A 57,671-nucleotide genomic window follows, 5' to 3' on the forward strand; every position below is an offset into this window, starting at 1 on the left:
GGGCGAGACCGGGTTGCAGATGCGCTTCGCGGCGAGCACGACGTCCTCGGCCGTGATGGCGCGCGCGCCGCTCGGGGCGTCGAACTCCACGCCCTCCTGCAGCTCGATCGTGTAGACCGTGCCGTCCTCGGAGATGCCGCCGTTCTCGCGCGTCGGGATCTCTGTCGCCAGGTCGGCGACGATCTCCGTCGCGTCGGTGTCGCCCTCGCCCGGCACCTGGGCGAACAGCGTGCGGGTCAGCGCGCGGTGGATCTGGTAGTCGGGAGCCGAGTAGGCCGCCGCGGGGTCGAGGTACAGGACGTCGGAGTTGCCGGCGAGCTTCAGCGTTCCGCCGGTGGTGGCCTCGACGTCGGCGTCGCCCCCACCACCCTGGGGGGCCGAGCAGGCGCTGAGCAGCAGGACGGGGACGGCGATGACGGCGGCCAGCAGAGCTGACCGTGATCGGTGAGGCATGGACTTTCCTCTCAGGGGCGGGACATGAACCCGACGGATGCCGGCGGACATGTGTCCACTCTGACGTCGGGATATTTCACTGCAAGGTCTGGCACGTTACAGAACCGCTACAACGCACGCTCAACACTGCGCGTGGTTTCTCTTTGCCAAGTGTAGCCACAGGTCGGGTTTTCGAACGATATCGGACCCATCACGATTGCGCGCACGCCGGAGCCGCAGCATCCACCTGAGCACATGTCGCGTTCCTCACCTGTGGCGCTCAGCTCAGTGGCGCGCTCGATCGCTCGATGACGTCGAGGTCGCCTCGGTCGCCGAGGATCTCCCAGCGCTGGAGGGAGAAGGGCACGTTGCCGTTGGCCCACACGCGATCGTGCAGCGCGCGCAGCGAGAACGCGTCTCCCTGGGCGACGATCGCGTCGGTCACGAGCCGCAGCAGCGCCTGCTTGCCGACGTGGTACGACATCGCCAGCCCGGGCGTGGCGAGGTACATCGCGCACTCCTCGCGGGCGGTCTCGACGTCCATCGGCACGAGCGAGACGAAGAAGTCGACGGCCTCCTCGAGGGTGAACGCCCCCGTCGCGAGGTTGATGTCGACCACCACGCGGAGGCTGCGGAGCCGGTTGAAGTTGTGCACGACCTCCTGCGAGTGCGGCGCGTCGTCGAAGAGCCCGGCGAGCAGCATCAGCTCCTCGTTGTAGAAGGCGATGCCCTCGTTGGCCACGGAGTCGACGTAGCGGCGACGCACCGGGTCGGGGTGGGCCCACGACATCGCGAGCTGCTTGTAGTGCGCCCCCTCGTGGATGATCCCCAGACGAGGGTCGCGGGCGTTCGCGGCGTAGAAGTACGGCAGATCCGGCCGGGGCCGGGGCATGTAGGAGACCCCGTCGACGTCGAGCCGGTCCTGGTCGGTCAGGTCGTCGGGCACGCCGAGGAAGCGCAGGGGCTCGATGCGCGGGGGCATCTCGGCCACGTGGTAACGGCGGAGCGTGTCGGGCTGCGTCAGCAGGCCCTCGCGGTCGGAGAACGCCCGCACCTCCGCCTCCTGCGCCACCTGCCGCTCCACCTGGGCGTCGATGGATGCCGCGATCTCGTCCGCCGGAAGGTCGCGGAACCGGTTCCGGGTCACCAGCTCGGCCAGCACCGCCCGGCGGTAGTCCTGCTGCGCGGCGCGCACGAGGTCTTCCGGCTCGTCGGCGATGAAGGCGACGTTGCGGAGGAACCAGACGAACCGGTCGCGACCGACCGGCACGGACGGCGCGAAGTCTGCGGCGGATGACGCGAGCCAGGACCCGAACCCGGCCAGCGCCTCGCCTGCCGCGGGGGCCAGCGCGCGGAGCTCGGCGAGCGTCTCACCCGACACAACGCCGTCGAGCCCCTCCACGGAGGCGGCGAAGCGGGCGTCGATGTCCTGCAGCTCGATGGACGCGACGCGCGCGAGATCGGCGACTCCCGCATGCGACAGGTTGTCGCGTGCGAGCCCGACGCGAGCGGGGATGGCGGACGCGACGGCGACGAGGCCGCGCTCGACCTCGCCGGAGTAGGGCGGCAGCGGCAGGAGCAGGTCGAACCACGGACCGAGGATCTGGCCGACGAGGAACACCGCGTCGCGCTCCCAGTTGCGCAGCACGTCGAGATCCCAGACCGCCCGGTTCAGCACCGAGGCCAGGAGTCGCGCGTCGACCTGCGACGCGACGTCCTGGGCGTCCAGATCGCCCGTGACGGTGTCGAGCCGTGCGCGGAACGCCGCGACGTCCGCGCGCCGCTTCTCCACAGATTCGGGAGTGATGTCGGGCATCCATCCGGGAGTGCGGCGCAGCCGTGGGATGTCGTCGGAGGACCGGAATGCGCACGCGCGCGCCCACTCCTCGATGTCGTCCGAGAGGGCGATGAGGTCGGCGGTGGTCATGCGGGTCTCCTGATCTCCGAGAGGACGCTCTGCCCGAGCAGACGGATGGATGCGACCGGATCCGGCCCGAGGGGCGGTCCGAAGGACAGATGGGTGGCGCCGAGGCGCTGCAGCGCCCGGCACCGGTCGATCACCGTGGCCGGGTCGCCGGAGATGCCGAGCGACAGCATCTGCGGGGTGATCGACGCGATGGCGCGCTCCTCGTCGCCGTCGCGCAGGGCGTCGACGGCGGGACCGAAGTCCTCCGGGGCCAGTCCCGCCCGCGCGAGGAGATAGGGCGAGAAGGCGGCGCCGTAGTAGGCCAGCTTGAGCGCGAGGGCGCGGTCGGCGCGCTCGCGGTCCTCGTCGATCGACAGCCAGACGCAGGCCGGCATGTCCAGATCCGCGAGACGCCTGCCCGCCGTGTCCGCGCCGGCGGCGACCAGGGCGGACGCGGTCTCGAAGTGCTCCGGCGGGAACAGCAGCGCCAGGACCCCGTCGGCCTCCGCGCCCGCCAACGCCAGCATCTTCGGGCTCATCGCCCCGATGTAGATGGGCACCTGGATCGGCTTCAGACGCAGATACGCGTCGCGCGTCCATCCCTCCCCCGCCCCGGGGACATCGAGGGGCCGGTCGCCGGCGAGCAGGGCCCGGATGCTGCGCAGCGCCTCCCGCGTGCCGGTAAGGGGCTTGGGCTGATCGATCCCGATCCAGGAGAGGAACTCGCCCGACCCGGCGGCGAGGCCGAGGAGGAACCTGCCGCCGGACTGCTCCTGCAGGGTGGCGGCGACCATCGCGATCTCCGCCGCGTGCACGGAGTACGGATTCATGATCCCGATGCCGAGGTGCAGCGTCGTCGTGCGCTCGAAGAGGGCGCCGAGCAGCGCAGGCGCGCTGCGCAGCATGAGGTCGTTCGAGACCCAGAGCTGGTCGATCCCCGCCTCCTCCGCGGCGACGGCCAACCCTGTCAGGGTCGGCAGGTCGAGGTCGTTGTTGACACGCAGGCTGAAGCGCGTCGTCGGCGCCGCGGCATCCGTCATCGGCTCGCCCCGTCCAGGGCGCGCCCCGCGGGATCGCCGAGCGCGGCATCCTCGCGCCAGGCGAGGAAGCGTCGCAGACCCTCCCGGATGCCCGCCTCCGAGGTCGCGAGCGAGATGCGGAGGTGATGCGGGGCGTTGCGGCCGAAGGCCGAGCCGGGCGCGAAGGAGACGCCGGCGCCGACGAGCTCGAGCGCGGCGGTCCGCGACTCGACGCCGTCGGGGAGCGGCACCATCGCGTAGAACGCCCCCTCCGGACGGATCAGGTCGACGCCGCCCGCGCGAAGGGTGTCGACGGCGACGTCTCGGCGCGAGCGGTAGGCCTCGCGCATCTGCGTCACCACGTCCTGCGGACCGGTCGCCGCGGCCAGCGCCGCCGCCTGCGTCACGCTCGACACGCACGAGGTCTCGAGCTCCAGGATGCGCACGACGGTGTCGGCGATCCACGACGGCACGAGCGCGTAGCCGACCCGCCAGCCGGTCATCGCGTAGGTCTTGGAGAAGCTGAACACGGATGCCACGTGATCGGGCGCGAGCGCGGCTACGTGCGTGTGCCCGCCGTCGAAGACGATCTCGTCGTAGACCTCGTCGCTGATGATCAGCAGATCGTGGCGGACGGCGAGCTCGACGATCGCCGCGACCGTCTCGGGCGGCGTCACCGCGCCGGTGGGATTGCTCGGCGAGTTGAGGACGATCGCCCGCGTGCGCGGCGTGATGAGCGCGGCGATCTCCCCGGCGTCGGGGTGGAATCCGTCTTCGGCGCGCAGCGCGTAGTGCACGGGGGTGGCCCCGAGGAGAGTCGCCTGCATCTCGTAGTTCGGCCAGGAGGGATCGGGGATGAGCACCTCGTCGCCCGGGCCGACCACGGCGGCCATCAGCGCGTCGACCGCCTGGACGGCGCCGTGGGTGATCAGCACGCGCTCGATCGGAGCGTCGACCCCGTACGTGCGGGTGAGGCGGGCGCTCAGCGCCTCGCGGAGGATCGGCATGCCGGGCGTCTGGACGTACGAGGATCCCCTGCGCGCGGCGTCGAACGCCGCCTCGACGACGTGCGCCGGCGTCGGGAAGTCGGGCTCGCCGATCTCGAGGCGGATGATCGGCGTCGTCGAGTTCAGGGCGAGATCGACGATCTCGCGGATGCCGGAGTGCGGCAGCCTTCCGGCGTTCGGGGTGACGTGCGGCACAGGCGTCCTCTCGGCGGACTCTCTCGTGCATCGACCATCGGTCGAGGCACGCTCACCGCGTAAGCCGTGATGAGTCCATTATTGCCCCATGCAACGCCCGCCCGCGACTTTGCCGAGCAGATGAAAGGTCGAGACCGTGCTCGGCCGTCCGAATGCGCTCAGTCGGCCGGATAATGCGGTGTCGTGCCCGTCAGGAGATCGAACGCCGTGCGCTCGCGCACGACCTCGCCCAGGCTCAGGAAGGTCTCGATGCGCTGCAGGCCGCGGATCGGCCAGATGCGGTCGAGCAGCAGCGCCTGCAGATGCGCGTGGTCCTTGATGCGGAACCGGGCGATCATGTCGTAGCTGCCGGTGACCACCACGAGCTCGGTGAGCTCGGCGATGTCGCGCAGCTCGCGCAGGATCTCGCCCAGGTCGGCATCGGTGGCGAGGGTGATGGGGATGTAGACGAGACCCGGGTAGCCCAGAGCCGACCAGTCGACGACGGTGGTGTACCCGCGGATGAGACCCTGTCGCTCGAGCCGCGCGATGCGCTCGCCGACCGCGGGCGGTGACATGCCGACCTCACGGGCCAGCTGGCGCTGGGACACGCGCGGATCCTCGCAGAGCAGCACCAGCAGGCGGCGGTCGATCTCGTCGAGGTCGACGACGGCGTGCGGCTTCTCGACCTCGCTCGTCATCTTCGACATCGGGGAGCGAGGCGGCCGACCGTCGTGCGGGTCCTGCTCTGAGCCTGATCGAGCCATGCGGTTCCTGTCTGATCGAAGTGGGTGCGCAGCGCCGCCCGTCATCGGGTTGAGCATAGGGTCGCGGGCGAGGAGCCCGCCTGCGGCGCGCGAGACCGCGCGTCGCATCTGCGCCCGGGGGAGGTGCTGCCGGGGCGGGGCCGGCACAGGAGGCGCCGCCCCGGCAGGTCAGTTGGCCACGAGGTCGTTCGGGTGCTCGTTGATGGATGCGCACCCCTCGTCGCCGAGCAGGAAGACGTCCTCGACCCGGACGCCGACACGGCCGGGCCAGAAGACGGACGGTTCGATGGTGAAGAGCATCCCGGCCTCGAGCGGGGTGTCGTCCTCCTCGGAGATGTACGGCAGCTCATGCACATCCAGACCGATGCAGTGACCCGTGCGGTGCCGGAACCAGTCGCCGTAGCCGGCGTCCTCGATGACGGCGCGCGCGGCGCGATGGACGTCGCCGCCGGTGGCGCCGACCACCGCCGCCGCCCGGCCGGCCTCCTGGGCGGCCATGACGATGTCGTAGACGGCCGCGTACTCCTCGCTCGGCTCCCCGATGTGGATGGTGCGGCCGAAGTCCGAGCAGTAGCCCCGCGTGATGGCGCCGAAGTCGAAGCTGACGCCTGATCCGGCGTGCAGGGTGTCGACGGACACGCGCACCGATGCGTCGCGTCCGAGCGAGGGCCCCATGGCCCAGACCCCGGTGTCGAAGGAGGCGCCCGGCGAGCCGAGCTTGCGCATGCGCAGATCCACCTCCGCGGCGAGGTCGAGCTCGGTGACACCGTCGACGACGTGGGGGGTGACCTCCGCCATGACGGCGTCGACGATCGCGGCGGAGCGTCGCATCAGCGCGATCTCCTGCGGGTCCTTGATGCGGCGGAGCTCGTTGATGAGGGTGTCGGCCACGGTGAAGCGCGCGTCCGGGCGGTGCTCGCGCATCTCGATGACCGTCTCGGCCCACGCGCGACCGGCGAAGGCGATGCTCTCCGGCGCCGCGGACTCGTGCGCGCAGTGCTCGTTCACCGGTCGCGAACCGACGGCGATGCTGCGGGGACGCGCGCGATAGGAGTCGAACGCGCGGCGGAAGACGGCCGCGCCGTCGTCGGACTCCGTCGCCGTGATCACCTCTCCGTCCACGCCCTCGGGCAGGTCGAACTCCTGGAAGTGACGGGTGAGGACGAACAGAGGGGCCTCCCCAGGGCTGATGAACGCGCCCGAGATCCAGTGGTTCGTGTAGCCGATGTTCCCGAACGACGGAGCGCGACGGGCGACTCCGGTGAAGTACTCCAGATCGGTCTGCGAGGCCGGGAGGAACAGCACGTCGATGCCGGCGCCGTCGAGCTTGCCCCAGAGCCTCTCCTGCCGCGCGGCGAAGTCGAACGGGGCGTCGATGCTCGGGTCGGTCAGCAGCGGGGTGGCGGTGTCAGCGGACATGCCCCCAGTCTGCACCAGGATCGCCGCGCAGGGAAGCGTTTGTCATGCCAAGAGACACATGCACCGTTCATTTGCGAGGCGATCAGCCGCGACGATGAACGTTCGACCAGCATGACGAGCGTTCCACCATGCATCACGTCAGATCGGACGGGACTCCGAACGCAGCAGCGGCAGCACCTCGCGTCCGAGCAGGGCGATCCCCTCCGCCTCGTCGACACCATGCGGCGTGCCGAACTCGATGCGGTCCACTCCGGCGTCGATGAGCCGTTGCGCGTGAGCGGCGATGTCGTCGGGATCGCCCGAGAAGGCGAACCGGTCGAGGATGTCGTCCGGGATGAGACGCCCGGCGTCGGCGTCGCCGTCCCGCAGGCGCTCCCGCAGGCTGTCCAGCAGTCCGTCGGGCAGCTCCACGGTCGGGTCGAGCTCGGCCACGACGTCGAGGTACATCGCCACCTCCCGGCGGGCGAGGGTACGCGCGGTGCGGCGGTCGCGGTCCACGACCGTGACGGCGCCCAGCACGATGCCGACGTCGTGCCTGGAGCGCCCCGCCGGACCCGCCCCCACCTGGAGGCGATCTCGCGTGACGGCGATCATGTCGGGGTTCGCGCAGCCCCCGATCTTGATCTCATCGGCCACGGCTCCCGCGAGCGCCGCGCCGCGCGGCCCCCAGGAGCCGATGAGGATCGGCAGCGCCCGGGTCTCGTCGACCAGTCGCACACCGGGTTCCAGGCGGAAGTGCCGGCCGTCGTACCCCCGGCCGCTCCCCTCGAGCAGCGCGGAGACGAAGCCCACCGCATCGCGCAGATGCGGCACCGGACGGGTCGGCTGCACGCCGATGCCGCCCAGCCAGGACCCGCGTGCCAGTCCGACGTAGGCGCGTCCGTCGCTGTGGACGTCCAGGAGCGCAGCCTGCGACGCGATCTCGTACGGATGCAGCGTGAAGGGGTTCCAGCAGGCGCACCCGAGGCGGATGCGGTCCGTGGCGGCTGCCATCTCCAGCAGCGCGCCGATGGCCGGCTGGTAGAGCAGGTCGGAGAAGACGCTCACACCGGCGAAGCCGAGGTCCTCCGCGAGCACCGCCAGCTCGGCGTAGGCGCCGCGGCGCTTGTCGGTCTGCAGCCCGAGCGAGACCGGGACGCCGACGTCGCTCACGTCAGGTCCGCCGATCGCAGGCGGGCGGTGCCGGTGCGCTCGATGCGCATGATGAGCCTCTCGTCGGGGTCGGGGCAGGCCACCTCGCTGTCGCGCTCGAGCCAGTCGCCCGGGGGGAGACGGCGCTGCTTCGCCGCCAGCAGGGGCAGGACGGCGCCCAGGGCGTACATGCAGAAGTGGCGCCCCTCGGGGATCCGCAGCTCGTTGCTGCCCGTCACCGTGAAGCGATCCCCCGGCCCGAGCCCGCACACCGGCCGGCCCTCGACGCGGTCGACCACGACGCACAGGTCGTACAGCTCCATGTCGCCGTCGGCGGATGTCCCCTCGGCCGGGACGCTCACGAGCTCCGCCCGTCCCGCACGACGATGCCGTCCTTCATGACCAGATCGATCCCGCGCAGGGCGGACGGGTCGCTCAGCGGGTTCTCGGGCATCGCGATCAGGTCGGCCCACTTTCCCACGTCCAGGCTCCCGCCGTCGGCGTCGACGCCCAGCCACCGCGCGGGTGCGATCGTCGCGGCCCGGAGGGTGGCGGCGGCATCCAGTCCGTCGGCGTGCATGTGCTCCAGCTCGCGGATGGCGGCGACCGTGCCCTCGAACGGCCAGAACGGCGGCATGTCGCTGCCGAGCAGCACCTCGACGCCGGCGTCCAGTGCGGCGCGGTACGACTCGCGGTGACGCTCCCCCGCGCCCAGCGAGCGCTCCTGCATCCATGCGGGCACGCCGAGCTCGTCGAAGAAGGCCTGCGCGCGCGTGACGATGAGGGTCGGAACCAGCGCGGTGCCGCGCTCGGCCATCAGCCGGCACACCTCGGGGGTGAGCTCGTAGCCGTGCTCGACGCAGTCCAGCCCGAGGAGCACGGCTTGCTCGATGACATCGGCCGGCCCGGCGTGCGCGGTCACCTTGCGGCCCCAGGCGTGCGCGGTCGAGATCGCCGCGGCCATCTCCTCGCGCGTCAGCTGCGGGGTGGTGATCGTCTCGTGCTCGCCGGCGATGCCGCCCGAGATCATGAGCTTGATGAGATCGGCGCCGGCCCTGATCTGCGTCCGCACGCCGCGTGCGAACTCGTCGGCGCCGTCGCACTCCATGGTGTCGTCGGAGCCGGAGCCGTGACCGCCGGTGCAGGCCAGCGCCCGCCCCGCCGTGAGGATCCGCGGCCCCTCCACGCGGCCGGTCTCGATCGCGCGTCGCAGGGCGAAGTCCGCATGCCCCTTCTCCGCCACGCAGCGCACCGTTGTGATGCCGTTGTGCAGGGTCCGCCGCGCGCCGTCCGCCATGTAGAGGGCGAGGCCCGCGGCATCCATCGCCTCGATCTCGTCGCCGACCGCTCCGGGCAGCGAGAGCGAGAAGTGGGTGTGCATGTTGATCAGCCCGGGCGCGACGAACGCACCCCGGAGGTCGATCGCGGGCGCGTCCGACCCGACCGGCCCGTCCGAGATCGCCGCGATGCGGCCGTCGCGCACCTCGAGGACGACATCGGGGCGGATGCTGCCCTCGACTACGTCGACGAGGTGGAGGTTGTGCAGGGTGGCACTGCCCTTCGCGGGCAGGGGGCCGATGACGCTCACGCGCTCGTCCTTCCGTGGGGGTGGATCGGCTCGCTCACGAGGCGACGAGCGCTTCGGCGGCGACGAAGTGGCCCGGCGCGCACTCGACGAGCCGCGCGTCCTCGTCGCTGACCGCGACGGTCTCGCGTCGTCCGGGTTCGGCGGGCATCTGCGCGTCGCGACCGAGCCGCGGGATCGCGCCGATGAGCGTCCGGGTGTACGGATGCCGCGGGTCCGACCAGACGGCGTCGGTCGGGCCGATCTCCACGATGCGTCCGAAGTACATCACCGCGATGCGGTGGGCGATGACGCGCAGGCCCGACAGGTCGTGCGAGATCATCAGCAGCGCGACCCCACGGGACGTCGCGGTCTCGGACAGCAGCCCGGCCACGTGCAGGCGGGTCGACGCGTCCAGGGCCGACACGGGCTCGTCGGCGACGATGACCCGGGGCTCGGATGCCAGCGCCCGGGCGATCGCGATGCGCTGGCGCTGGCCGCCGGAGAACTGGTGCGGGAACCTCGACGCCGACGACGCGGGCAGCCCCACCGACTCCAGGAGCTCCCCGACCCGTGCGGACCCGTTGCCGCCGGTGATCGCGTCGCGGATCTGACGGCCGACGCGGCGGCGCGGGTTGAGGGACGAGTACGGATCCTGGAACACCATCTGCACCGCGCGGTCGGCGACCGGCCGTGCCCGGCGTCCGAGGGGAGCCAGCGGGCGCCCGTCGATGAGGATGCGGCCGGAGTCCAGCGGGTTGAGTCCGACGATCGCGCGGCCGAGCGACGACTTGCCGCAGCCGGACTCCCCGACGAGGCCCAGCACCTCCCCCGCGGCGACGTCGAGCGACACCCCGGCGACGGCGCGCACGCGGGCGCGTCCGGGGACGCGGTACTCGACGACGGCGTCCTCCACCTCCAGCGGCTTCATGCCGTCACCTCCGTGTCGGGCAGCGCGTCCACCAGGGAGCGCGTGTACTCGTGCTGGGGGTCCGCCAGCACATCGCGGGTGCGCCCCGACTCCACGACCCGCCCGGCGCGCATGACGTAGAGGCGGTCGGTCGTGACGTTCATGACGGCGAGGTCGTGCGTGATGAACAGCATCGCCATGTCGAGCTCGGTGCGCAGCGAGTCCAGCAGCCGGAGGATGCCGGCCTGCACGGTGACGTCGAGGGCGGTGGTCACCTCGTCGGCGATCAGCAGCTCCGGCTCGCACGCGAGCGCCGAGGCGATGGCGATGCGCTGACGCATGCCGCCGGAGAAGCGGTGCGGGTAGGACTTTATGGCGAGATGCGGATCGGGGATGCGCACACGGTCGAGGAGCTCGATGGCCCGCTCGCGCGCCTGAGAGCGGCTCAGCGACCGGTGCACGCGCTGGTGCTCGGTCAGCTGGCGCTCGATGGTGAGCATCGGATGGAGTGCGGTCATCGGGTCCTGGAAGACGACCGCCACGCGATCGCCGCGCAGGGCGCGCAGGTCGCGGCCGCGGAGGGTGAGCACATCGCGTCCGTCGAACACGACCTCGCCGGTGGCCGTCGCCCCCGACGGCACGAAGCCGAGCGCGGTCAGCGCTGTGAGGGTCTTGCCGCTGCCGCTCTCGCCGGCGAGCCCCACCACCTCGCCCTTGCCGACGGTGATGTCGACGCCGTCGACGAGGTTGCGCCCACCCAGGGTCAGTCGCAGGTCGCGGATCTCGAGCAGGGACATCACAGCTCCATGGCCTGGACGGCGCGCGACGTGCGCGGATCGAGGGCGTCGCGCAGCGAGTCGCCGATGAAGTTGAACGCCAGCACCACGCTCAGGATCGCCAGTCCCGGGAACAGCGCCACCCAGTAGTTGTAGAACACGCGCGAGCCTTCCGAGACCATGGCGCCCCACTCCGGCGCGGGGGGCACCGCACCGAGGCCGAGGTAGCTGAGACCGCTGAGCAGCAGGATCGCGTTGCCGAGCTCGAGCGTGGAGATGACGGCGATCGGGCCGAGGATGTTCGGCGCGATGTCGCGCCCGAGCGTGCGGGCCGACGACGCGCCGATGAGCCGGGAGGCGGCGATGAAGTTGCTGTCGCGGAGCCCAAGCACGAGCGAGCGGGTCACGCGGGCGTAGGAGGGCCACGACACCACCACGATCGCCAGGACGGCGTTGATCAGCGACGGGCCGAGGGCCGCCGAGACCGCCATCGCCAGGATGATCGCGGGGAAGGCGAAGAAGAGGTCGACGATGCGCATGAGCACCGCGTCGACGGTGCCGCCGAAGTAGCCCGCCACCGCGCCGACGGTCGCGCCGACGATGAGCGACAGCACGACCAGCATCACCGCGATGGGGATGCTGATCTGCGCGCCGTAGACGACGCGCGAGAGCACGTCGCGGCCGACGCCGTCCGTCCCGAACAGGTGGGCGGGCGAGGGCGGCAGGAAGCGCGGCGAATCCTGGGCCAGCGGGTCGTACGGCGCGATGAGAGGTGCGAAGACGATGACGATCGCCCAGAAGGCGACGATGACCAGGCCCACGACCGCGAGCGGGCGACGCCACGCGGCGGGAAGGCGCCAGCCCGGCATCCACCGTCGTCCGCGGGCGGCCGCGATGGGATCGACCGCGTCGAGGGCTTTCTCGGTGGTGTTCATGCTCGGCGGATCCTCGGGTCGATGATGCCGTACAGGATGTCGGTGGCCAGGTTGACGACGATGTAGATGAGGGCGACGAAGATCGTCACGCCGACGATGGCCGACAGATCGAGCGTGGATGCCGCGCGGTAGGCGTAGGAGCCGATGCCCGGCCAGGCGAAGATCTGCTCGACCAGGACGGTGCCGGCCAGCAGCGAGGCGAAGGCGGTGCCGACCACCGTGATGACGGGCACGAGCGCACCGCGCAGGACGTGCCCGAACACGACGGACGGGCCGCTGAGGCCCTTCGCCTCCGCGGCGCGGATGTACTCCATGCCCAGCACGTCCAGCACCGAGGCGCGCGTGAAGCGCATGAGCAGTCCGACCATCGGGGCCGACAGCACGATGGCCGGGAGGATGAGGTGCTGCACCGCCTCTCCGAGGAGCGGGAGGTTGCCGGCCAGCAGGGAGTCGATGGTGAAGAAGCCGGTGATCCGCGGCGGCGGGATGGCACCGGCGTCCAGGCGCCCGGAGGACGGGAACCAGCGCAGCTGCGTGGAGAAGATCGCGGTGGCGATCAGGGCGAACCAGAAGATCGGCACCGAGACGCCGGTGAGGCTGACCGCCCGCAGGATGTTGTCGAGGTGGCCGTTGGCGCGGAGCGCTGCGACGATCCCGAGGCCCCCGCCGACGATGACCGCGATGAGGGTGGCCGTCAGGGCGAGCTCGGCGGACGCGGGCCCGAACAGCTGCAGGTCGGACAGCACCGGACGGGAGGTCTGGGTGGATTCCCCCAGGTCGCCGCGGAACAGCCCGCCGAGGTAGATGAAGAACTGCTCGTAGAGGGGGCGGTTGAGGCCCATGCGCTCGCGCATCGCCGCCACCAGCGCCGGGTCGGCGGCCGCGCGCTCGCCCAGTCGGGCGGTCGCGGCGTCGCCGGGCAGCACGGCCGTCAGCGCGAACGCCACCAGGACCGTGCCGATCACGAGCAGGGCCGAGGCCCCCACGCGCTTGAGAATGAACAGCGTCACGCCCTCATCCTCCCTTCTCGTCCCGCCGGAGCGGGAGACGTCCGTTGCCGTGGCCCATCGTGCGTGTCGCTCCGGGGAGGCGTTCCTCCCCGGAGCGACACGATCAGACGATCAGCGGCCGATGGCGGCGATGTCCAGCGAGAACACCGGGTCGTACTTGACCTCGCCGATGGCCGAACCCGAGACGACGGAAGCGGCGGGCTGGAACAGCGGGACGATGACGCCCGCCTCGTTGTGGAGGGTCTGGAACTCCTGGTAGAGGCGCTCGCGCTCGCCGGCATCCGTCTCGACCGACACCTGCTGCATGACCGCCTCGAGCTCCGGGTCGCTGCCCGCGGCCCAGCCGGCGCGGAGGCCGACGATGCCGCCGGGGCCGAAGGCCAGGTAGTCGGCGGAGTCCGGGTAGTCCGGGTTCCACAGCCACAGGCCCATCTGCTCGGTGCCCGCGCGGTAGCTCTCCAGCGTGGTCGCGATCGGACCGGGGGTGAGGTTCACGGTGATCCCCACCTCGCCCAGCTGCGAAGCGATGCGCTCCGCGAACGGTCCCATGCTCAAGCCGTTGCTGGAGAAGTCGCTCGCGTATTCGAGCGACACCGTCGGCGTGGTGCCGAGCGATGCGACGGCCGCCTTGGCGCGGTCGACGTCGCGCTCGACACCGGCGTCCGCGCCGAGTGCCCCGAGGAAGCTGGACGGGACGATGCCGTAGGCCCGCTCCGCGCCGTCGCCGGCCAGTTCGAGGATCGCGTCGCGGTCGAGCCCGTACTTCACGGCCTCGCGGAACGCCGGCGTCGACGTGACGTCGGAGACGCCCGCGTCGGCGTTGAGGAAGAGGAAGAAGATCGTGGGCGACTGGCTCGTGCTGACCACCACGTCCTGCCCCAGGCCGCCGATCTGGTCGGAGCCCAGGTCGAGGGCGACGTCGGCCGTCCCGCTCTGGATGTCCATGAGCTGGGCCTCGGCGGCGGCGTTGCGCAGCACGACGCGGTCGTACTTCGGCTTGTCGCCCCAGTACGAGGGGTTCGCCACCAGCACGGTCTCGGTCGTGGTGTCGAACGACTCCAGCATGTACGGACCGCTGCCCGCGGACGTCTCGTTCAGGAACGCCTCGGCGGTGTCGGACTCCGCGGCGCCCTCGGCGTCGCTGCCGCCGTTCTCGGTGACGAGCGCGCTGTTGACGATGCCCAGCGTGGGACTCGTGACGATCGCCGGCACCGCGGTGTTGGGCACGTCCGAGGTGATGACGACGGTGGTGTCGTCGGGCGAGGAGACCGTGAGTCCGGTCATCAGGAACGAGCCGTTGCCCTGGACGTTCTTCACGCGGTTCAGCGAGTAGACGACGTCCTTCGCGGTCAGTGCCGTGCCGTCCGAGAACGTGATGCCGTCGCGGATCGTGAAGGTGTATTCGGTGGCGTCGTCGTTCACCTCGAACGCGGAGGCCACGCTCGGGAGGGGCTCTTCGGCATTGCCGTCGGCGAAGGTGAGGAGGCTGTCGTAGACGGCGTGCAGCACGATGCCGCCCGTGGTCTCGAACATGCGGGCGGGGTCGGCCGTGACGAGGTCGAAGGACTTGTCGATGACGAGCGACGAGCCTCCCTCGGGCTGGGTCGTCGTGTCGGCCGGCGCCGCACAGGCGCTGATGACGAGGGCGGCGGCCGCGAGGACGGCTGCCATCCCTGCGAGGCGGGCGGGACGTTTCACTGTGGATCCTCCTGTGTGTGCTGCGGCGACGCCTCGGGCAAGACGTCCTCGTGGTTGTGGATGATGAGCCAGCGGCCGTCGCGGCGCTGCCAGACGGCGGTGTTGCGCACCCGCTCGGGTGCGACGGCGGCGTCGGTGAAGCGCACCGCGAACGTGTGACGGACGAGCGCGATGTCGCCCAGGATGTCGATGACGGGCTCGGTCACATCGATGCCCGCCACGGCCTCGGCGCTGCCGGCCGGTCGGCTGTCGCGCAGCGCGTTCAGTCCGTCGAGTCCGCGCACCAGCGGCTCGTGCTCGGTGTCCCAGAGGGTGACGTCCTGGGCGATGTAGGAGTCGGCGCGCGCGCGGTCGGACGACATGTACGCGTCGTACATGTCGGTGACGGCGGCGGTGAGCCACCGCACGTCCTGGTCGACGTGGTCGGATTCGGCCATGTGCATCCTCACTTCGTTGTCCAGAACGCTACACATTGAATATCACATGAAAAGTCGAGACACGTTACAGCCGCGTGTTAACGACATCGATACCGGAACGTGACTTACAAAACGCGGTATATCGGTTCTTCCAGCCGTACAGATGCGGATGCTGCACCTCACGCTCCCGCCACGTGCCCGCCGGCCCCCAGCGGGTTCGCCGCGCCCCGGCGCACCGCGAGGAGCTCCATCATCGCCGCGTCGCGGACACGCACGTTCTCGTCCCATGAGTCGTACGGGAGCGCCTCCTCGATGCGCGCGGCGACGCGCTCGACGGTCTCGGGCGACCAGGGGTCGTCCGCTCCGCGCTCCAGCCCCATGCGGGCGTAGACCGGACCCAGCACCTCGGCATGACGGCGGAGCCCGCCGCGGGTGTTCAGCTCGCTGGTCGCGAACGGTCCGATGACCGACCAGCGCAGACCCAGACCCTCGCGCACGATCGTGTCGAGATCGACGGGAGAGACGACGCCGTCCCGCACGAGACAGTAGGCCTCGCGCAGCAGGGCGCCCTGCAGGCGGTTGAAGACGAAGCCCTCGATCTCCGCGTTGATGAGGATGGGGGCGATGCCGCAGCTCTGCAGCAGCTCCGAGGCGACGCGGATCGACCGCTCCGAGGTGAAGGGGGCGGGCACGACCTCGGCCACCCGCAGGAAGAACGGCGGATTGCCCGGATGCACGACCAGGCACCGCTCGCGCCCGTCGAGTCCGGCGGCGAACCGCGACGCCTCGATGGTCGAGCTGGAGCTGGCCAGCACGACATCCGGTCCGGTGAGGCGGTCGAGGTCGGCGAACATCCGCCGCTTCACCTCGACGTCCTCGCCGATGCACTCCTGCACGTAGTCGACACCCTCGACGGCTTCCGCCAGCGTGGACCACACGGTGATGCGCGCCCGGGCCTGCGACGCCGATCCCTCCAGCACGCCGGCCGCCTCGAGTCCGTCGAGGATCGCCTCCACCTCGGCGGGCACGACCGCGCGCCGTGCAGGGTCGATCTCGAAGATCCGGACAGCGCGACCCGCGCCGGCGAAGACCGTGGCCCATGCCACGCCGATGCTCCCGGAGCCGACGACGGCGACCGCGGCCACCGCACCGCCGGAGTCGACGTCGACGGCCGCCCCCGCGGCATCCACGACCTACAGGCCGATCTGGCGCGTGACGTCGTCGAGCTCGTCGATGACGGCGCCGATGCGCGCGAGCCGCTCTTCGCCCTCCTGGCCCAGCTGCGGGAAGGTCGTCAGCGGCGGGCGCACGTCGCCCATGGGGTACCCGGCGCGCGCGGCGAGCCGCTTCGAGTAGGCCTGATGACCGTACGTGGGGTGGCCGGCGGCGATGATCGCGTCGAACCGCTTGATGAGGCCGTCGATGCGCCGCGCCTCCTCGATGCGGCCGGAGGTCAGCAGGCCCCAGATCCCGGCGGACGCGCGCGGGATGTAGTTGCCGTACGGGTTGACGTAGCCCTCGGCCCCGAGGAGGAACGAGTCGACGACCCGCTCTCCGGCGTAGACGGTGATGGCGTCACCGGCGAGGTCGATCACGTCGCGGACGCGCGCGATGTCCTGCGACGACTCCTTGATGTAGGAGATCGTGGGGAAGTCCTTGGCGAGCCGGGCCACCAGCGCCGCGCTCATGTCGACGTTGGAGGTGACGGGGTTGTTGTAGAGCATGATGGGCAGGTCCATCGCCTCGACGATCGCGGCGTAGTGCCGGTAGATCTCGTCGTCGGTCGGCGTGTAGTAGTACGGGGGCACGATCATGAGACCGTCCGCGCCGAGGTCGCGCGCCTCCACGCTCTGGGCCACCGCTTTCGTCGTCGACGCGTCGGCGGTGCCCACCAGGACGGGGATGCGGCCGTCGATGTGCTTCACCGTCTCGTCCACCAGCAGGCGCCGCTCCTCGGGGGTGACGGTGAGGAACTCGCCGGTGGTGCCCAGCATGATGATGCCGGGGACGCCCTCCTCGAGCTGCCAGTCGAGGAACGCCTTGAGCCGGTCGACGTCGATCCGGCTGAGGTCGTCGGAGAAGGGCGTGACGGCGACCGTGTACGACCCGGAGAAGGTGGCAGTCATGAATGACCTCTCTGCGAACATGTGTACGTATTGTGAACACCAGGATACGATGTAAGCATGTCAAACCGGAAGTCGGATGTCGAGGTGTTCGACGTGGCCGTCGTCGGCGGCGGCGCGAGCGGCTGCGCCACGGCGTACAACCTGGCCATGGCCGGGGCGTCGGTGGTCGTGCTCGAACGCCATGACCTCAACACCGAGGCATCCGGTCGCAACGCCGGCAGCCTGCACGGCCAGATCCAGCACGAGCCCTTCCTGGAGGAGGGCGAGGAGTGGGCGCGCGCGTGGATCCCCGCTCTGCGCTTCCTCGCCGATTCGCTCGAGATCTGGGACGGCCTGAGCGACGAGCTCGGCACGGATCTCGAGGTCGCCAAGCGCGGCGGCATCCTGGTGGCCGACGACCCCGCGCAGCTCCCGGCCATCGAGCGCAAAGTCGCCATCGAGAACAGCGCCGGCATCGACAGCCGCATGCTCTCGGCGAGCGAGATCCGCGAGCTCGCCCCCTGGCTCACCACCGACGCCGTGGGCGGCGAGCTCTGCCCCATCGAGGGGAAGGCCAACCCCCTGCTGGTGGCGCCGGCCTTCGCGCAGCGGGCGACCGATCGGGGTGCGGTGCTGCGCGCCGGTTCGCCGGTCGAGGGCTTCCGCGAAGAGGGCGGCCTGCACTACCTCCGCACGCCGCGCGGTGAGGTCGCCGCGCGCACGGTCGTGCTCGCGGGCGGCGACGGCATGCCCGCGCTCGCGCGCCACTTCGGCATCGATCTGCCGATCTCCAGCGGCGCGGTCCAGGTCAGCGTCACGGAGCGCATGGAGCCGATGGTCTCGCACCTCGTCTACTACGCGGGCGGCAAGCTCACCTTCAAGCAGGCGAAGGCCGGGACGCTGCTCATCGGCGGCGGGTGGCCGGCGCGGCAGAACGCCGCAGGCGAGTGGGTGGTGAACCCCGAGTCGCTCCGGGCGAACCTCGCCATGGCCGTGCGCATCGCGCCGTCGATCGCCGACATCTCGCTGCTGCGCACGTGGGTCGGCATCGGCAACGGCACCCCCGATCACAGCCCGATCATCGGCGCCGTGCCGGGACGACCGCGCGTCATCCTGGGCTTCTACCCCTACATGGGCTTCACCGCGGCGCCGCTCATGGGCCGGGTGCTGACCGATCTGGTGCTGGAGCGCGACCCGGGCCGCGACCTCACGCCCTTCGCGCCCGATCGGTTCTGATCCCGGGAACGGGCGCGGCCGCCGACACGGCTCGCTCTTCTGCCGTCGCGGCGTCCAGCCCGTCGCGGCGCTCAGGAGGCGGCGGCGTTCAGGCGGCGGCGCTCAGGAGGCGGCGACGTCGCCGATCGGCACCGGCTTGACGGGCGCCTGGGGGGCGAAGCCCGACCGCTCCGCGGCGGGGACACCGGTGAGGCGCGCCTGCATGTCCGTCAGGACGGGTCCGCAGTAGCGGCCCTGGCACTTCCCCATCCCCGCGCGCGTGATGCGCTTCACGGAGCCCGGAGCCGACGTGCGATCGGTCATGGCCGTGACGATGTCGCCGTGGCAGGTGCCCTCGCAGCGGCACACCACGGTGTCGGGCTCGGCGAGCTGATCGGTGAGCACGGGGGCGGCGAAAAGCGCGTTCACGCCGCGCTGGAAGGCGAGATGGCGCCGGGCCGCCCGTACGTGTTCGGCATCGGTGCGCGTGGGCCGGCCGGCGAGATCGGCCGCCACGGCCTCCGCGGCCAGAAGGCCCTCGGCCTGGGCGAACTTCGCGCCGCGCACGCCGGCCGCGTCCCCGATCGACCACACGGTGGGAATCGAGGTGCGCCCCGTCTCGTCGGTCGCCGTCACGAGTGTCCCCCGTACGGCGTCGAAGTCGTGCCGGGCGCCGAGCCCGCGGGCGAGGTCGTTGCTCGGCAGGAAGCCGTAGCCCAGGCAGACGGCGTCGACGTCGAACCGGCGGCGCCGCCCGTGCGCGCGGCCGTCGGCGTCGACCGCGGCCACGGTCGCGCTCGACACCCCGTCCCGGACGTCGCCGTCCATCCGCTCCACGACCGCGCCCGTGATGATCGGCACGCGGCGCGCGGCGAGGGAGGCGAGGTAGCGGATGCCGTCGGCGGTCAGCGCGGGAGCGTTGCGGGTCATCCTCAGGCCGGCGGCGGCACGGAGGGGCGAGAGCATCCGCGCGGCCTCCACCAGCGCCACCACCCGCACCCCGGCGCGCGCGAGCTCGGCTGCGAGCTGGATGTTGAGAGGACCGTTGCCCGCGATGAGCACCCGGCTCCCGGGCGCGACCTGCTGCGAGCGCAGCAGCGACTGCCCGGCGCCCGTGGTCATGACGCCCGGCAGCGTCCAGCCGGGGATCGGCACCCCGCGCTCGTACGCGCCGGTGGCGATGATCACGCGGCGGGGGCGGATGACCCATCGCTCCGCCGCCGAGCGCGCCAGGAAGCGGTCGGCATCGAAGGCGGCCCACACGGTCGTGCCGAGCAGCATCCGGACCCCCGCGTCCTTCGCGGCGTCGATGAGCCGGCGACCGGCGACGTACTGGCCGTCTAGCCGCGTCTCGTCGAGCGCGAAGGCGGGATCGGGCTGCTTGTAGTACTGACCGCCCAGCTTGGTGCGGTCATCGGTGACGAGCACGTCGAGGCCGTGCACGGCCAGCTCCGTCGCGGCGGCGAGGCCCGCAGGACCGGCGCCGATGACGAGCACGTCGGGGGCGATCTCCGACTCGGGGCGCGGTGCCTCGGGCGGCTCCGGCGCACGGCGCTTGACGGGCTGGGTCTCGATGACCTGTCCCGGGCGGGCGGGCGTGACGCACGCGAGGGAGCCTCCCCCGCCATCGACGCGGACCGTGCACTCGTGGCACACGCCCATCCCGCACCAGACGCCGCGCAGTCCCCCGGCTCCGTCCTCGCGGTTGCCCCGCTCGCCGGCGGCGAGCATGGCCGAGGCGATGGTGTCGGTCGCACGGACGGGCACGTCGCGGCCGTCGAAGCTCATCGCTCCCGACTCCTCGGGCGATCCGATGCCCGGGGACGTTATCCTCATGCTCGCTCCTCGTCTCGCGCGGCCTGAGAGTGTTCACCATACGAACGACTGGTCGCTAAACGAACATACCGTCTAAGCTGATGAGCGTCCACACCTGACGACCACTTCACCACACGGAGTCTGCGCCTCCGTCGCCGCAGCCGGAGGCACGCCATGACCGATCTCGCCGACCGCACCATCCTCGTGACCGGCGCCTCCAGCGGCATCGGGCTGGCCATCGTGCAGCGGCTCGCCTCGACGGGCGCCCGCGTGATCGCGCACGCGAACACGAACCCCGACGGCGCACGCCGGGCCGTGGCATCCTTCCCGTCCGACAGAGCCCACGTGGTGCAGGCCGACCTCGCCGATCCGGCGGGCGCGGGCCGGCTGTGGGAGCAGGCGGAGACCTGGGCGGGCCGCATCGACGTCGTCGTCCTGAACGCGGCCATCATGCCCCGCATCGAGCTCGACGACACCGACGAGCGCTGGCAGGCCGTCATGGAGCAGGCGCTGCAGGTCAACACGCTCAGCCAGCTGACGCTCATCCGCCGGGCACTGGCGCACTTCGCGGGGCACGACGGCGGCACCATCGTCGGGCTCAGCAGCTGGGTGACTCAACGCGGCAGCGGTCACGCCAACCTCGTCGCGTACGCCGCATCGAAGGCGGCGACCGCCGCCGCGATCAAGACGATCGCCCGCACCCACGCCGACCGCAACGTGCTGGCGTACCTGATCGCGCCCGGCGCGGTGGACACAGGGATGTCGGCGACGGCGAGCGCCGACCGGGGCGGCCGGGAGGAGTTCCTGCGGGCGCTGGCCATGGGCGAGATGGTCCCGCCGGAGGAGATCGCCGAGCTCGTCTCCCTGCTGGCGTCCGGTCGCGTGCGCCACCTGAGCGGAGCGACCCTGGACATCAATGGCGCCTCATATATCAGGTGATGAGTAAGGTGAGGACGATCACGCACGACGTCCGCCGGTCGAGGGAGCCCCGCCATGCAAGCCAGAGAGCCCCATCAGCCCTCCGGTGAGTTCGTCCAGTCCCTCGCTCGCGGTCTCGCGGTCATCCGTGCGTTCTCCGACGAACGCACCATGCTCACCCTGGCCGACGTCGCCAAGATCGCGGGACTCAGCCGCGCCTCCGCGCGTCGATCCCTCCTGACTCTCGAGACGCTCGGCTACGTCGGGATGCAGCAGAACCGCTTCTACCTGCGGCCGCGGGTGCTCGACCTCGGCTACGCGTTCCTCTCCTCCTCGTCGAGCGTGGACGTGACGCAGGACCACCTGCGCCGCCTGTCCGCGCGCATCGGCGAATCGTGCTCGGCCTGCGAGTACGACGACGGCGACATCGTCTACGTCGCCCGGGCGGCCGCCGACTCGGTCATGCCCCTCCGCGTGAGCATCGGCCGACGCATCCCCGCCTTCTGCACGTCCACCGGGCGGGTGCTGCTGTCGGCCATGCCGCCCGACGAGCTCGACGAGTTCTTTCGCGTGTACCCGCGGGAGAAATTCACTCCGCTCACCGTCACCGACGAAGGCGAGCTGCGCGAGCGCATCGCCGAGGTGCGCGCGCAGGGCTGGGCGGTCAACAACCAGGAGCTCGACCTCGGCGCCCGCTCGATCGCCGCTCCCGTCGTCGACAGCCGCACGGGCGCGTACATCAGCGCGGTGAACATCACCGTGTCGACCTCCCGCGTCTCGGTCGACGAGCTGGTGGAGCAGTGCCTGCCGCTCCTGCTCGAGACCACGCGCCAGATCGGCTCGGACATCGCGCTGATGGGTCAGCAGCGCTGACGCGTCACGGCTGACCGGCGCTGCCGTCAGGCTTCGGTCGCGTCCGCCCGGGTGTTGAGGATGCGCGAGAGGAACTTCCTCGTGCGCTCCTGCGTCGGGGCATCCAGCACCTGCTCGGGCGGCCCCATCTCGACGATGCGGCCCCCGTCCATGAAGGCGACGCGGTCGGCGACCTCACGGGCGAAGTCGATCTCGTGCGTGACGACGATCATCGTGAGTCCTTCGGAGGCGAGCCGCCGCATCACCGACAGCACCTCCCCGACCGTCTCCGGGTCGAGCGCGGAGGTGGGCTCGTCGAAGAGCATCACCTTGGGCCGCATCGCCAGGGCACGGGCGATGGCCGCGCGCTGCTGCTGCCCGCCGGACAGCTGCCGCGGGTAGGTGTCCTCCTTGCCCTCCAGGCGCACCCATTCGAGCAGCTGCCGGGCGTGGGCCTTCGCCTCCGCCCGCGGGGTGCCCAGCACCTGGATGGGCGCCTCGATGATGTTCTCGAGCACCGTCATGTGGCCGAAGAGGTTGAAGCTCTGGAAGACCATGCCGATCTCGGTCCGCTGCCGAGCGAGTTCGGCCGGTGCGACCTCGACCAGCTGACCACGCGACTCCCGCACGCCGACGATCTCGCCGTTGAGGCGCACGACGCCGCCGTCGGGGCGCTCGAGGTGGTTGACGCATCGCAGAAGGGTGCTCTTGCCCGATCCGGAGGGTCCGATGATGCAGACGACCTCGGCCGGGAACACCTCGAGCTCGACCGCGTCGAGCACCTGGAGCGGGCCGTAGTGCTTGGAGATCGCCTCGAGCTGGACGATGGGCGCGGTGCGCGTCATTCCACCGGCTCCTTTCTGGGGACGTAGCTGGAGTGGCCGGTCCGCGACATGAGCTTCTTGAGCTTGGTCAGATAGGTGTCGGGCACGGTGCGGCTGGCGCCCTTGGCGTAGTACTTCTCGATGTAGTGCTGCCCGATGGAGAGCACGGAGGTCAGGAACAGGTACCAGATGCAGGCGACGACCAGCAGCGGGATCGTCTCGAACGTGCGGGCGTAGATGACCTGCACCGTGTACAGCAGCTCGCTGATGGCGACGATGCTCACGAGGCTGGTGCCCTTCAGCATCGAGATGACCTGGTTGCCGGTCGGCGGCACGATGACCCGCATCGCCTGGGGGAGCACCACACGGCTCATCGCGCGACGACGCGACATGCCGAGCGCGGCGGCCGCCTCGCTCTGGCCGTGATCGACCGACTGGATGCCGGCGCGGATGATCTCCGACATGTACGCGCCCTCGTTCAACCCGAGGCCGAGCATCGCGGCGACCATGGAGGTGATCACGGAGTTGGTGTCGACCTCCAGGAACTGCGGGCCGAACGGGATGCCGATCGACAGGCTCGGGAGGAAGCTGGCGAGGTTGTACCAGAACAGCAGCTGCACGAGCAGCGGAGTGCCGCGGAAGATCCAGATGTAGCCGTCCGCCGCCACGTTCAGCAGCAGGCTGCGCGAGATCTTCATGAGGGCGAGGATCAGGCCGATCAGGCAGCCCAGGATCATCGCGACGGCTGTGAGCACCAGGGTGAGGACGACGCCGTTGAGCACCTTCTGGTTGAAGAGGTAGAACCAGACGGTGTCCCACTTCATCGCGTCGGCGGTGAGGAACTTCGAGACGATGTCGAGGACGATCAGCACCACGACGATGCGCAGCACCCAGCCGCCGATTTTCCCCCACATCCGCCGCGAGTCCGAGATGCGGACCGTCTTGGCGGTGTCGCGCCGGCCGATCTGCAGGGTGGCGGTCAGCGGACCCCGCTCCGCATCCCGCGGCGGCGGAGAATCGTTCGTCATCATCGGAGTCCTCTTCGTGGGGGGATCTGGTCAGGCGCGGGGAGCGGCCGGAACGGTGAGCGACGTCATCGCCGACCATCCACCGTCGATTTCGAGCGACGATCCGGTCACGTGGCAGGACCGGTCGGAGGCGAGGAACGCCAGGGCGTCGTCGAGACCCTGGTCGTCGGGGCGGAGGGTGTTCACCCGCACCCCGTGCTCCTGGAGGTCGGGCGCGAGGCGTCCGACGAGGCGGTCGAGCGCCGTGAGGTTCGTCAGCGCGTCCGGCTCGTCGTCGGCGGCCCGGCCGACGGCGATGATCGACCCGCGGCCCCGTGCCGTCATGGCGGGGGCGAAGATGCGGATGGCCTCCCAGCACTCCCCCGTGTCGCGCGGCGAGGCGCTCGCGCAGTGCACGAGCACCTCCACCTCGGGGAACTCCAGGGCCACCGCGCCGAGGGCGTCGGCATCGCACGCGCAGGCGGTGCGGAGGGTGAAGCGGTCGTCGTGGCCGAAGCCGGCCTCGAGAGCCTCTCCGTCGCCGTCGGTCACGACGACGCGGGCCCCCCGCTCGGCCAGCATGCGGGCACCGGCGCGGCCGAGGTCGCCGCCGGCGCGGATCACGAGCGCCGTGCGTCCGGTCAGATCGAGTGGGTTCATGGTTCCCTCAGCCCTGCGCGCTCCGGCGTCCGGTCGAACGGACGCCGGAGCGCGGCGAGGGCAGGCCTGGCTTACTGAGATGCCGCGGGGTTCGCCTCGGCCTTGTCGACGAGGCCGAAGTCGATGTCCCACGTGGCGAGGATCTTCTCGTACGACCCGTCGTCGATGAGCTTGTTCATCGCGGCGGTGATGGCCTCGGTCATGCCGGAGTCCTTGCCGACGGCGATGCCCTCGAGGTTCGGCTGGTAGTCGAGCGGCTGGATCTCGAAGCCCTCGACGCCGCTGCCGTCGCGCAGGAGCCAGCTGAGCTGGCCCTTCGCGGTCATGAACGCGTCGATGCGGTCGGAGGTGACCGCCAGCTGGGCGGCCGCCTGCTGCGGGAACGAGTCGATGGTCGGCGCCTCCTTGCCGGCACTCTGACACAGGCTCTGGATCTCCTCGATCTGGATGAGGAAGGCCGAGCCGGCCAGGGCGCCGATGCGCAGCCCGCACAGATCCTCCGGGGCGGAGATCGTGAGGCCCGCGCCGTCGCGCGTGATGACGCCGGTCGTGCTCTCGTGCACGGCGACGATGTCGACGACGTCGAGACGCTCCTGGGTGACGATGATCGACGCCCACGACGTGTCGTAGCGGCCGTTCTGGATGCCGGGGATGAAGGTGTCGAACGCTCCGGAGACCTCGGCCTCGAAGGACAGCCCGAGGACGGCGGCGACGGCACGTCCGAGGTCGGGCCCCCACCCCGCGAGCTCGTCGTTCTCGTCGAGGAACGTGTCGGCCGGCGCGTTGTCGAACTGGATCGCCGTCAGCGTGCCGCTGGACGCGACGTCCTCGGGGACCATCGCGGCGATGTCCGCGTCCTTCGCGATGCTGACGCCGGCGACCTCGACATCGCCTCCCGCGGATGCCCCGCCGGCGGGGGCGTCGGAGCCGCCGGCGCAGCCGGCGAGCGTGAGGGTGGCGGCGGTGACCGCAGCCAGACCCAGGAGACTGCGGCGGAACGGCGAGGGTGTCTTCATCGGGGGCTCCTGGGGTGGGACGGGGCGAGCCGGATGGGCCCGACGTTCGCGGTATGGACAGTTGTTCGTTCTACGCACGAGTGTTCACTATGCGTTCGGACGTGTCAACTGCGAATGAGCACCGATGCGAACTCGAGACCGGGCGCACGCGCGTGGAGCGCCGCCCAGGGCGGCGCGCACTCCCCCGCGATCAGCGGAAGGAGGAGACGACCGCGTTGCGGTGGTAGTCGAAGATGATGTTCGTCCGCGTGGAGGCGACGCGGTCGTGGCCGGAGATGTGCTCCACGACGAAGCGACGGAGCGAGGACGAGTCGGCGACCGCGACATGCACCATGAAGTCGTCGACGCCACCGAGGAAGAAGACCTGGACGACCTCGTCGAAGCCGCGCGCGTGGTCGGCGAAGTCGATGATGCTCGCCTGCCGCGCCCCCGGACGCAAGGTCACGCCCACGAGGGCCTGCAGCCCCCGGCCCAGCTGCGCCTGGTCGATGCTGGCGGTGAACCCTGAGATCAGCCCGCGCTCGACGAGCGCCCGGAGGCGCCCGTGCGCGGTGGACGGCGCGATGCCCACGGCGGCGGCGAGCTCGCTGTTGGTCATGCGCGCGTCGGCGGTGACGGCGGCGATGATCGTCCGATCCGTGTCGTCGATCGCGGCAGCCTGTCGATTCTTCATCGAATTGGACATCAGACACCTTCCTTCCCGAAGCGATACGTTGATTCTGCCCGATCGGGCGAAGATCCTTCACCGATGCTGAGCGCTGATCACCGTTCCTTCACACTGACAGCAATCGAGAGAGGACGACGCATGAGGGTTGGCATTCCCGCAGAGATCAAGAACAACGAGGACCGGGTGGCGGTGACGCCCGCCATCGTGGATGCGCTGCGCCGCCGCGGGCACGAGGTCTTCATCGAGACCGGCGCCGGAGAGGGATCGCGCATCACCGACGACGACTTCCGCGCCGCCGGGGCCGAGATGCTGCCGGACGCCGACGAGGTGTGGGCGCGTGGAGACCTGCTGCTCAAGGTCAAGGAGCCCATCGCCGCGGAGTACGGCCGCATGCGCCGCGATCAGGTGCTGTTCACCTACCTGCACCTGGCCGCGTCCGCGCCGTGCACCCGGGCTCTGCTGGATGCCGGCACCACCGCGATCGCCTACGAGACCGTGCAGCTGCCCGACCGCAGCCTGCCGCTGCTGGCGCCGATGAGCGAAGTGGCCGGACGCCTCTCGATCCAGGTCGGCGCGTACAACCTCATGCGGCCCGCGGGCGGCCGGGGCACGCTCCTGGGCGGCGTCCCGGGCACCCGCAAGGCGAAGGTCGTGATCATCGGCGGCGGCGTGGCCGGGGAGAACGCCGCGCACAACGCCGTCGGGTTCGGCGCCGACGTGACCGTCATCGACGTGTCGCTCCCGCGCCTGCGACAGCTCGAGAACCAGTTCGGCGGCCTGATCCAGACGCGGCACTCGTCGTACCTCGAGATCGCCGATCAGCTCGCCGACGCCGACCTCGTCGTGGGCTCCGTGCTCATCCCCGGGGCCGCCGCGCCGAAGCTCGTCACCGACGAGATGGTGGCGCGGATGAAGCCGGGCTCCGTGCTCGTGGACATCGCCATCGATCAGGGCGGCTGCTTCGAGGGCTCGCACGCGACGACCCACGACGACCCGACGTTCGCCGTCCACGACACGCTGTTCTACTGCGTCGGCAACATGCCCGGCGCCGTGCCGGAGACCTCCACCCGGGCGCTCACGAACGCCACGGCGCCGTACGTGCTCGCCCTGGCCGACAAGGGCTGGCGCCGCGCGCTGACCGAGGACGCGGCGCTGGCCGCGGGCCTCAGCACGCACGACGGCGTCCTGACCAACGCGGGCGTCGGCGAGGCGCTCTCGCTCGCGCACACGCGCACGGCCGACGTGCTTCTGGCGGCCTGAGCCCTCTCACCCGGGCACAAGTGAGGGGCGGATGCCGCGGCATCCGCCCCTCACTGGGCTGTCAGCTCCGCGGGCCGACGCGCACGAGCTTCTTGTTGACGAACTCGTCGGCTGCCAGGAGACCCATCTCACGGCCGGTGCCGCTGCGCTTCACGCCGCCGAAGGGCAGCTCGGGCGAGTCGGCGAGGACGAGGTTCACGTAGACCATGCCGGCCTCGATGCGGTCGGCCACGCGCTCGGCCTGCTCCTCGTCGGTCGTGAAGATGTACGAGCCGAGCCCGAAGCCGGTGTCGTTGGCGAGGGTGATCGCCGCGTCCTCGTCGGCGACGCGGTAGACGACGCCGACGGGGCCGAAGAACTCCTCCTGGTAGGCGTCCATCTCCGGCGTGACGTCGGCGAGCACCGTCCCCGGGAAGTATGTGCCCTCGCGCGTGCCGCCCACGAGTACGGTGGCGCCCTGCGCCACGGCGCGGTCGACCTGCTCCTGCAGGCGCTCCGCGGCGAGCTCGGACGAGAGCGGACCGATCACGGTGTCATCGGCCATCGGGTCGCCGACCGTGGCGCCGCCCATCGCGGCGACGAACCTCTCGACGAACGGCTCGTACAGGTCGTCGATCACGACGAAGCGCTTGGCCGCGTTGCAGGACTGGCCGTTGTTGTCCAGACGCGCGTCCACGGCGGACTGCACGGTGCCGTCGAGGTCGTCGGTGGACAGCAGGATGAACGGATCGGACCCGCCGAGCTCCAGCGCGACCTTCTTGAGGTGGCGGCCGGCGATCTCCGCCACCGCGGCACCCGCGCGCTCCGACCCGGTCACCGAGACGCCCTGCACGCGCGGGTCGGCGATGATGACCGCCGCCTGCTCGTTCGTGGCGTAGAGGTTCGTGTACGCGCCGACGGGGAGGCCGGCGTCGCGGTAGATGTCCTCGATGGCCGCCGAGGACTCAGGGCACTGCGGTGCGTGCTTGAGGAGGATCGTGTTGCCGAGCACGAGGTTCGGGGCGGCGAAGCGGGCGACCTGGTAGTACGGGAAGTTCCACGGCATGATGCCCAGCAGCACCCCGAGCGGCGCGCGGCGGATGACCGCGGTGCCCTCCCCCAGGATGTCGAGGGGGCGGTCGCGGGTGATCTCCTCCGCATGGTCGGCATAGAACTCGGTGATGTCGGCGGCGAAGTCGACTTCGCCGATGGCGGCGGCCAGCGGCTTGCCCATCTCGCGGACGATGATCTCCGCGAGCTCGTCGCGGCGCTCGCGGTGGAGCTCCGCCGCGCGACGCACGAGGGCGGCCCGCTCGGAGACGGGGGTCGCGCGCCAGATGCGGAACGCGGCATCCGCTGCCTCGATCCGGCCGTCCACGTCCGCGTCGGCGAGCGTCGGGTAGGTGGCCAGGGTCTGGCCGGTGGCGGGGTTGACGACGGCGTAGTCGCTCATGTCTGCTCCGATCGGTTGGGGTGGTGGGGTCTACTCTGCCGTCACCGGCGGGTGCGGCGCAGGCTGGCGGGCGCGTCGACGGCGAGCGTCCGACCGCGGAAGAAGGCGGGGCGCGCGATGGCCTGCCAGATCATGATCGCGATGCCGACGACGATGATCGTCACGCCGAGGATGAAGACGAGGCCGACGCCGCCGATCGCCGAGCCGCTGCCGTACTCCGGGTTCATGCTGTCGATGAGCGTCGTCACGAACAGCACGGCCAGGATGACACCGCCGATGAGCGGGAAGAGGAACGTGAAGAAGACGTTGCGCACGGAGTCGAACCACTGCTTGCGGAAGTACCAGACGCACGCGAACGCGGTGAGTCCGTAGTAGAAGCAGATCATGATCCCGAGGGTGAGGATCGTGTCGGAGAGCACGTTCGTGCTCACGACCCGCATGACCGCGTAGAAGCCGGCCGCGACGGCGGCGGACACGATCGTCGCGAAGCCCGGGGTGAAGAACCGCGGGCTGACGGCGGCGAACCGCGGCGGAAGCGCGCCGTAGTGCCCCATGGCCAGCAGCGTGCGCGCCGGCCCGACGAAGGTCGACTGCAGCGACGAGGCCGAGGAGGTGAGCACCGCGAGCGAGACGAGGGCGGCCAGGGGTCCGAGGATGGGGCCGGCCAGCGCGAAGAACGCGTTGTCCTGGATGTCGGGGTTGCCCAGGCCGAACTCGCCGTCGCCGATGCCGGCGAACATGATCATCGAGATCGCGAGCAGCAGGTAGAGGGCGACGATCGTGACGACGGTGATGGTGGCGGCGCGACCGGGGGTCTTCTCCGGGTCCTTCGTCTCCTCGTTCATCGTCAGGGTGACGTCCCATCCCCAGAAGATGAAGATGGACAGTGAGAGCCCGGCCGCGAACGAACTGAACGACGTCACGGCGAACGGGTTGAACCACGACCAGTCGAACGGCGTCGCGTCGAACGCGTTGCCGGTGTTCACCTGCACGATGGCGACGATCGCGAACAGCAGCAGGACGATGATCTGGAACCCGACCAGGAAGTACTGCAGCTTCTGGGTGGTCTGCACGTCGCGGTACGACACGTAGGTCGCCCCGAGCACGAACAGCAGACAGACCGCGATGTTGATCCAGATCACGCCAGCGAGGTCGGCGATCCCGGGGTTGTTCGTCAGCTGCGAGATGAGGAGGAAGAGGAAGTCCACCGCGATGCCCGCGAGATTCGACAGGACGATCACCGTTGCCGCCACCAGGCCCCAGCCGGCCATCCAGCCGATCCAGGGGCCGAAAGCGCGCGCGGCCCAGGTGAACGACGTGCCCGAGTCCGGCATCCGGTTGTTGAGCTCGCGGTAGCCGAAGGCCACCAGCAGCATCGGGATGAAGCCCACGAGGATGATCGCCGGCACCTGGACGCCGACGGCGCCGACCGTCGGGCCGATGGCCGCGGTGAAGGTGTACGCGGGGGCGATGCAGGAGATGCCGATCACCACGGCGCCGATCAGACCGACCGTGCCGGCGCTGAGGCCCTTCTTCGACAGGCCGCCCGTCTCGGTGTCGACGGCGGCGGCCGGTGCGGCGGAGCCCTCGGAAGCGTTCATCGGCGTGCGCCGCCCTTCTTGCTCTTCTTCGAGCTCTTCTTGCGCGTGCGGGGTACGACGATCATCGGCACGGGGAGCTCGTGCAGCATCTTGGCCGCGGTCGAGCCCAGGAAGAGGCGGCGGGGCCGGGCCAGCCGGCTCGAGCCGACGATCGCGATCTCGCCCGGCTCCCAGTCGAGGTGCGACACGGCGTCCTCGATCGACGCGCCGCGCGCGACGATCGCCGTGGCCTCGAGTCCGACGGGCAGCGCGGAGCGCGCCTCGGCGAGCACCTCGTCGGCGTGCGCGGCGCCCGCGACGCGGATGACGCCGGTGTCCACCGAGGCGGGCAGGTCGACCGTCACGAGCGACAGCAGCCGCACCCGGGCGCCGATCGCGGTGGCGAGGTCGATGGTCTCCTCGAAGAGCGCCTCGGCACCGGGGCGCGTGCCCACAGCCGCAGTGAGACGGGTGATGCCGACCGCGGAGTCGACGTCGCGCGCGCCGTCGGGGGCGAGGGCGACCGGCACGTCGGAGGAGTGCAGCAGCTCCTGGGCTACCGAGCCCAGGCGGTGGCGTCCGCGCAGACCGCCCCCGCCTGCCCCGATGACGATGTGCGCGGCGCCGATCTCGTCGGCGTAGGCGATGAGGCCCTCCGCGAACGATTCGGCGTAGCGGACCCGCGAGGACCGCTCGACCGATGCCGGCAGCAGCTCTTCGCCCTCGCGCAGCCAGGTGGACGCCTGATCGCGCAGGTAGCGGTCGTAGCCGGCGTCCGGCGGGGTGATCACGCTGCGCTCGTCCGCCGGGAGCACCACCACGAGGTGGAGTGCCGAACCGGATGCCGCGGCCAGCCGGCTGCCGAGGGCGGCGGCGTCCGCGCCACCCGTCGTCGCGGTGTAGCCGACGACGACGGGCCGGGTCACGCCCGCGCCTCGGCGAGGATCTCGGAGGCGGCGAGGCGCCCCATGCGGATGGCGCCGTCGACGTGCTGGTAGCCGGCGCCGGCGATGTCGCTGCAGGCGAAGCGCATGGGCCCGACGGGCGTGCGCATGTCGCCGCCGTAGCGGTGCAGACCGCCCATGTCGAAGCTCGCGGCGTAGGCGCCGCGCGTCCACTCCTCCACGCCCCAGTCGCTCTCGTAGTACACCGACGGGCTCATGGCCGCGTCGCCGTAGTAGTGCGAGAGCGACCGCAGGATGCGCTCGCGGCGCTCCTCGGGGCTGAGGCGGAACACGTCATCGGCGTTCTGGTCGGCGACGAAGCCGACGAGGATGCCGCGGGGGTCGCCGTGGTTGGAGTTGTCGTACGCCTCGTGCACGATCTCGTAGGGGCTGAAGGCGGTGCCGGACTGGCCCTGCTCGCGCCAGAAGGGCGTGTCGTAGACCGCGTGCACCTTGATGACGAAGCCCATCGAGATGTGCTGGTGCATCTGGTGGTGCAGGCGCGGCATCGGCGGCTCGAACGAGATGCGCGTGTACAGCACCGGCGGCACCGCGAGGATGGCCCAGCGTGCGCGGACGGTCATGCCGTCGGCGATCGCGACCACCCCTTCGGATGCGGCGCCGGAAGCCGCGGTATCCCATCGCAGCGTGCGCACGGGCTGCTCGAGGTAGACGTCGTCTCCCAGGCGCTCGGCGAGGAGGAGAGGCACCTGCTGGAGTCCGCCGACGACACGCTTGTCGAGGATGAAGTCGGCGTCGACGAGGTGGGAGTAGGAGCCGGCGGACGCGGCCATCAGCAGCGACTGCAGCAGCGAGAAGGTGTGCGTGGGCTTGGTGAGCATCGCCGAACCGGTTGCGAAGGCGAGGTTGCGCACCGCCTCGTCGTCGTCGGTCTGCGTGCGCAGCCAGGCGTCCCAGGTGACGCTGTCCCACTCCTTGGCCTTCTCGTGCGCCCACGGACGGTCGGGATCGATCTCGGCGACCATCGCGTCGAGGCGCTCGGTGATCTCGGCGATCACCTTCTCGGTCTCGGGCGACACCGGGAACATCTCGCCGGTGAAGCGGTGCGACTGCCCGTCGGGTCCGACGTAGACGCTGTCGCCGTCGCGGTAGCGGCTGAAGGTCTCGAGCCCCAGCTCGGCCACGGCATCGATGAGCGCGTCCTGGTCGGGCGACACCCACTGGCCGCCGATCTCGAGCATCGCGCCCTCGATCTCGTCGGTGTGCAGGCGCCCGCCGACGCGGTCGCGCGCCTCGAGCACGGCGACGGACAGCCCGGCCTTCTTCAGCTCGTTGGCGGCGGTGAGTCCGGCGGCGCCGGCTCCGATGATGACGACGTCACGGGTGATCTCAGTCATGGTTCCCTTTACTTCTTCGTGAGGCTATCGGTCGGTGTCCCCGCGGGTCGGGCTCTCATGTCCCACTTCCTGCACAACCCCCCGGCGTGTTGTGCAGGAAGTGGGACATGCCCCCGGGCGGGCGGATCAGGATGCGCGGATCAGGCCGCGGCGAGCGCGTCGGCCACGACGTCCAGAGCCTCGGCCAGGAGCGCGTCGGGGATCGACAGCGGCGGCAGGAAGCGGATGACGTTGCCGTAGGTGCCGCACGTCAGGACGATGACGCCCTGCGCGATGCAGGCCTTCGCGACCGCGCCGGTGAGCGCCGCGTCCGGCTCGCCCGTCGCGGGGTCGACGAACTCGGCGGCCATCATGGCACCGCGACCGCGGATGTCGCCGATGCGCGGGTCGCCCTGCTGCATCGCGGTCAGCCGGTCGGCCAGCATCCGGCCCACCTCGACGGCGCGCGCGGCGAGGTTCTCGCCCTCGAACACGTCGATGGCGGCGACGGCCGCCGCGCAGGCGATGGGGTTGCCGCCGTACGTGCCGCCCAGGCCGCCGGTGTGCGAGGCGTCCATGATCTCGGCGCGGCCGGTGACCGCGGCCAGCGGCAGACCGCCGGCGATGCCCTTGGCGGTGGTGACGAGGTCGGGGACGACGCCGAACAGCTCGCTGGCGAACATCGCGCCGGTGCGGGCGAAGCCCGTCTGCACCTCGTCGGCGATGAAGACGACGCCGTTCGCACGGCACCAGTCGGCGACCGCGGGCAGGAAGCCGTCGGCGGGGACGATGAAGCCGCCCTCGCCCTGGATGGGCTCGATGATCACGGCGGCGAGGTTGTCGGCGCCGATCTGCTTCTCGATGAGCGAGATGGCCTTCTTCGCAGCATCCGGTCCGCTGAGTCCGTCGCGGTACGGGTAGGACGCGGGCACGCGGTAGATCTCGGAGGCGAACGGGCCGAAGCCGCTCTTGTAGGGCATGGCCTTCGCCGTCAGCGCCATCGTCAGGTTCGTGCGGCCGTGGTAGGCGTGGTCGAAGGCGACGACCGCCTGGCGCTGGGTGTACTTGCGGGCGACCTTGATCGCGTTCTCGACGGCCTCGGCGCCGGAGTTGAACAGCGCCGTCTTCTTCTCGTGGTCGCCCGGGGTGACGCGGTTGAGCGCCTCGGCGACCTCGACGTACGACTCGTACGGCGAGATCATGAAGCAGGTGTGCGTGAACTGCGCGACCTGTGCCTGCACGGCCTCGACGATCTTCGGGTGGGCGTTGCCCACCGTGGTCACGGCGATGCCGGACCCGAGGTCGATGAGCGAGTTGCCGTCGGCGTCGACGACGACGCCGCCGCCCGCGGCGACCGCGTGGATGGGGACGGTGTGCCCGACGCCGGCCGCGACGGCGGCGGACTTGCGGGCGAGGAGCTCCTCGGAGCGGGGGCCGGGGATGGCCGTGACGAGGCGGCGCTCCTGTGCGAGCGTGGGGCCGCCGACCGGCGGCGCGGTGAGGGTGTCGAGTGCGCTCATGATCCGGAGCGTATGCGGGCGCGGCCGGGACGTGCACCTGCCCTGCTGTACATTCTGGAGCGATGCATGTACGTCCCGTACATGATTGGCGGCCGAGCGGAGGACGAACGATGGATGCCACGGCCGACGCCCCGACGCTGCGCGCCCTGCTCTCGCGCGCCGACCTGCGCCTGATCCTGACCCCCGGCTCACCCGAGGAGGCGCTGGACCGCCCCGTGCGCTGGGTGCACAGCAGCGACCTCGCCGACCCGACCCCCTTCCTGTCCGAGGGACTCGTGCTGCTCACCACGGGCACGCAGTTCGCCGGCGCCGGGGCGACCTCCGCCGCGGAGTACGTCGCCCGTCTCGCCGGGCGCGGGGTGACCGGCCTCGGCTTCGGCACCGAGGTTGTGCGCGACGGCGTGCCGCCCGACCTCGCCGCGGCCTGCCGCGACGAGGGCATGCCGCTGTTCGAGGTGCCGTACCGCACGCCCTTCATCGCCGTGGCCCGCGCCAACGCCGAGGCGATCGCGGCGCAGTCCTATGCGCGCCGCGGCTGGGCCCTCGCCGCGCAGCGCGCGATCGCCCTGGCGGCCCTTCGCCCCGACGGACTCGGCGCCACCCTCGCCGAGCTCGCCCGGCAGCTCGACACCTGGGTGGGACTGTTCGACGCCGCCGGGGAGCTCGTGCGCGAGCATCCGTCCCGCATCCTCGACGAGTCCGACGAGCGGGCGCTCCGCGCCGAGGTGTCGACGGTGCTGCGCCGGGGAGCCCGCGCCGCCTCGTCGCTGCGGATCGGTCCGCGCCCGTTCACGCTGCAGACGCTCGGGCGGGGCGGACATCTCCGCGGCGTGCTGGCGATCGCCGCCGCGGAGCTCGACCAGGAGGGTCGCGGCGTCGTGACCGCGGTGATCGCGATGGCCGGGCTCGCCTTCGAGCAGCAGCAGGGTCTGAGCCGCGCACGCGGCGCGCTGCGCTCGGGACTGCTCGAGTCGCTGCTGACCGGCGATCCGACCCTCGCCCGGCGCATCTCGCGCGACGTGTGGGGGCCGCTGCCGGCGGCTCCGGTCACCGTGGCGCTGACGGATGCCGCGGCCGGCCGCTCCGAGGGACTCGCCGAGCTCCTGGAGCTGCGCGCCGAGGAGCAGCGCGGCTCCCTCTTCTTCGGACGGACCGACGACGGCCTCGTGCTCGTGGTGCCGGCCGGCGACCTCCGCGCGGTGGAGGAGGCGGCCGAGCGCTTCGGCGCCCGCATCGGCGTCTCCGATCCGGCCGGGTACGACGGCCTCGCGGGCGCCGTCGAGCAGGCGCGCATCGCGCGCGACCGCGGGACCGGCGCGCTCACCCTGTTCGGCGAGGTGGCCGGCTCCGGCGTGCTCTCGGCGCTGACCGGCGAGGCGCAGGTGCTCGCCACCGCCGAGCTCGCCCCGCTCACCGCGCACGACGAGCAGGAGAAGACCGACCTGGTCGCCACCCTCCGCGCCTGGCTCGACAACGACTGCTCGCACGAGGCGACCGCCCGGGCCCTCGGCGTGCACCGCCACACCGTGCGCACCCGTCTCGCCCTCGCGGAGCGCGTGCTGGCGCGCGACCTCCGCTCCTTCGCCACCCGCGCCGAGCTGTGGGCGGCCCTGCGCGTGCTCGGCGGGTCCTGACCTCCGCTGCCCTCCGCGGCCTTCCGCTGCCTGCCGGTACCTGCCGGTGCCTGCGGTGCCTGCCGCGGCCGTATTCGCCTCGCCGAGACGTCGCAACACGCCGCACCCCGTCGCTGCGGCACAGCGTGTTGCGACGTTTCGCGGACGGCCGACCAGCACCGACGACCCCTACCGCGGGGCGTGGGCCTCGAGGAACTCGTACATGTCGGTCGTGTCCACGCCGGGGAAGGCGCCGGTGGGGAGGGTGGCGAGCAGCGTGCGCGGCGTCCGCACGTTCGGCCACGACGCCTCGCGCCAGGCGGCCTCGAGCTCGGGCGGCGCCTGACGGCAGCACACCTCGACCGCGTGCCGTGAGACGCCGCGGTGCGGGGTGTCGCGCCCGAGGAACCACTTCGTGTCGTCGAAGCGCACCCCGACGCTCACCGAATGGTCGCCCTCGCTCGAGGACTCCACCCGTGCGGTGCACCAGTACGTGCCGTTGCCGGTGTCGGTGTACTGGTAGTACGGGTTGAACTTGTCGTCGACGTCGAAGACGACGCGGCTCGTCCACCTGCGGCAGCACATCTGCCCCTCGCTGGAGCCCAGCCGGTCGGTCGGGAAGTTGACGTCGTCGTTCTCGTACGACTTCGTGATCGTGCCCGATTCGTGCACCTTCAAGAAGTGCACCGGGATGCCGAGATGCACCGTCGCCAGATTGGTGAAGCGGTGCGCGGCGGTCTCGTACGAGACGGAGTAGGCGTCGCGGAGGTCCTCGATCGAGATCGCGCGGGACGACTTGGCATCCTGCAGGAACGGCACCGCGTGCGCCTCGGGGACGAGCAGCGCAGCGGTGAGGTAGTTCGTCTCGACGCGCTGACGCAGGAACTCCGCGTAGCTGCGCGGCTCGGCGTGCCCGAGGATGCGGCTCGACAGCGCCTGCAGCACCGCCGTGCGCGGGTCGCCCTTTGCGGTCAGCCGGCTCGAGAGGTACAGCCGCCCGTTCTTCAGGTCGGCGACGCTGCGGGTCGTGTGGGGCAGATCGGGGACGTAGTGCAGCGTGAATCCGAGGTGGGCGGCGATGTCGGATGCTGTGCGCTGCGTGAGCGGTCCGCCCGGGTGATCCACCGAGGCCAGGAGGTCGCGGGCCTGAGCCTCGAGCTCGGGGAAGTGGTTGTCCTGACTGCGCATCAGGCGCCGCAGGGCGACGTTCGCCCGCCGCGCCTCCTCGGGGGTGGCGGCTCGCTCGTCGCGGAGGCGCTCGATCTCGTCCTGCAGGGCCAGCATCGCGCGCAGCGCCTCGTCGGGCACGGACTTGCCGACCCGGAACGGTGCGATGCCCAGCGCCTGGAACGTCTGACCGCGCATCGCGCGCTCGACGCCGATCTCGAGCGTCGAGCGCTCGTCGAGCGGAGCGGACTGCAGGAGCGCGTCGAGTCCGGACCCGAGGGCGCGTGCGATCGCCTGCAGCAGCGTGAGCTTCGCCTCGCGGCGGCCGTTCTCGATCATCGAGAGCTGACTCGGAGCCCGGCCGACGGCATCCGCCAGCTCCTCCAGCGTCATGCCGCGTTCGGTGCGCAGCTGCCGGACACGTCGGCCGATCGTCAGTGAGTCCACATCCTGATCGTCGCCGCCCTCGAACCGCGACAGACCGTCCGTGACCATGCTCATTCGCCGATTCTGTCACCAGAACAGAAATAGGGCTTATCTTCACACGCTCTCCGACCAATTCGACAGTGATGTTTCACCCACAGTGGGGACAGAACCCGCATCCGCGACCCGGACGCATCTGCATCGGCACCCATCGATGACTCAGGCACCGACGCCGCGCCACACGCCGGCACACGGCGCCGACACCGACACCGACACCACTGACACAGACCAGGACGCGACATGACCCTCACCGCCCCCTTCCCGACCTCCTCCACCCGCACCGGCCCGATCCCGACGGTGGCGCACGAACCGCGGCTGGAGATCACGGCACCGCTCGCGCCGCGATACGACGAGATCCTCACGCCCGACGCGATCGCCTTCCTCACCGCGCTGCACACGCGCTTCGGCGGCCGGCGCCACGATCGCCTGGCCGCGCGGCTGCGTCGCCGCTTCGAGATCGGCAACGGTCACGACCCCGGCTTCCGCGACGACACCGCGCACATCCGCGACGACCTCGGATGGCGTGTCGCGGGCGCCGGCCCCGGACTCGACGACCGCCGCGTCGAGATCACCGGGCCGACCGACCCGAAGATGACGATCAACGCCCTCAACTCCGGAGCGCGCGTGTGGCTGGCCGACCAGGAGGATGCCACCTCCCCCACCTGGCGCAACGTCATCGAGGGTCAGCTCTCGCTGCGCGACGCGATCCGCGGCGACCTGCGCTTCACCTCGCCGGAGGGGAGGACGTACGAGGTCACCGCCGAGCGCACCCCCACGATCGTGATGCGTCCGCGCGGCTGGCACCTGCCGGAGAAGCACATCCGGATCACCGATCGCACGGGGCGCGAGCTCGCGGCATCCGGATCGCTCGTCGACTTCGGGCTCTACTTCTTCCACAACGCGGCGGAGCTCATCGCCCGTGGACGCGGGCCGTACTTCTACCTCGCGAAGCTCGAGTCCAGTGAGGAGGCGAAGCTGTGGGACGACGTCTTCACCTTCAGCGAGCGCCACCTCGGCATCGCGCACGGCACCATCCGCGCGACGGTGCTCATCGAGACGCTGCCGGCGGCGTTCGAGATGGAGGAGATCCTCTTCGAGCTGCGCGACCACTGCGCCGGCCTCAACGCCGGACGCTGGGACTACATCTTCTCGATCATCAAGAACTACCGCGGCCGCGGAGCGCGCTTCGTGCTGCCCGACCGCAGCGAGGTGACGATGACGGTGCCGTTCATGCGGGCCTACACCGAGCTGCTCGTCAAGACGTGCCACAGGCGCGGCGCCTTCGCGATCGGCGGGATGAGCGCCTTCATCCCCAACCGCCGCGACCTCGAGGTCACCGCGCGCGCGTTCGAGAAGGTCGCCGCCGACAAGAAGCGCGAGGCGGGTGACGGCTTCGACGGGACGTGGGTGGCGCACCCCGACCTGATTCCGACCGCCCTGGCCGAGTTCGACGCCGTTCTCGGCGACCGCCCGAACCAGCTCGATCGGCAGCGCGACGACGTGCAGGTCGCCGCATCCGATCTGCTCGACGTGCACATCGGACGCCCGGTCACCGCCGCCGGCGTGCACGCGAACGTGTCGGTGGCGATCCGCTACCTCGAGGCGTGGCTGCGCGGTCTGGGAGCCGTCGCCATCGACAACCTGATGGAGGATGCCGCGACCGCCGAGATCAGCAGGTCGCAGGTGTGGCAGTGGATCCATCAGGAGCACCGCACCGACCTCGGGCAGCAGATCACCCGCGAGTACGTCGAACGTCTCATCGAGCGTGTGCTCGCCGAGGCCCCGCGTGCCGACGGCGACCGCTTCGACGACGCCGCGCAGATCTTCCGCGACGTCGCCCTGCGCGAGGAGTTCCCGCCGTTCCTCACGACGGCCGCCTACCTGGCGTTCCTCGACTGACCCGCCCACCGACAGCATCCGACGACGACGACGAAGGACATCGACATGACGAATCATCACGACCTGGCGGCGATCCGCGCGCTCACGGAGACGGCCGGACCGACCTGGGCCTCCATCGACCCCGAGTACGTGATGCGGATGCGGACGCAGAACCGCTTCCGCACGGGACTGGAGATCGCGCAGTACACCGCCGACATCATGCGGCGCGACATGGCAGAGTACGACGCCGACTCCTCCCTCTACACGCAGTCGCTCGGGGTGTGGCACGGGTTCATCGGCCAGCAGAAGCTGATCTCGATCAAGAAGCATCTGAAGAGCACCGACCGGCGCTACCTCTATCTCTCCGGGTGGATGGTCGCCGCGCTCCGCTCGGAGTTCGGTCCGCTGCCCGATCAGTCCATGCACGAGAAGACCGCCGTCCCGGCGCTGATCGAGGAGCTTTACACGTTCCTGCGGCAGGCGGACGCACGCGAGCTCGACCTGCTGTTCTCGCAGCTGGACCGCGCGCGGGCGGCCGGCGACGACACCGCGGTCGAGTTCATCCAGTCGCAGATCGACACCCACCAGACCCACGTGGTGCCGATCATCGCCGACATCGACGCGGGCTTCGGCAACCCGGAGGCGACCTACCTCCTGGCGAAGAAGATGATCGAGGCGGGCGCCTGCGCGATCCAGATCGAGAACCAGGTCTCGGACGAGAAGCAGTGCGGTCACCAGGACGGCAAGGTCACCGTGCCGCACGAGGACTTCCTCGCGAAGATCACGGCGGTGCGCTACGCGTTCCTCGAGCTCGGCATCGACAACGGCATCATCGTGGCCCGCACCGACTCGCTCGGCGCCGGGCTCACGCAGAAGATCGCGTACTCGCGCACGCCGGGGGATCTCGGCGACCGGTACAACGCGTTCCTCGACGTCGAGGAGGTGACGGGCGCAGACCTCGTCGACGGCGACGTGGTGATCCGACGGGAGGGGAAGCTGCTGCGCCCGAGACGCCTGGCCAGCAATCTGTATCTGTTCCGCGCGGGCACGGGAGAGGACCGTGTGGTGCTGGACGGCATCACGTCGCTGCAGCACGGCGCCGACCTGCTGTGGATCGAGACGGAGAAGCCGCACATCGCGCAGATCGCGGGCATGGTCGACCGCATCCGTGAGGTGATCCCCGACGCCAAGCTCGTCTACAACAACAGCCCGTCGTTCAACTGGACCCTCAACTTCCGTCAGCAGGCATACGACCTGCTCGCGGAGCGAGGAGCCGATGTGTCGGCCTACGAACGGTCCGACCTCATGAGCGTCGACTACGACGACACCGAGCTCGCCCGGCTGGCCGACGAGCAGATCCGCACGTTCCAGCGCGACGGCGCGGCCCGGGCGGGCATCTTCCACCACCTGATCACCCTGCCGACGTACCACACGGCGGCGCTGTCGACGGATGACCTCGCGAAGGGCTACTTCGGCGAGGAGGGCATGCTCGCCTATGTGCGGGGCGTGCAGCGCCGCGAGATCCGCGAGGGCATCGCCACGGTGCGGCACCAGAACATGGCGGGCTCCGACATCGGCGACAACCACAAGGAGTACTTCGCCGGCGAGGCCGCCCTCAAGGCCGGTGGCAAGGACAACACGATGAACCAGTTCGGCTGAGCGGACGCGGCGGCGCCGATCGGTGCCGCCGCCTCGTCGCCGAACCGGCTCCACCCCATCGTCGGCGAAACGTCGCAACACGCCGTGCCCCCTCGCTGGAGCGCGGCGTGTTGCGACGTTTCGTGAGTTTCGGCCGCGTCAGCTGGGGATGGCACACCGTCGCTGAATCGGCTCCACCACACCGTCGCCGAAACGTCGCAACACGCCGCGCCTCCTCGCTGGAGCGCGGCGTGTTGCGACGTTTCGCGGTGGCGGCGGTCGGCGGCGTCAGCCGGGTATGCCGATGCGCCGCTCCCCGGAGCGCAGCTGCTGGATGACGACGGCGATGACCAGCAAGGCCCCCTGGGCGACGTTCTGCCAGAAGCTGTTGACGCCGAGGAGGGTCATGCCGTTGGTGAGGACGCCGAGCAGGATGACCGCCAGGAGCGTTCCGACGATGGTCCCCTTGCCGCCCTTGAGCGCGGCACCACCCAGGGCGGCCGCCGTGATGGCCTGCAGCTCGAGACCCTCCGAGCCGGAGACCGGCTGGCCGGATCCCGTCCGTGCGGTGATCAGGATGCCGGCGATCGCCGCCACGGCGCCCGTGATCATGTACGTGCCGATCACGTAGCGGTTGATGTTGATGCCGGCCAGACGGGAGGCGATGTTGTTGCCGCCGACGGCGTAGATGTTGCGGCCGATGGAGGTGAACCGCAGCACCACGTAGGCGAGCGCTGCGACGATCACCAGCACCCAGATGAGCACCGGCACCCCGATGATCGCGCCGCGGGCCAGGAACACGAAGAACGGGTCGGCGCCGGTGTACCCCTGCGCACGGCCGTCGGAGATGAGCTGCGCGGCCCCCATGAAGGCGGCGAGGGTCGCCAGGGTGGCGATCACGGGGTTCACCCGGCCGAAGACGATGATGCAGCCGTTGATCAGACCGCACAGCACGCCGATGGCGATCGCGCCGGCCACGCCCGCGGCGGTGCCGGCGGCGGTGAAGATCATGGCCGAGGTGACCGAGGTCAGTCCGGCGATCGACCCGACCGAGATGTCGAGGGCGCCGAGGATGATGACGATCGTCTGCACCACGGCGAGGAGGCCCATGATCGTGATGGCCGTGCCGATGACCCGCAGGTTCGCCACACCGAAGAACAGCGGGTTCTGGATGCCGATGATGGCGACCACGAGCGCGATCGCGATGATCAGCGAGATGTTCTGCACCCCGACGACGCTCACGATGCGCTTGGGAAGCGAGGGCCGCTCCACCTCCATGGCACCTGTCTGCACCGCGGTGGATGAGGTCGTCGTCACGTGCGTTCCTTCCTTCGGGGCGGTGGTCATGCTGCCGCCTCCTCATCCATGGCGAGCGCCAGGATGTTCTCTTCTGTGGCTTCGGCGCGCGTCAGCTCGCCGCGGATGCGTCCGGCGGCCATCACGTAGATGCGATCGGCGACGCCGAGCACCTCGGGCAGTTCGCTGGAGACCACCACGACAGCGACGCCCTCGTGGGCCAGGCGGTCGATGATCGCGTAGATCTCGGACTTCGCCCCGACGTCGATGCCGCGCGTGGGCTCATCCAGCAGCAGCACCTTCGGGGTGGTGGCCAGCCATCGGGCCAGCACGACCTTCTGCTGGTTGCCGCCGGAGAGCTTGCCCACGAGCTGCTCGGTGGAGGGGGTGCGGATGCGCAGCGTCTCGACGTACTCCCGGGCGAGCGCACGCTCGGCGCGGTCTCGGACGAAGATCCACCGGGAGAGCTGCGAGAGCACGGCGAGCGCGGCGTTGTCGCGCACCGAGCGCTGCAATAGCAGCGCCTCGGCCTTGCGCTCCTCGGGTGCCAGGGCGATGCCGGCGCGGATGCTGTCGGCGGGCTGCCGGATGCGGCGGGGCACACCTTCGACGACGATGCGTCCCGCCGTGATCGGGAAGTCTCCCGCGATGGTCTTCATCAGCTCGCTCCGGCCTGCACCGACGAGTCCGGCGATGCCCAGCACCTCACCCGCGCGCACGGTGAGGCTGATGTCGGTGACGTGCTCGTTGGTCACGTCGTCGAGCTCCAGCACGACCTCGCCCAGCGGCGCCGGATCGCGATGGAAGAACTGGCTGAGATCGCGGCCGACCATCATCCGCACGAGCTCGTCGTGGGTGGTCTCGGTGGCGCGCTTCGTACCGACGAAGGCCCCGTCGCGGAGGACGGTGATGTCGTCGGCCAGCTGGAAGATCTCGCCCATGCGGTGGGACACGTACCCGATCGCGACCCCGTCGGCCTGGAGCCGCCGGATCATCGCGAACAGCAGCGTCACCTCCTCGTCGCCGAGCGAGGACGTCGGCTCGTCGAAGCAGATGATCTTCGGGGAGGTGACGACAGCCCGCATGATCTCGACGATCTGACGCTGAGCGGGCGAGAGGTCGGCGCCCAGGGCGTCCGAGCGCAGCACGCGCTGGAATCCCCACTCCCTGAGCGCCTCGTCGCAGCGACGGAGCAGGGCGGGGCGGCTGAACACGAGCGATCCCAGCGCCCCGACGAAGATGTTCTCCGCGACGGACACCCACGGGATGATCTCGGGCTCCTGAGCGATGACGCGGAGGCCGGCGGCTCGGGCATCCGAGGGATCGCCGAAGTTCACCGGCTCACCGTCGATGGACAGCTGGCCCTCATCGGGCCGGTAGTCGCCGTTGAGGATCTTCAGGAGAGTGGACTTGCCGGCGCCGTTCTCGCCCATGAGGGCGGTGACCTCGCCCGCGCGCAGCACGAGCTCGACTCCCCGCAGCGCTCTCACGGCGCCGAAATTCTTCGTCACTCCGGTCGCGCGAAGGGCGACGTCGGTCTCGCTCATCGGTTTCTCATCCTGTCGGATCGATGGGACGGACGAGGGGCCGCCGTGAGGCGGCCCCTCGCTCAGAGGCGTCAGGTGCAGACGACGCCCTTGGCTTCCCAGTTGTCGGCGTCGACGATCGTCGTGTCGGCGACCGTGGCGGGCGGCAGCGCCGTGCCGTTGCGCAGCAGGTCCACCATCGAGTTGACCGCGGCCTTGCCGACCTCGACGCCGGAGATGAACAGCGCGGCCTTGTTGCCCGTGTTCTGCCCGGCCTTCCAGTCCTTGCAGGTCAGGTACGCCCCGAGGCCCACGCCGATGATGTTGTCCGGCGACACTCCGGCGTTCTGGAGCGCGGTGACCACGCCGGTCTCGTTCTCGTCGTTGCAGCCCCAGACCACCCAGTTGGTCACGCCGGGGTTCGCGGTGATGACCGCGCCGGCCTTGTCCTGTGCGTCGGTCGCGGAGTTGTCGGTGCCGATGTCGATCGTCTCGGGAGCGTCGCCGACGGCCTCGGAGAACGATGCGGCCGCGCCGTCGACGCGCTCGACGCAGTTCTGCTGATCCTGACGGTACGCGGAGAGGATGCGGGTGTCGGCGGCCGCCCATCCACCCTCCTGGTAGAGGCGCGCAGCCTCGGCGCCGACCTGCTCACCCATCGACGTACCGTCGAAGCCGGTGAAGGCGGCGGGCTCGCCCGCGCCGTCGGAGATCGGGTCGTCGGAGGCCATGATCGGGATGCCCGCGTCCTGTGCGAGCTGGATGACCTGGGGGCCGATCTGCGTGTCGGGCACGACGATGATGATGCCGTCAACGCCCTGCGCGATGGCGGCCTCGACCTCGGAGATGGCCTTGTTGGCGTCGGTGCCGAGGTCCACGACATTGACCGAGACGTCGCCGGCCGCGTCGGCGGCGTCGACGGCACCCTGGGCCTCGTCGATGAAGTACTGCTGGTCGCCCTGCTTCTGCAGGTACGCGATCGTGAGCGGTCCGTCCGATCCGCCCGAGGGGGCGGCCCCGGTGTCGGAGGTCTCCATCCCGGAGGAACAGGCGCCCAGCGTGAGCGCGAGCGAGGTCAGGCCGACGGCGGCGAGGCTCGCCCACCGCACGCGCTTGTTCGAAGTGATCATCCGCATTCCTTGTCTTCATTGATCGCCCGGCGCTGTTGCCGGGAATGGATGCTCCTGTCGGTGCGTCTTCGAGGCTACGACCTGCCGCGCACGGGATCGCAGGACTATCGGACTGCGAACATGGACGATACTCTGGCGGCGGCGGGCCCGGAGATACGCGATCCCGTACTGGTCCGCCCGGCTCGTCCGACTCGCATGGATCATGAGTGGACGACCGGCCGGGTCATCCCCGTGCCTGCAGCACCCATCTCATCGTCGTGCTCCCGCCCGGGTCGACGACGCGGAGACCGACGCCCGAGCGGAAGGCGTCCGGCGGGCAGGTCATCGGCTCGATCGCCACGGCGTACCGCCGGAGCCCTCCGCTCGGCTCGTCCGCCGTGTACACCTGCACCCAGTCGCCGTCCCAGGCCAACTCGACCCCGGTGCCGTCATCGCGGACGAGGCGAGCGTGAGCCAGGCCGTCCGCGGAGCGGCGGAGTCGGGTGAAGGCGTGGTTCACGACCGCCGAGTGGAGGCGCTTCCCTTCGCGGAAGTCGTAGGCGCCCCCGGCCGCGACCGTCACCGGGACGAGATGCGTGGGGAGGAACCGATCGTCGGTCAGGAGGACGTCGTCCGCGGGCAGAGTCAGGGTCCAGTCGGCGACGGCGTCGTCGACAGGCGGCCCGGCGACGAGATACGGGTGGGATCCGAGCCCCACCGGCGCCGGCGAACCCGACTCGTTCGTCACCGTGAGCGACTGGTGCAGGCCGTCTTCCTCGAGGGCGTACGCCACCTCGACGCTCAGCCGCCACGGGTATCCCGGCTGCGGCGCCAGCACCGCATGGAGGACGACCGACGACGCCGTCCGGGCGGCGGCCGCGAACTCCTGCCAGGCGACGAGGCCGTGGCTCGCGGTGCGGGTGGCGGCTTCGTTCACGATCAGTTCGTGCGTCTCGCCGGCGAAGACGTAGCGCGCGTCGGCGATGCGGTTGGGCCAGGGCACCAGGACGGCGCCGCTCATCGCCGGGCGCATCACGTCCGGCGCGTAGTCCGCCACCAGAGCGCGGCCACCGAAGGTGAGCGCGCGCAGGCTGGCGCCGACGCCCGCGATCGATGCCCGGTACTCACCCCGCTCGAGCGCGTACGCAACACCCGACAGCGGAACCATCCCGGTCAGTCGTCCGCCGCTTCCCGGGAGAACAGCAGCAGCTCGGGGAGACTCGTGGCGAAGTAGTCGGTCTCGCCGTTGTCGTGCCGCGCAACGGGCGGGACGTACTGCGCGCGCGTCTCCCCGAGGGAGGCGGGAGGATCAGCGACGTCCATGCCGAGCGCTGTGCGCGCAGCATCCCACGCCTCCAGGGCAGCGCCCTCGCCCCCTTCCCAGGGATGGAACGGCCGGGTCGTGAGGATCTCGTATCCGCGTCCGGCGCGGCCCTCGGCGACGAGGAGGCCGACGTAGGCGATCGTCAGATCATCACGGGTCAGCACGAGCTGCTCCTGCGGCTCGAGGCGCGCCAGTCGGGCAGCGGAGCTGTCGCCGAGTCGGCGCGCGAGCTGATCCTGCTCGTACAGCAGTCGGGCGTCACCCGGCGCGGCCGCGATCGCACGCGCGTACAGGCCCCAGGCGGTGTCGTCGTCGCCGCCGACGTTGTAGGCGGCGAGCGCCGCGTTGCGCAGCAGCACCGCGTCGCGGGTCTCCGCCGTCACGGCGCGGTTCCAGTCCGCGAGAGCATCGCCGCGGCGGCCATGGCCGTACAGCAGCATCGCCCGGAGTCCCCGCGCGACCACGTCGGACGGGTCGGCGGCCAGTGCGGCATCCAGGGCGTCCAGGTCGTCCAGCCCCGAGGGGAAGGCCCAGCTCGCATCCGCCGCCCGCGCCCGCGAGCGGTGAGCGGCGGCCTCCTCGGTGCGCCCCTGCGCGTCCCGCAGGGCAGCCGCGAGGAAGTGCGCGAGTGGAGTGTGGTTGCCGGCCGGCGTGACCGCGGCGGTGGTCACCGTGTCGAGCAGCTCCGCGGCCGCATCCCCCTCCCCCGCGTCGCGCAGGTCGAGCGCGACGTCCCGCAGCACGCCGGCGTCGGAGATCGCCGTCGAGCCGCCGAGAACGCGCAGGAGGGCGTCGAGCGGGTCGTCGGCGAGGGCGGCCCGGAGCACGTCGGTCGCCTCGTCGTGCCGCCCGAGGCGGCGCAGCATGATCACCCGGAGCGCACCGCGCCGCGCGTCGTGGCCGACCGCGCCGTCGAGCGTGTCGAGCACCCGGAGAGCGGCGCGGTTGCGCTGCGTGCAGGCCAGCGACTGCGCGAGCGCGAACCCCGCCGCCGCCGCCCAGGTGGCGTCCCATCCGGCCTTCCCCCACGCCTGCTCGGCCTCCTCGCGACGTCCGAGCCGCGCGAGGACAAGTCCGCGCAGGTAGAAGGCCTCGGCGTCCATCGGGTTCGCGTTGCGTCGCGTCAGTCGCTTGAGCGCGAGATCGATGCGCTCCAGCGCCGGGGCGTAGCGTCCTGCGCGGTAGTCGCGGTCGGCGAGCGCGAGGTTGGTGCGCACGTCGCCCGGGTCCCGTCGGAGCGCCTCGTTCCAATACGGGATGGGCGAGCGCGTAGGGTGACGGTACTGGCTGAGGTGCACGCCGGTGAGGTAGAGCTCCTCGACCGAGGTGATCGCCTCGGGGAGCGCGGGCTCGGCGGCCACCCAGGGCTCGCCCTCGGTGACCTCCACCGGCTCCCAGCCCACGAGGAGTCGGCCGCGCGCATCGCGCAGCTCGACCCGCAGGCCGGACGTCATCTCCACGGACGGGTCCGCACGCGCGTCGCCGACGGTATCCGCGTTCAGCTCGGCCACGTCTCCCGGGCGCAGATCGACGCGCCTCGCGGCGACGACGACTCCGTCGACGGTTGCGGTCAGCATGGCGCCGACCTGAGGAGATGTCACCGCGGCACGGATGCGGATGCCCTCAGCCGACCGATCGACGTGGATGGCCGCGTCGGGGGTCGCCTGGTGCGCGACGCCGATGTCGGGGATGGGGAACCAGTACTGGCTGAACAGCTTGGTCTCCCCGGGCAGCAGCCAGCTGAAGTCGGGCTGGTTGTCGGTGTACACGCCGGCCATGAGCTCCACGTACGGCCCGTCGTCGTCGGTGAGCTGCGCATCCCAGGCGTGACCGAAGGGCGCGTCGCCCCAGGTCCACTGCTTCTTGCCGGGGGAGATGCGGCGCTCGGCCCAGTGCACGAAGCCCGCGCCGGCCGCATGGTCGAACCCGCCGAAGTAGTCTTCCGCCGAATCCACGATCATGTACGACGTCGGCACCGGGATGTTGCGATACCAGTCGATGCGGTCGGCTCCCTCGCGCTCGGCGGCGAGGGCGGGATAGTCCACGCCGTAATACGGCCGATCGGCGGCCGGGAACGAGGTGAGGGCCCGGCGCGCGTGGTCGGCGACGTACCGGACGTCCTCGGGGAAGAACGACTGATAGTCGTCGTGCACCCGTGCGGCGACGTTGGCCCACCAGAGGAAGGTCTGACGCTCCTTCGTGCGGTTGTGCAGTCGCACCACCACTTCGACGACCGAGCTGTCGGGGCGCAGCCGCACGCCGTGATGAGCCGACATGCGCGCGAAGGGCTCATGGTCGTAGCACCACACCGTCACGGAGCCGTCGTCGGCCCGCTCGATCTGCGTCTCGACCGGCAGGTAGGTCGCCGGGCGATGGTGCTGGGGCCAGTTGAATTCGACGCCGCCGCTGATCCACGGACCGGCGAGACCCACGAGAGCCGGCTTGATGACGTTGTTGCGGTAGAAGAAGTCGTAGCCGGTGGTCTTGTCGTAGCCGACATGGATGCGCCCGCCGAGTTCGGGCAGGACCACGAGCCGCACGAAGGCGTTCTCGAGGTGCACGGCCTTCCATTCGCGGGGAGCGCCCTCGTCGGCGATGCCCTCGATGAACGGGAGCGGGTACACCTTCCCGCTGGAGCCCTGGTACACGCGGTGATCGAGGTACATGGGATAGCGACTGGGCGCATCCGGCTCGTACGTGTGGATGGTCAGCGACTCCTCCCACGCGACAGCGCCGCCGTCGGACAGCGTCTCGGCCAGCGCCGGCGGCGCATCGGGCAGGACGAGTCGGTGCGCGTCCGTCCGCGAAGGCGCAGCAGGCCCAGGGGCACCGGAAACGTCGGGCGTCAGCTCGACAGTCATCGTCGATCTCCTCGGTGAGTCATGGGCACCGGGGGTCGGCGCAGGGGTGATCGCACCGACACTACGGCGGAGCGGGCCGCGCCAGTATGGTGTGAACGAGGAGAAACATGGACGAAGCTATGGCCGTCGGCGCTCCGCACTACCGCACGGAGGGTTTCGACAACCAGCGACTGTGCGTCGTGCCGCGACCGCAGGTGGAGCAGGCCCTGTCCAAGCCGGTGACGCGCCGCCTCACGGTGACCGACGCGGGCTACTTCCCGGCGGCGGCCGGACATCGGATGCGGCGACCGCAAGGCGCTCGGGAGACCATCATCCTGCTCTGCGTCGCCGGCTCCGGGACTGTCGTGGTGGACGGCGACACCTCCGCGGTGTCGGCGGGCACCGGAATCGTCATCGCGGCGGGCGCCGCGCACGAATACCGCGCGTCCGAGACGACTCCATGGACGATCTGGTGGCTGCACGTGCGCGGCACCGACGTGGCGGACCTGACGGCGGCACTCGGCGGCGGCGGCCAGCAGACGCTGCAGCCGCGCTCCCTCGACCGCGTCGTCGCCTTGTTCGACGAACTGGTGACGATGCTCGAGAGGCGCCTGTCGCCGGTGCAGCTCATCGCCGCGTCCGGCGCGGCGACCCACCTGATGACACGGCTGGCAGCCGACAGCGTGCTGCCCGCCGACGGGTCGGCGCTCGAGCGGGCCATGCGCTACCTCGAGGCACGGGTGGACGGCAGCATCCAGGTCGCCGAACTCGCCGCCATCGTGCAGATGTCGGCGTCGCACCTCAGCGCCCTCTTCCGTGAGACGACCGGCGGCGGACCCGGCGCCTTCCACACCTCCCTGAAGATGGCGCGCGCCCGCGCACTGCTGGACACCACGACCAGCACGGTGACCGAGATCGCCACGGCGGTCGGCTACAGCGATCCGCTCTACTTCTCCCGCCACTTCCGCCGGGTGCACGGCGTGAGCCCGTCGGCCTACCGGGCGGACCACAAGGCCTGACGCCACCGGCCCGCCCGTCGCCGGCCGGTGCGAGACTGGGCGCAGGCCAGAGGAAGAGGACCGCATGAGCTCCATCGCCGCCATCGGAACGGCTCAGGATGCCGCGCCCTCCCCCCTCGACGAGCGGTTCGACGTCGCGGTGATCGGCGCCGGCCCGGCGGGCACCGCCGCGGCGATCCGCGCCGCCGAGCTCGGTGCGCGCGTGGTCGTGCTCGAGTCGTCCGAGCGACTCGGCGGCACCTGTGTCAACACCGGCTGCGTGCCGACCCGCGTGTTCGCCAAGACGGCCCGCCTCATGCGCGACGTGCGCGCCGCCTCCGCCTACGGGATCACGACGAACCCGGAGCCGATCGACTGGCCCGCGACCGTCGCGCGCGTGCACGAGCGCGTCGAGGCCGTCCGGGGCGTCAAGGCCGAGGCGCGGCGCTTCGAGGAGGCCGGCATCACCCTCATCCAGGAGGGCCGGGCACGCTTCGCCGACCCGCACACACTGCTCCTGGACTCGGGGCGGCGGGTCGCCGCATCCACGATCCTCGTCTGCGTCGGCGGCCACTCGCGCCTCCTGCCGATCCCGGGGGCGGAGCTCGCCACGGTGCCCGAGCACGTGCTGAACCTGCCCGCACTCCCCCGACGCGTCGCGATCATCGGCGCGGGCAACACCGGCGTGCAGCTGGCGACCGTCTTCGACTCGTTCGGAGCCGAGGTGGTGCTCCTGGATCTCGCGCCGCGCATCCTGATGCCCTCCGATGCGGATGTCGCGGCCGCCGTCACCGCGTCGTTCGTCTCCCAGGGCATCGATGTGCGCACCGGCATCTCCGGGGTGTCCTCCCTCGCGCGCGGGGATGACGGCGGCATCGTGCTGACGTGGTCGGAGGGCGGCGGCGAGCGCCACGACTCCTTCGACGCCGTCGTGATGGCGACCGGGTGGCCCGCCGACGTCGAGGACCTCGGACTCGAGAACGCGGGCGTCGAGGTCACGCGCTCGTCGATCCCCGTCGACCGGTACTTCCGTTCGAACGTGCCCCACATCTTCGCCGTCGGCGACGCGAACGGCCGCGACATGCTCGTGCAGGCGGCGCAGTTCGAGGGCGAGGCGGCGGCCGAGAACGCCGTGCTCGACGCGAACCGACGCACGCCCCACCACCTCCTCCCCGCGGGCGGGTTCACCGACCCGGATTACGCGGGCGTGGGGCTCACCGAGGAGCAGGCCCGCGGCCGCGACGCCCAGTGCATCGTCGCGACCGCGCGGTACTCCGACCTGGAGCGTGCCGTCATCGACGATCGCGGCGTCGGCTTCCTCAAGCTCATCGCCGACAACCGGCGCGAGCTCATCCTCGGCGCGCACGCCGTCGGCGAGAACGCGGTCGAGGTGATCCAGTCGGTGACCACGGCGATGGCGGCCGGCATCGACGTCGCGACCCTCGCCGGCGTCAAGTTCGCCTACCCGACCTACAGCGCCATCATCGGCAACGCGGCGCGGGGGCTCCTCCGCGCGGGTGCAGCCGCACAGAGCGGCGAGCACTGATCCTCGGGCGAATCTCGCGCTCCGCGAGACGTCGCAACACGCCGCGCGGTGCGCGGCGCAGACGGCGTGTTGCGACGTGTCGCGCACCGGTCGACCCACGCGCTACGCCCCGCGCGGCGACACGCCCGACCGGTACGCTCGGAGGCGTGACAGAACGCGCCCCGCTCTCCCGCAAGCTCTCCGCCATCGCCGAGTCCGCGACCCTCAAGGTCGACGCCAAGGCCAAGGCCCTCCAGGCCGCCGGCCGCCCGGTGATCAGCTTCGCCGCCGGCGAGCCCGACTTCGCGACGCCGGAGTTCATCGTGGATGCCGCGGCCCAGGCGCTGCACGACCCCGCGAACTACCGCTACACCCCGGCCGTGGGGCTGCCCGTGCTCCGGGAGGCCATCGCCGCCAAGACGCTGCGCGACTCGGGCCTCGAGGTCGCGCCGTCGCAGATCATCGTCACCAACGGCGGCAAGCAGGCCGTGTACCAGGCGTTCCAGGCCGTGGTGAACCCGGGCGACGAGGTGCTGCTGCCTGCGCCGTACTGGACCACGTACCCCGAGGCGATCGCCCTGGCCGACGGCGTGCCCGTCGAGGTGTTCGCCGACGCCGACCAGGACTATCTGGTCACCGTCGAGCAGCTCGAGGCGGCGCGCACCGACAAGACCACGGTGCTCGTCTTCGTCTCGCCCTCCAACCCGACCGGGTCGGTCTACACCCCCGAGCAGACCCGCGCCATCGGCGAATGGGCGCTCGAGCACGGCATCTGGGTCATCACCGACGAGATCTACCAGAACCTCGTCTACGAGGGCGTCCGCGCCGTCTCGATCGTCGAGGCCGTCCCCGCCCTCGCAGGCCAGACCATCCTCGTCAACGGCGTCGCCAAGACCTACGCGATGACGGGCTGGCGCGTGGGCTGGATGGTCGGCCCGCAGGACGCCATCAAGCTGGCGGCGAACCTGCAGTCGCACCTCTCCAGCAACGTCAACAACGTCGCCCAGCGTGCCGCGCTGGCCGCGCTGACGGGCCCGCAGACCGAGGCCGAGGAGTTCCGCGCGGCGTTCGACCGCCGTCGCACCCTCATCGTCGAGGAGCTCTCGAAGATCGACGGCGTGAGCGTGCCCACCCCGCGCGGCGCGTTCTACGTCTACCCCGACGTGCGCGGACTGCTCGGACGCACCTGGCGCGGCGTCACGCCGACGACCAGCCTCGAGCTCGCGGACTTCATCCTCGAGCAGGCCGAGGTCGCGGCCGTTCCCGGCGAGGCTTTCGGGCCGAGCGGCTATCTCCGCTTCTCCTACGCCCTCGGCGACGACGCGATCCGCGAGGGCGTGCGCCGCCTGCAGGACCTCTTCTCCTGAGTCGCCGCCGTGCGGGCCGTTCTGATCGAGGAGTTCGGGCGGACGCCGGTGACCGTCGAGCTGCCGGATGCCGTCTGCCCGCCCACCGGCGCGGTCGTGCGGGTCATGGCGACCGGCGTGTGCCGCAGCGACTGGCACGCGTGGAAGGGCCATGACTCGTCGGTGCGCGCGCCGTACGTCCCCGGACACGAGTTCGCGGGGGTCGTCGCGCGCGTCGGCGCCGAGGTCACGGGCTTCCGGCCCGGCGACCGCGTCACGGCGCCGTTCGTCTTCGCGTGCGGTGACTGCGAGCAGTGCCGCACCGGCGATCAGCAGGTCTGCGCCCGACAGGAGCAGCCCGGCTTCACCGTCGCGGGCTCCTTCGCCGACGAGGTGACGGTGCTCGACGCCGAGGTGAACCTCGTCGCGCTTCCGGACGAGGTGGACTTCGTGGATGCTGCGGGTCTCGGCTGCCGGTTCGCCACCGCCTACCGCGCGGTGCGCACGCGCGGGCGCGTGCAGAGCGGCGAATGGGTCGCCGTGCACGGCTGCGGCGGTGTCGGGCTGTCGGCGATCCTCATCGCGCGGGCGGCGGGCGCCCGCGTCGTCGCGGTCGACGTCTCACCGGCCGCACGGGCTGCGGCCGAGGCGCTCGGCGCCGTCGCGCTCGCGCCGTCGACCGACACGGCAGGTGCCGTCCGCGCCCTCACCGACGGCGGGGCGCACCTGTCGCTCGACGCCTTCGGCAGCGCCGAGACCAGCATCGCCTCGGTCCTGTCGCTGCGCCCGCGCGGGCGACACGTGCAGGTCGGACTGCTCCTGGACGCGGATGCGACGCCGGCGATGCCGATGGGGCAGGTGATCGCTCACGAGCTCGACCTCCTCGGCAGCCACGGCATGAGCGCCCGCGACTACCCGTCGATGCTCACCGATATCGCCGACGGCAGGCTCGACCCGGCCCTGACGCGCGGCCGCGTCATCGGCTTCGACGAGCTCCCCGCCGCACTGGCGGAGATGGACGACCCCCGGCGTGCGCCGGGCATGCTCGTGGCCGTCCGGGCCTGAGCCGTCCAGCACTGAGCCGTCCAGCACTGAGCCGTCCGGGCCTGAGCCGTCCGGGCCTGAGCCGCCCGGCCTCGCAGACCGGGTCGCCGACGCGCGGCGCCGGACTCAGAGCTCGACGCCGACCAGCACCGGCTCCGGCTGCAGGATGAGCCCGAACTCGGAGAGCACGCGCCCCTGGATGAAGCGCGCCAGCTCGGCGAGCTCGGCGGCGGTCGCTCCCCCGCGGTTGGTGAGGGCGAGGGCGTGCTTGGTCGACAGCGCCGCGCGGGAGCGGGGCAGCCGGAAGCCCTTGCGGAGCCCGGCGTTCTCGATGAGCCAGGCGGCGCTCACCTTCACCTCGGTGCGGTACTCCGGCGCGGCGGGCAGATACCCGTCCCAGGCGGCCAGCGGGATGACCGTGACCGGGTCGTCGGGAGGCGTCAACGGCCACCGCGGGCACGCGTCGGGCAGCGTCCGCGCGAAGGAGTCCGACACGATCGCGTTCTGGAAGAACGAGCCGGCGCTGCGGGTGTCGGGGTCGTCGGGGTCGAGCACCATGCCCTTGCGCGCGCGCGTCTGCAGGACGTGATCGCGGATCCAGGCGACGGAGACGGATGCCTCGGGCCCGAGTCCGAGCGCGGTGCGCAGCTGGTCGCCGGCGACGGCCCGCTCGGCCGAGCCCACCTCGACCAGTTCGAGCGTGACCGACAGGATGACGGCCGACCGCTGCGCCACCGAGCCGTGGTGCTGCTTGAGCACCGATGTGCGGAAACCCAGTCCGAGCTCGGCGGCGGTCACGGTGGAGACGTCACCGGTCTCCTCGTCGAGCAGCTCGACCTCGACCAGCGTGTCGGCGATCTCCTGCCCGTAGGCGCCGATGTTCTGCACGGGGGCGGCACCCACCGTGCCCGGGATGCCCGCCATCGCCTCGATGCCGGCCAGTCCCGCCTCAACGGAGAAGGCGACCAGGTCGTCCCACGAGTGGCCCGCCTCGACGCGGAGACGGACGCGACCGGGTGTCGGCGACGGCATCCGCTCGATCCCCCGCGTCAGGATCCGCACGACCGTGCCGTCGAACGGCTCGTCGCCGACGAAGAGGTTGGAACCCCCGCCGAGCACGAGCCAGTCGTCGCCCCCAGCCCAGGTGCGACGGAGACCGTCGACGAGATCGTCGCGCGTGTGCGCGTCGATCATGCGCGCGGGCGCGCCGCCCGTCTGCAGCGTGGTCAGCTGCGACAGCGGCACGGGCGTCACCTCGGTCATGGAAGGGGCGCGCTCAGACGAGGCGGACGCGAGCCTGGGCCTTGCCCAGCACCGTCGCTCCGGCCGCGGTCACCGTCAGATCGATGCGCGCCGTCTCGTCGTCGACGGCGCCGACGGTGGCGACCACGTGCAGGTCGGCGCCGTCGACCGGGTCGACCACCACGGGTCGCGTGAAGCGCACGCCGTACTCCGCGACGCGGCCGGTGTCCGCCAGCCACGGTCCGAGGGTCGCGACCGCCAGACCCATCGTCAGCATGCCGTGGGCGAGCACGCCGGGCAGGCCGACCTCGGCGGCGACGTCGTCGCGGTAGTGGATCGGGTTGAAGTCGCCGGACGCGCCGGCGTAGCGCACGAGCGACTCCCGGGTGAGGTGCACGTCGCGCTCGGCGACGACCTCGCCCACGACGGGTGCGGCGGCCATCAGGCGTCTCCTCCGACGACGAGGATCGATGTCGCCGTGACCACGTGCTCGCCGTCCGCGCCCACGATCTCGGCCTCGCTCGTCACCATGGCGTTGCCGCCGACCGCGCGCACGGAGCGCACGTGGAGGCGGGCGGTGAGCTCGTCACCGGCGACGATCGGCCGCGTGTAGCGGAACCGCTGCTCGCCGTGCAGCACCCGCGAGAGCACGATCCCCGCGTCGGGGTCGGCCAGGAGCTGCTGGAGCGTCTGGTCCTGCACGACCATCGCGAAGGTCGGCGGCGCGACGACGTCGGCGTAGCCGAGGGCCTTCGCGGCGTCGGGGTCGTGGTGAATCGGAGCGTCGGCGAAGACGGCGCGGGCGAACTCGCGCACCTTCTCACGGCCGACCAGATAGGGCGACGTCGGGGGGAACTCGCGGTCCACGAGCTGGGGGTTGACCGGCATCCGTCCAGTCTACCGACGGCCCCGGACGACGACCCCGGGCCGTCGGCGTACCCGCGCCGGCGCTCAGGACTTCCGCGACCGCACCGCGCGCACCGTCATCTGGGTGGCGATGAAGACGAGGAACGCGGCGAAGAGGATGTTGGCGGCCAGCGGGTCGAGCAGGGTCGCGAACAGCGCCCCGAGGGCGGTGGTCGTGCAGGCGGCGAGGCCCACCAGCACCGCCGCGAGGAGGTCGACATTGCCGCGTCGCAGGTTGCCGACCGTGCCCGAGATCGCGGTGGGGATCATCATGAGCAGCGAGGTGCCCTTGGCGATCAGGTCGCTCGTGTCGAACAGCAGCATGAGCGCCGGCACGACGACGATGCCGCCGCCCACCCCGAGAAGCCCCGCCAGCACCCCCGTGATGAGACCGAGCACCACGAGACCGACGATGGTCCAGAGGGTGAGCTCCAGCACAGCGTCGCGCGAGGGGACGATGAGGAAGAGGCTGACGATCACGGCGAGCAGGAACGCGACGAAGGCCAGGCGCAGCGCGAACTGCGAGACCTTCGGCAGGAGCCAGGTGCCGATCTGCGCTCCGACGACGGCGCCGGCGGCGAGGATGAGCGCGGGGATCCAGGCCACCGAGCCGTGCACGGCGTAGGAGATGACGCCCACGGTGGCGGTCGGGACGATCGCCGCGAGCGACGTGCCGGCGGCGAGCCGCTGGTCGAAGCCGAGGATCAGCACGAGGAGCGGCACGATGACCGTGCCGCCGCCGACGCCGAAGAGGCCCGACATGAGGCCGGCGAGCAGCCCCACGCCGATGCAGGTGATGACGAATCGGGGCGTGCGCGCCGGACGACCGGCCGCGGCGGGAGTCGGGGCGGCGCTCACTGGAGACCGTCGATGACCCACGCGTCGCCGTCCTGGACGAGGACGTAGCGGTAGGCGTAGGAGCCGGGCCCGGCCTCCTCGTCGGCGGCGTCGGTGTAGGTCTCCGTCGTGTCGACGGTGATCGTGTCGCCGTCGGCGGTGACGTCGTCCACGGCCACGGTGTAGTCGATCACCGAGTCCTGGAAGTTCTCCGACGTCGCCTCGAAGGTCTCGCAGTCGGCCAGCTCGTTCGAGGTGCGGAAGTCCGCCGACGTGACCGCGAAGAACTCGTCGCAGTCCGCCGTCTGCCAGGCGTCGTCGTAGCCCTGGACGGCGGCGACGGCGGCATCCTGATCGGAGTCCGCTCCGCCGCCCGCGAGGAGACCGATGACGAGCGGTATCACCGTGAACGCGACCACGATGAACCCGAGGACGACGACGCCGATGACCACCCACAGGATCCAGAGCTTGGAGGCCGGCTTCTGCGCGGGGGCGGATGCCGCGGCATCCGGAGCGTGCACGTGCTCCGTCCAGCGCTCGCCGTCCCACCAGCGCACGGAGCCGTGCGCGTCGTCGTACCAGC

The 57,671-nt window shown here is 71.1% G+C and carries 50 protein-coding genes (2 of these 50 cut by a window edge); 11 read left to right on the plus strand and 39 right to left on the minus strand.

Features of this window, described 5'->3' with window-relative positions; all coding sequences use genetic code 11:
- The 17 genes from CVS47_RS12275 to CVS47_RS12355 all read right to left on the minus strand — a co-directional run.
- Positions 1–453: the 5' end (the start) of an ABC transporter substrate-binding protein gene (locus CVS47_RS12275; RefSeq protein ID WP_164734651.1), read on the minus strand. 1,332 nt of this gene lie to the left of the window's left edge; the window shows 453 of its 1,785 coding nt (coding positions 1–453); its start codon is at positions 451–453; its stop codon lies beyond the left edge, outside the window.
- 259 nt (positions 454–712) lie between these two features.
- Positions 713–2,359, minus strand: coding sequence for a DUF885 family protein (locus tag CVS47_RS12280; protein ID WP_127096336.1), 1,647 nt, complete (start codon positions 2,357–2,359; stop codon positions 713–715).
- Complete coding sequence (locus CVS47_RS12285; RefSeq protein WP_127096337.1) at positions 2,356–3,378, minus strand: LLM class flavin-dependent oxidoreductase; 1,023 nt, start codon at positions 3,376–3,378, stop codon at positions 2,356–2,358. The genes CVS47_RS12280 and CVS47_RS12285 overlap by 4 nt, the downstream gene beginning before the upstream one ends.
- A complete protein-coding gene (locus tag CVS47_RS12290; RefSeq protein ID WP_127096338.1) occupies positions 3,375–4,559 on the minus strand; it encodes a pyridoxal phosphate-dependent aminotransferase in 1,185 nt (394 codons plus the stop codon). The genes CVS47_RS12285 and CVS47_RS12290 overlap by 4 nt, the downstream gene beginning before the upstream one ends.
- 158 nt (positions 4,560–4,717) lie before the next feature.
- Positions 4,718–5,248 (minus strand): Lrp/AsnC family transcriptional regulator, encoded by a 531-nt coding sequence (locus CVS47_RS12295; protein ID WP_164734652.1) that lies wholly within the window; start codon positions 5,246–5,248, stop codon positions 4,718–4,720.
- Positions 5,249–5,473: 225 nt separating this feature from the next.
- Positions 5,474–6,724 carry a M24 family metallopeptidase gene (locus CVS47_RS12300; protein WP_127096340.1) on the minus strand — a complete coding sequence of 417 codons (1,251 nt, stop codon included), beginning with the start codon at positions 6,722–6,724 and terminating at the stop codon, positions 5,474–5,476.
- A gap of 138 nt (positions 6,725–6,862) precedes the next feature.
- Positions 6,863–7,876, minus strand: a complete 1,014-nt coding sequence (locus CVS47_RS12305; RefSeq protein ID WP_127096341.1) for an LLM class flavin-dependent oxidoreductase — start codon at positions 7,874–7,876, stop codon at positions 6,863–6,865.
- Entirely contained in the window at positions 7,873–8,217 is a 345-nt protein-coding gene (locus tag CVS47_RS12310; RefSeq protein ID WP_241240144.1) for a TIGR04076 family protein, read from the minus strand. The genes CVS47_RS12305 and CVS47_RS12310 overlap by 4 nt, the downstream gene beginning before the upstream one ends.
- Entirely contained in the window at positions 8,214–9,443 is a 1,230-nt protein-coding gene (locus tag CVS47_RS12315; RefSeq protein WP_127096342.1) for an amidohydrolase family protein, read from the minus strand. Before CVS47_RS12315 ends, CVS47_RS12310 begins: the two co-directional genes overlap by 4 nt.
- A 34-nt stretch (positions 9,444–9,477) precedes the next feature.
- Positions 9,478–10,350, minus strand: a complete 873-nt coding sequence (locus CVS47_RS12320; RefSeq protein ID WP_127096343.1) for an ATP-binding cassette domain-containing protein — start codon at positions 10,348–10,350, stop codon at positions 9,478–9,480.
- Positions 10,347–11,126 carry an ABC transporter ATP-binding protein gene (locus CVS47_RS12325; protein WP_127096344.1) on the minus strand — a complete coding sequence of 260 codons (780 nt, stop codon included), beginning with the start codon at positions 11,124–11,126 and terminating at the stop codon, positions 10,347–10,349. Before CVS47_RS12325 ends, CVS47_RS12320 begins: the two co-directional genes overlap by 4 nt.
- A complete protein-coding gene (locus tag CVS47_RS12330; protein ID WP_206502622.1) occupies positions 11,126–12,040 on the minus strand; it encodes an ABC transporter permease in 915 nt (304 codons plus the stop codon). Before CVS47_RS12330 ends, CVS47_RS12325 begins: the two co-directional genes overlap by 1 nt.
- Complete coding sequence (locus CVS47_RS12335; RefSeq protein ID WP_127096345.1) at positions 12,037–13,050, minus strand: ABC transporter permease; 1,014 nt, start codon at positions 13,048–13,050, stop codon at positions 12,037–12,039. Before CVS47_RS12335 ends, CVS47_RS12330 begins: the two co-directional genes overlap by 4 nt.
- A gap of 111 nt (positions 13,051–13,161) precedes the next feature.
- Positions 13,162–14,748, minus strand: coding sequence for an ABC transporter substrate-binding protein (locus tag CVS47_RS12340; protein WP_127096346.1), 1,587 nt, complete (start codon positions 14,746–14,748; stop codon positions 13,162–13,164).
- Positions 14,745–15,185, minus strand: a complete 441-nt coding sequence (locus CVS47_RS12345; RefSeq protein WP_164734653.1) for a YybH family protein — start codon at positions 15,183–15,185, stop codon at positions 14,745–14,747. Before CVS47_RS12345 ends, CVS47_RS12340 begins: the two co-directional genes overlap by 4 nt.
- 158 nt (positions 15,186–15,343) lie before the next feature.
- Positions 15,344–16,354 (minus strand): 3-hydroxyacyl-CoA dehydrogenase, encoded by a 1,011-nt coding sequence (locus tag CVS47_RS12350; RefSeq protein ID WP_206502624.1) that lies wholly within the window; start codon positions 16,352–16,354, stop codon positions 15,344–15,346.
- 3 nt (positions 16,355–16,357) lie between these two features.
- Positions 16,358–17,290, minus strand: coding sequence for a dihydrodipicolinate synthase family protein (locus CVS47_RS12355; protein WP_164734654.1), 933 nt, complete (start codon positions 17,288–17,290; stop codon positions 16,358–16,360).
- Positions 17,291–17,347: 57 nt separating this feature from the next.
- Between CVS47_RS12355 and CVS47_RS12360 the strand changes: the two genes are divergently transcribed.
- Complete coding sequence (locus CVS47_RS12360) at positions 17,348–18,505, plus strand: NAD(P)/FAD-dependent oxidoreductase (protein ID WP_127096349.1); 1,158 nt, start codon at positions 17,348–17,350, stop codon at positions 18,503–18,505.
- A 102-nt stretch (positions 18,506–18,607) separates the two neighbouring features.
- Here the strand turns inward: CVS47_RS12360 and CVS47_RS12365 are convergent, their stop codons facing one another.
- Positions 18,608–20,320: an FAD-dependent oxidoreductase gene (locus tag CVS47_RS12365; RefSeq protein WP_127096350.1), complete on the minus strand. Its 1,713-nt coding sequence runs from the start codon at positions 20,318–20,320 to the stop codon at positions 18,608–18,610.
- 153 nt (positions 20,321–20,473) lie between these two features.
- On the opposite strand from CVS47_RS12365, the gene CVS47_RS12370 reads away from it, so the two are divergent.
- Together CVS47_RS12370 and CVS47_RS12375 are read left to right on the plus strand one after the other, a co-directional pair.
- Positions 20,474–21,238, plus strand: coding sequence for an SDR family NAD(P)-dependent oxidoreductase (locus CVS47_RS12370; protein WP_127096351.1), 765 nt, complete (start codon positions 20,474–20,476; stop codon positions 21,236–21,238).
- A gap of 54 nt (positions 21,239–21,292) precedes the next feature.
- Positions 21,293–22,090 (plus strand): IclR family transcriptional regulator domain-containing protein, encoded by a 798-nt coding sequence (locus CVS47_RS12375; protein WP_127096352.1) that lies wholly within the window; start codon positions 21,293–21,295, stop codon positions 22,088–22,090.
- Between the two features lie 26 nt (positions 22,091–22,116).
- Here CVS47_RS12375 and CVS47_RS12380 read toward each other — a convergent pair whose 3' ends face one another.
- From CVS47_RS12380 to CVS47_RS12400, 5 genes are all read right to left on the minus strand, one after another.
- Positions 22,117–22,914, minus strand: a complete 798-nt coding sequence (locus tag CVS47_RS12380) for an amino acid ABC transporter ATP-binding protein (RefSeq protein ID WP_127096353.1) — start codon at positions 22,912–22,914, stop codon at positions 22,117–22,119.
- Positions 22,911–23,921, minus strand: a complete 1,011-nt coding sequence (locus tag CVS47_RS12385; RefSeq protein ID WP_206502626.1) for an amino acid ABC transporter permease — start codon at positions 23,919–23,921, stop codon at positions 22,911–22,913. The genes CVS47_RS12380 and CVS47_RS12385 overlap by 4 nt, the downstream gene beginning before the upstream one ends.
- A gap of 30 nt (positions 23,922–23,951) precedes the next feature.
- Positions 23,952–24,560: an SDR family NAD(P)-dependent oxidoreductase gene (locus tag CVS47_RS12390; protein WP_127096355.1), complete on the minus strand. Its 609-nt coding sequence runs from the start codon at positions 24,558–24,560 to the stop codon at positions 23,952–23,954.
- A 71-nt stretch (positions 24,561–24,631) separates the two neighbouring features.
- Complete coding sequence (locus tag CVS47_RS12395) at positions 24,632–25,576, minus strand: transporter substrate-binding domain-containing protein (RefSeq protein WP_127096356.1); 945 nt, start codon at positions 25,574–25,576, stop codon at positions 24,632–24,634.
- A gap of 190 nt (positions 25,577–25,766) precedes the next feature.
- Entirely contained in the window at positions 25,767–26,249 is a 483-nt protein-coding gene (locus CVS47_RS12400) for an Lrp/AsnC family transcriptional regulator (protein ID WP_241240145.1), read from the minus strand.
- 132 nt (positions 26,250–26,381) lie between these two features.
- On the opposite strand from CVS47_RS12400, the gene ald reads away from it, so the two are divergent.
- The gene (ald, locus tag CVS47_RS12405; protein WP_127096358.1) at positions 26,382–27,503 is read left to right on the plus strand and encodes an alanine dehydrogenase; all 1,122 of its coding nucleotides are present in this window, start codon (positions 26,382–26,384) and stop codon (positions 27,501–27,503) included.
- 61 nt (positions 27,504–27,564) lie between these two features.
- Here ald and CVS47_RS12410 read toward each other — a convergent pair whose 3' ends face one another.
- The 5 genes from CVS47_RS12410 to gabT all read right to left on the minus strand — a co-directional run bounded on the left by CVS47_RS12410 (position 27,565) and on the right by gabT (position 34,316).
- The gene (locus CVS47_RS12410; RefSeq protein ID WP_127096359.1) at positions 27,565–28,935 is read right to left on the minus strand and encodes an NAD-dependent succinate-semialdehyde dehydrogenase; all 1,371 of its coding nucleotides are present in this window, start codon (positions 28,933–28,935) and stop codon (positions 27,565–27,567) included.
- 41 nt (positions 28,936–28,976) lie between these two features.
- A complete protein-coding gene (locus CVS47_RS12415) occupies positions 28,977–30,536 on the minus strand; it encodes an APC family permease (protein WP_127096360.1) in 1,560 nt (519 codons plus the stop codon).
- Positions 30,533–31,441: a universal stress protein gene (locus tag CVS47_RS12420; protein ID WP_127096361.1), complete on the minus strand. Its 909-nt coding sequence runs from the start codon at positions 31,439–31,441 to the stop codon at positions 30,533–30,535. The genes CVS47_RS12415 and CVS47_RS12420 overlap by 4 nt, the downstream gene beginning before the upstream one ends.
- A complete protein-coding gene (locus tag CVS47_RS12425) occupies positions 31,438–32,817 on the minus strand; it encodes a flavin monoamine oxidase family protein (RefSeq protein WP_127096362.1) in 1,380 nt (459 codons plus the stop codon). The genes CVS47_RS12420 and CVS47_RS12425 overlap by 4 nt, the downstream gene beginning before the upstream one ends.
- Before the next feature lie 140 nt (positions 32,818–32,957).
- Positions 32,958–34,316: a 4-aminobutyrate--2-oxoglutarate transaminase gene (gene gabT, locus CVS47_RS12430; RefSeq protein WP_127096363.1), complete on the minus strand. Its 1,359-nt coding sequence runs from the start codon at positions 34,314–34,316 to the stop codon at positions 32,958–32,960.
- 110 nt (positions 34,317–34,426) lie between these two features.
- On the opposite strand from gabT, the gene CVS47_RS12435 reads away from it, so the two are divergent.
- Positions 34,427–35,950 (plus strand): PucR family transcriptional regulator, encoded by a 1,524-nt coding sequence (locus tag CVS47_RS12435; protein WP_127096364.1) that lies wholly within the window; start codon positions 34,427–34,429, stop codon positions 35,948–35,950.
- A 168-nt stretch (positions 35,951–36,118) separates the two neighbouring features.
- Here the strand turns inward: CVS47_RS12435 and CVS47_RS12440 are convergent, their stop codons facing one another.
- Positions 36,119–37,591, minus strand: coding sequence for an XRE family transcriptional regulator (locus tag CVS47_RS12440; protein WP_127097353.1), 1,473 nt, complete (start codon positions 37,589–37,591; stop codon positions 36,119–36,121).
- A gap of 228 nt (positions 37,592–37,819) precedes the next feature.
- Between CVS47_RS12440 and aceB the strand changes: the two genes are divergently transcribed.
- Both aceB and CVS47_RS12450 read left to right on the plus strand, forming a co-directional pair.
- Entirely contained in the window at positions 37,820–39,478 is a 1,659-nt protein-coding gene (gene aceB, locus CVS47_RS12445) for a malate synthase A (RefSeq protein ID WP_127096365.1), read from the plus strand.
- 45 nt (positions 39,479–39,523) lie between these two features.
- Positions 39,524–41,116: an isocitrate lyase gene (locus tag CVS47_RS12450; RefSeq protein WP_127096366.1), complete on the plus strand. Its 1,593-nt coding sequence runs from the start codon at positions 39,524–39,526 to the stop codon at positions 41,114–41,116.
- 267 nt (positions 41,117–41,383) lie between these two features.
- On the opposite strand, the gene CVS47_RS12455 is transcribed toward CVS47_RS12450, so the two are convergent.
- From CVS47_RS12455 to CVS47_RS12475, 5 genes are all read right to left on the minus strand, one after another.
- Positions 41,384–42,442 (minus strand): ABC transporter permease, encoded by a 1,059-nt coding sequence (locus CVS47_RS12455; RefSeq protein WP_206502628.1) that lies wholly within the window; start codon positions 42,440–42,442, stop codon positions 41,384–41,386.
- Entirely contained in the window at positions 42,439–43,938 is a 1,500-nt protein-coding gene (locus CVS47_RS12460; RefSeq protein WP_127096367.1) for a sugar ABC transporter ATP-binding protein, read from the minus strand. Before CVS47_RS12460 ends, CVS47_RS12455 begins: the two co-directional genes overlap by 4 nt.
- 71 nt (positions 43,939–44,009) lie before the next feature.
- Complete coding sequence (locus tag CVS47_RS12465) at positions 44,010–45,047, minus strand: substrate-binding domain-containing protein (RefSeq protein WP_206502630.1); 1,038 nt, start codon at positions 45,045–45,047, stop codon at positions 44,010–44,012.
- Positions 45,048–45,270: 223 nt separating this feature from the next.
- Positions 45,271–46,194 carry an aldose 1-epimerase family protein gene (locus tag CVS47_RS12470; protein WP_127096368.1) on the minus strand — a complete coding sequence of 308 codons (924 nt, stop codon included), beginning with the start codon at positions 46,192–46,194 and terminating at the stop codon, positions 45,271–45,273.
- Positions 46,195–46,199: 5 nt separating this feature from the next.
- Positions 46,200–49,211, minus strand: a complete 3,012-nt coding sequence (locus CVS47_RS12475; RefSeq protein WP_127096369.1) for a DUF5107 domain-containing protein — start codon at positions 49,209–49,211, stop codon at positions 46,200–46,202.
- 107 nt (positions 49,212–49,318) lie between these two features.
- Between CVS47_RS12475 and CVS47_RS12480 the strand changes: the two genes are divergently transcribed.
- The 4 genes from CVS47_RS12480 to CVS47_RS12495 all read left to right on the plus strand — a co-directional run bounded on the left by CVS47_RS12480 (position 49,319) and on the right by CVS47_RS12495 (position 54,124).
- Positions 49,319–50,209, plus strand: coding sequence for an AraC family transcriptional regulator (locus CVS47_RS12480; RefSeq protein WP_241240146.1), 891 nt, complete (start codon positions 49,319–49,321; stop codon positions 50,207–50,209).
- 64 nt (positions 50,210–50,273) lie between these two features.
- The gene (locus tag CVS47_RS12485) at positions 50,274–51,734 is read left to right on the plus strand and encodes a dihydrolipoyl dehydrogenase family protein (protein WP_127096370.1); all 1,461 of its coding nucleotides are present in this window, start codon (positions 50,274–50,276) and stop codon (positions 51,732–51,734) included.
- A gap of 146 nt (positions 51,735–51,880) precedes the next feature.
- On the plus strand, positions 51,881–53,080 hold the full coding sequence (locus tag CVS47_RS12490) for a pyridoxal phosphate-dependent aminotransferase (RefSeq protein ID WP_127096371.1): 1,200 nt from the start codon (positions 51,881–51,883) through the stop codon (positions 53,078–53,080).
- A gap of 9 nt (positions 53,081–53,089) precedes the next feature.
- Positions 53,090–54,124: an alcohol dehydrogenase catalytic domain-containing protein gene (locus CVS47_RS12495; RefSeq protein ID WP_127096372.1), complete on the plus strand. Its 1,035-nt coding sequence runs from the start codon at positions 53,090–53,092 to the stop codon at positions 54,122–54,124.
- Between the two features lie 105 nt (positions 54,125–54,229).
- On the opposite strand, the gene CVS47_RS12500 is transcribed toward CVS47_RS12495, so the two are convergent.
- The 5 genes from CVS47_RS12500 to CVS47_RS12520 form a co-directional block, all read right to left on the minus strand.
- A complete protein-coding gene (locus tag CVS47_RS12500; protein ID WP_127096373.1) occupies positions 54,230–55,366 on the minus strand; it encodes a UDP-N-acetylmuramate dehydrogenase in 1,137 nt (378 codons plus the stop codon).
- Positions 55,367–55,379: 13 nt separating this feature from the next.
- Positions 55,380–55,787, minus strand: a complete 408-nt coding sequence (locus CVS47_RS12505) for a MaoC/PaaZ C-terminal domain-containing protein (RefSeq protein ID WP_127096374.1) — start codon at positions 55,785–55,787, stop codon at positions 55,380–55,382.
- Positions 55,787–56,233, minus strand: coding sequence for an FAS1-like dehydratase domain-containing protein (locus CVS47_RS12510; RefSeq protein ID WP_127096375.1), 447 nt, complete (start codon positions 56,231–56,233; stop codon positions 55,787–55,789). The genes CVS47_RS12505 and CVS47_RS12510 overlap by 1 nt, the downstream gene beginning before the upstream one ends.
- Positions 56,234–56,296: 63 nt before the next feature.
- The gene (locus tag CVS47_RS12515; RefSeq protein ID WP_127096376.1) at positions 56,297–57,109 is read right to left on the minus strand and encodes a sulfite exporter TauE/SafE family protein; all 813 of its coding nucleotides are present in this window, start codon (positions 57,107–57,109) and stop codon (positions 56,297–56,299) included.
- Positions 57,106–57,671: the 3' portion of an Rv0361 family membrane protein gene (locus CVS47_RS12520; RefSeq protein ID WP_127096377.1), read on the minus strand. The gene runs 19 nt beyond the window's last position; only the last 566 of its 585 coding nucleotides appear in the window; its start codon lies off the right edge, out of view; it ends in the stop codon at positions 57,106–57,108. Before CVS47_RS12520 ends, CVS47_RS12515 begins: the two co-directional genes overlap by 4 nt.

This window comes from Microbacterium lemovicicum, from assembly GCF_003991875.1.
GTDB lineage: Bacteria > Actinomycetota > Actinomycetes > Actinomycetales > Microbacteriaceae > Microbacterium > Microbacterium lemovicicum.

Bases quoted from the DNA above. Each gene is read 5' to 3' on its own strand.
- CVS47_RS12280 (WP_127096336.1), bottom strand. From the start codon at position 2,359: ATGACCACCGCCGACCTCATCGCCCTCTCGGACGACATCGAGGAGTGG.
- CVS47_RS12285 (WP_127096337.1), bottom strand. From the start codon at position 3,378: ATGACGGATGCCGCGGCGCCGACGACGCGCTTCAGCCTGCGTGTCAAC.
- CVS47_RS12295 (WP_164734652.1), bottom strand. From the start codon at position 5,248: ATGTCGAAGATGACGAGCGAGGTCGAGAAGCCGCACGCCGTCGTCGAC.
- CVS47_RS12300 (WP_127096340.1), bottom strand. From the start codon at position 6,724: ATGTCCGCTGACACCGCCACCCCGCTGCTGACCGACCCGAGCATCGAC.
- CVS47_RS12320 (WP_127096343.1), bottom strand. From the start codon at position 10,350: ATGAAGCCGCTGGAGGTGGAGGACGCCGTCGTCGAGTACCGCGTCCCC.
- CVS47_RS12325 (WP_127096344.1), bottom strand. From the start codon at position 11,126: ATGTCCCTGCTCGAGATCCGCGACCTGCGACTGACCCTGGGTGGGCGC.
- CVS47_RS12330 (WP_206502622.1), bottom strand. From the start codon at position 12,040: ATGAACACCACCGAGAAAGCCCTCGACGCGGTCGATCCCATCGCGGCC.
- CVS47_RS12345 (WP_164734653.1), bottom strand. From the start codon at position 15,185: ATGGCCGAATCCGACCACGTCGACCAGGACGTGCGGTGGCTCACCGCC.
- CVS47_RS12355 (WP_164734654.1), bottom strand. From the start codon at position 17,290: ATGACTGCCACCTTCTCCGGGTCGTACACGGTCGCCGTCACGCCCTTC.
- CVS47_RS12360 (WP_127096349.1), top strand. From the start codon at position 17,348: ATGTCAAACCGGAAGTCGGATGTCGAGGTGTTCGACGTGGCCGTCGTC.
- CVS47_RS12365 (WP_127096350.1), bottom strand. From the start codon at position 20,320: ATGAGGATAACGTCCCCGGGCATCGGATCGCCCGAGGAGTCGGGAGCG.
- CVS47_RS12370 (WP_127096351.1), top strand. From the start codon at position 20,474: ATGACCGATCTCGCCGACCGCACCATCCTCGTGACCGGCGCCTCCAGC.
- CVS47_RS12375 (WP_127096352.1), top strand. From the start codon at position 21,293: ATGCAAGCCAGAGAGCCCCATCAGCCCTCCGGTGAGTTCGTCCAGTCC.
- CVS47_RS12380 (WP_127096353.1), bottom strand. From the start codon at position 22,914: ATGACGCGCACCGCGCCCATCGTCCAGCTCGAGGCGATCTCCAAGCAC.
- CVS47_RS12385 (WP_206502626.1), bottom strand. From the start codon at position 23,921: ATGACGAACGATTCTCCGCCGCCGCGGGATGCGGAGCGGGGTCCGCTG.
- CVS47_RS12390 (WP_127096355.1), bottom strand. From the start codon at position 24,560: ATGAACCCACTCGATCTGACCGGACGCACGGCGCTCGTGATCCGCGCC.
- CVS47_RS12395 (WP_127096356.1), bottom strand. From the start codon at position 25,576: ATGAAGACACCCTCGCCGTTCCGCCGCAGTCTCCTGGGTCTGGCTGCG.
- CVS47_RS12400 (WP_241240145.1), bottom strand. From the start codon at position 26,249: ATGAAGAATCGACAGGCTGCCGCGATCGACGACACGGATCGGACGATC.
- ald (WP_127096358.1), top strand. From the start codon at position 26,382: ATGAGGGTTGGCATTCCCGCAGAGATCAAGAACAACGAGGACCGGGTG.
- CVS47_RS12410 (WP_127096359.1), bottom strand. From the start codon at position 28,935: ATGAGCGACTACGCCGTCGTCAACCCCGCCACCGGCCAGACCCTGGCC.
- CVS47_RS12415 (WP_127096360.1), bottom strand. From the start codon at position 30,536: ATGAACGCTTCCGAGGGCTCCGCCGCACCGGCCGCCGCCGTCGACACC.
- CVS47_RS12425 (WP_127096362.1), bottom strand. From the start codon at position 32,817: ATGACTGAGATCACCCGTGACGTCGTCATCATCGGAGCCGGCGCCGCC.
- gabT (WP_127096363.1), bottom strand. From the start codon at position 34,316: ATGAGCGCACTCGACACCCTCACCGCGCCGCCGGTCGGCGGCCCCACG.
- CVS47_RS12435 (WP_127096364.1), top strand. From the start codon at position 34,427: ATGGATGCCACGGCCGACGCCCCGACGCTGCGCGCCCTGCTCTCGCGC.
- CVS47_RS12440 (WP_127097353.1), bottom strand. From the start codon at position 37,591: ATGGTCACGGACGGTCTGTCGCGGTTCGAGGGCGGCGACGATCAGGAT.
- aceB (WP_127096365.1), top strand. From the start codon at position 37,820: ATGACCCTCACCGCCCCCTTCCCGACCTCCTCCACCCGCACCGGCCCG.
- CVS47_RS12450 (WP_127096366.1), top strand. From the start codon at position 39,524: ATGACGAATCATCACGACCTGGCGGCGATCCGCGCGCTCACGGAGACG.
- CVS47_RS12455 (WP_206502628.1), bottom strand. From the start codon at position 42,442: ATGACCACCGCCCCGAAGGAAGGAACGCACGTGACGACGACCTCATCC.
- CVS47_RS12460 (WP_127096367.1), bottom strand. From the start codon at position 43,938: ATGAGCGAGACCGACGTCGCCCTTCGCGCGACCGGAGTGACGAAGAAT.
- CVS47_RS12465 (WP_206502630.1), bottom strand. From the start codon at position 45,047: ATGATCACTTCGAACAAGCGCGTGCGGTGGGCGAGCCTCGCCGCCGTC.
- CVS47_RS12470 (WP_127096368.1), bottom strand. From the start codon at position 46,194: ATGGTTCCGCTGTCGGGTGTTGCGTACGCGCTCGAGCGGGGTGAGTAC.
- CVS47_RS12475 (WP_127096369.1), bottom strand. From the start codon at position 49,211: ATGACTGTCGAGCTGACGCCCGACGTTTCCGGTGCCCCTGGGCCTGCT.
- CVS47_RS12480 (WP_241240146.1), top strand. From the start codon at position 49,319: ATGGACGAAGCTATGGCCGTCGGCGCTCCGCACTACCGCACGGAGGGT.
- CVS47_RS12485 (WP_127096370.1), top strand. From the start codon at position 50,274: ATGAGCTCCATCGCCGCCATCGGAACGGCTCAGGATGCCGCGCCCTCC.
- CVS47_RS12500 (WP_127096373.1), bottom strand. From the start codon at position 55,366: ATGACCGAGGTGACGCCCGTGCCGCTGTCGCAGCTGACCACGCTGCAG.
- CVS47_RS12505 (WP_127096374.1), bottom strand. From the start codon at position 55,787: ATGGCCGCCGCACCCGTCGTGGGCGAGGTCGTCGCCGAGCGCGACGTG.
- CVS47_RS12510 (WP_127096375.1), bottom strand. From the start codon at position 56,233: ATGCCGGTCAACCCCCAGCTCGTGGACCGCGAGTTCCCCCCGACGTCG.